The sequence below is a fragment of the Pseudomonas sp. P4_B4 genome, from assembly GCF_056402255.1.
The window spans coordinates 281,028-338,698 of record NZ_JBFUHS010000001.1; the positions used below are offsets into that span (position 1 = coordinate 281,028).

Consider the following 57,671-nt stretch of genomic DNA (forward strand, 5'->3'; position numbering starts at 1 on the left):
AGTGCATAACGGGTGGGAGCGAGCCTGCTCGCGATGATTGCGGCACATCCGAAAGCGATGTGACTGACAGCACGCTATCGCGAGCAGGCTCGCTCCCACAGGTCATCTCTTGCGGAGACAACTCCATGGTTGCCAATAACTACCCTGCCGCCCAGCACGTCATGGTGCTCTACACCGGCGGCACCATCGGCATGCAGGCCAGCGCCCATGGCCTGGCCCCGGCGTCCGGTTTCGAAGCGCGGATGCGTGACTACCTGCACAGCCAGCCTGAGCTGGTGGTGCCGCAGTGGCGCTTCCGTGAAATGTCGCCGCTGATCGACAGCGCCAACATGACCCCGACGTATTGGCAGCAGCTGCGTGAAGCCGTGGTCGATGCGGTGGATGTTCAGGCCTGCGACAGCGTGCTGATCCTGCACGGCACCGACACCTTGGCCTACAGCGCGGCGGCCATGAGTTTCCAGTTGCTCGGACTGCATGCCCGCGTGTGCTTCACCGGCTCGATGCTGCCGGCCGGTGTGACTGACAGCGACGCCTGGGAAAACCTCGGCGGTGCGCTGGTTGCACTGGGCCAGGGCTTGGCGCCGGGCGTGCATCTGTACTTCCATGGCGAACGGCTGGACCCGACCCGTTGCGCCAAGGTACGCAGTTTCGGCCGTCATCCGTTCAAGCGACTGGAGCGTCAGGGCGGCGGTGTGAAGGCGACTTCGGTTCCGTCGCAGCTGAATTACAACCAGCCCAAACAATTGGCGAACGTCGCGGTGCTGCCGCTGTTTCCCGGCATCGGCGCCGAGGTGCTGGATGGTTTGCTCGACAGCGGCATTCAGGGCCTGGTGCTGGAGTGCTACGGCAGCGGCACCGGTCCGAGCGACAACCCCGGGTTTCTCGCCAGCCTCGCACGTGCGCGGGACAACGGCGTGGTCGTGGTAGCAGTCACGCAATGCCACGAAGGCGGAGTTGAACTGGACGTCTATGAAGCCGGCAGTCGCTTGCGCGGTGTGGGCGTGTTGTCCGGTGGCGGCATGACCCGTGAGGCGGCGTTCGGTAAGTTGCATGGGTTGTTGGGGGCGGGGCTTGAGACAGAAGAAGTCCGTCGGCTCGTCGAACTCGACCTGTGCGGCGAACTAAGCTGACACCACATCACCCTTGTGGGAGCGTGCCTGCTCGCGATGACGGTGGATTAGTCACATCAATGTGAATGGTAGACCGCTATCGCGAGCAGGCTCGCTCCCACAGGGGACATCACCCGGCATACAACTTGCTGCGCTCCAGCTATCCCAAGGCTGGAAGTCCTCATGCTCCACTCCCACCTCACCACGCTCAACGCGGTCTCCCTGGTACTCGATGCCTTCAAGGCACAAGGCTTGTCCAGCGAAGCGCTGCTGGCCGGCAGCGGCATCTGTGCGGCGGATCTGAACCGTACCGACACGCGCATCACCACCAATCAGGAAATGCAGGTCTGCGCCAACGCCGTTGCCCTCAAGCGTGACATCGGCCTGGAACTGGGCCGGCGGATGCACGTTTCCTGCTATGGCATGCTCGGTTACGCCCTGCTCACCAGTGCCACCTTCGGTGACGCTTTGCGTCTGGCGATGCGCTATCCGGCGCTGCTGGGAACACTTTTCGAACTGAGCCTTGAAGACGATGGCGAGCGCATCTGGTTCGCCGCCGCCGATTACCGCGAGAGCCCGGCCATGGCGGTGTTCAACGCCGAGTTCTGCCTGGTGTCGCTGAAAGTCACCTGCGACGACCTGCTCGGCCATTCCCTGCCCTTGCTCGGCGCACGCTTCGAACATGCCGCGCCCGACTACGAAGCGACCTACGCCGAACACTTCAACTGCCCAGTGCACTTCAGCGCGCGGAACAATGCCTTCGCCTTCGACAAGCGCTGGCTCGACCAGCCACTGCCGCTGGCCGATGTCATCACCCATCAAGCCATGGCTGAACGCTGCCGCAAGCAGAACATCGAGTTCACCGGGCGCCAGGCCTGGCTGGGACGGATCCGCCAATTGCTCAGCGCGCAACTGAATGCCGCGCCGGGGTTGGAGGGGCTGGCCGAGCAAATGAACTGTTCGGCGCGGACCTTGCGCCGGCATCTCAAGGACATGGGTTGCAGCTATCAGGAACTGCTCGACGAACTGCGCTTCGAGCAGGCAAAGCAAATGCTTTGCGAGGATCAATTGCCGATCTATCAGATTGCCGAGGCGTTGGGCTTCAGCGAGACCGCGAGTTTTCGCCATGCGTTTGTGCGCTGGAGTGGTGTGGCGCCCAGCCAGTTTCGGCCACACGGATAACCCTGTGGGAGCGGCGGTACGAGCAAGGGGCGAATTTCGGTCAAATGTTTTGGCCGTATCGATCCCCTTTTGGCCTTTCCTGCCGTTCTCCAAAATCGTCTGCGCCGCAAGACTGTGTGCAACCGAACCAGCCTGTGGAGAACAAGAAATGCTGACGATCTACTCGGATGATCACCACCTGCACCACGGCCGTTGCGAATTGATAGACGGGCAACTCAAGCCCTGCTTCGAAATGCCTTCGCGTGCCGACCACGTGCTGGCACGGGTGCAAAATCAAAATCTGGGCCCTGTCGAAGCGCCAAAGGATTTCGGCCTCGGGCCGATCGAGCGCATTCACAGCCGAGACTACCTCGACTTCTTCAAAGGCGCCTGGGCGCGCTGGACCGAATTCAACACCGACGGTGACCTGCTGCCCTACACCTGGCCGGCCCGCACCTTGCGCCAGGTCAAACCCACCAGCCTCCACGGCCAGCTCGGCTATTACAGCTTCGATGGCGGCGCCCCGATCACCGCCGGCACCTGGCAAGCCGCGTACAGCGCAGCACAAGTTGCCCTCACCGCCCAAGCTGAAATCCAGCGCGGCGCCCGCTCTGCTTTCGCCCTGTGCCGTCCACCGGGACACCACGCCGCCAGCGATTTGATGGGTGGTTATTGCTACCTCAACAACGCCGCCATCGCCGCCCAGGCGTTCCTCGATCAAGGCCATGAAAAGGTCGCGATCCTCGACGTCGACTACCACCACGGCAACGGCACCCAGTCGATTTTCTACGAACGCAGCGACGTGCTGTTCACCTCGATCCACGGCCACCCGGAAGCCGAGTTCCCGTTCTTCCTCGGCTATGAAGATGAACGCGGCGAAGGCGCCGGCGAAGGGTTCAACTTCAACTATCCGTTGGCCGCCGGTTCAGGCTGGGACACCTGGAGCGCAGCGCTGGGACAAGCCTGTAAAGAGATCGAAAGTTACGGCGCCGACATCATCGTGGTGTCCCTGGGCGTCGACACCTTCAAGGACGATCCAATCTCGCAATTCAAACTCGACAGCCCGGATTACCTGGCCATGGGCAAGCGCATCGCGGCGCTCGGCAAACCCACGCTGTTCGTCATGGAAGGTGGCTATGCCGTGGAAGAAATCGGCATCAATGCCGTGAACGTTCTCGAAGGTTTTAAAAGCGCTTAATGAGGAAGTAGAAGAATGAAAAGTCTTAAGCGTTTTATTTTTCCAGCCCTGTGCGCCACGCTACTCAGCGGCACTGCACACGCTGAAGAGCGAACCTTGCGCGTCTACAACTGGTTCGACTACATCACGCCCAAGGCCCTGGAAGACTTCAAGGCCCAGAACACCCAGACCAAACTGGTCTACGACATCTTCGACACCAACGAAGCACTGGAAGCCAAGTTGCTGACCGGCAACTCCGGCTACGACGTGGTGGTGCCGTCCAACGTGTTCCTCGCCAAGCAAATCGAAGCCGGGGTATTCCAGCCCCTGGACCGCAGCAAGCTGCCGAACTGGAACCACCTCGATCCCAAGCTGATGAAACTGATCGAAGCCAACGACCCGGGCAACAAGTTCGCCGTGCCGTACATGTACGGCACCATCCTGATCGGCTTCAACCCGGACAAGGTCAAGGCCGCCCTAGGCGCCGACGCGCCGGTAGACAGTTGGGACCTGATCTTCAAGGAAGAAAACATCAGCAAGCTCAAGCAGTGCGGCGTCGCCCTGCTCGACTCGCCCTCGGAGATACTGCCACTGGCTCTGCAACACCTCGGCCTGGACCCCAACAGCAAGAAGCCTGCGGACTACGACAAGGCTGAAGCACTGCTGATGAAGATCCGTCCGTATATCACCTACTTCCACTCGTCCAAGTACATGGCCGATATCGCCAACGGTGACATCTGCGTCGCGGTCGGCTATTCCGGCAGCTTCTCGCAAGCCGCCAACCGCGCCAAGGAAGCCAAGAACGGTGTGGTCGTCGACATGCGTTTGCCGAAGGAAGGCGCGCCGATCTGGTTCGACATGCTGGCGATTCCGAAAGGGGCGAAAAACCCCGAAGACGCCTACACCTTCATCAACTACCTGCTGCAGCCGCAAGTGATTGCACCGGTCAGCGACTTCGTGGGTTATCCGAACCCGAACAAGGACGCCACGGAACTGGTCGACCCGGCGATCCGCAACAATCCCAACCTGTACCCAACTGACGCGGCGATGGGCACGCTCTACACCCTGCAACCGCTGCCGCGCGATGCCGAACGTGCACGAACCCGGGCCTGGACCAAGATCAAGTCCGGTACCTGATAACCGCGTCGTTCCCGTCGCCATCAAGACCTGCGTTTTGCGCAGGTCTTTTTTTGCCCGCAATAATTATTTACCGCCAATGCCGTCTTGCCCGTCACTACCTTGCGGGGATCGCACACCGAACGTTCAACGGTGCCAGCCCCCACAAAGGATGTGACCCATGCCCGAAACTTCCACCTCCCTTTCCGCTCCCGATCTCTCAGCTGATCAAGACGCCTTGCTTACCCAATTGGTGGCCGGCCCCTCGATCAGGGAGGTCGCCACCCATGCATTGCAACCGGCCCTGAAAGCGCTGTACCCGGACCTGCACATCGACCCGCGCCTGGCCATGGTGGTTACCCCGACCTGGACCCTTCACGAACAGCGTGTCGTCCCAGGACCACGCCGCTTTGAATCGTTGACCGACGCGCTGGTACGCCATGGTGTAGCGGCCACCCCCGTGGTCTACCTCGATGGCGAGCACTACCTCACGCTGCAACCGCTGAAATCCACTCCGGCGCAACTGCCCGTCAGAATCGATGCCATCGGGCGACTGCTCAACGAGCTGGCGCCGCTGCTGTTTGTTGCCTTTCAAGAGCAACAGGTCGACTACTGGAACCAGTACACCCGAGCGTCCGCGCCACGGTGGAAAAGCCTGTCCAACTCGCTACGCGAACTGTGGAACATCGAATCGAACTCGAACTCGAACTGGGACACCGACCGTTACGCCATGGCCCGCAATCTGTTCGCTTACCCGGAAAAAAGCACGCGCGAGCCTCACGACCCCTATCATTCGCGGGCATGCCTGATCGACCTCGACGGCTTGAGCGAGGGTGTCTCGACTCACCTCAACATCCTCGACATGGCGGTACTGATCGGAACCCAAGGCACCCGCAGCCTCATCATTACTCACACCATTACCCGCGGCTTTCAGGCCTACGACTCGTTACAGGAACTGGGAGAATCCTTGCTGACGTATTCAGATGGGCAGGCAACCGGCAACACCTTGCAATGGCGCCTGATCGAGCCCGAGGGCAATTACTTCGACCATCTGGCGTGCAACCTGATTGCCCTGCAAGCGGACTCGATTGGCGCCCTGGCGAACGATACCGGCGCGGTGAATCCCGACCTGGCACCGCACATCAGCCGTTCAACGAACGAACTCGACCCAAAGGACAAGCAAAAACCCTCTCGATTCAGTCGGGTCGAACAAGCATTGCCGGACTGGATGGCCAGCGCTTCGGCCAGCGATCTCACCGCTTACAGCCGTCACCTGATGGATCTGGCACAAATACAGAATCAGAACGCCGGTCAGTCGTTTCAAGACGGGATCAAGCCAATCCGCGAGTTCACCCTGGATCAACTGCGCGATGCCATGCTCAAAGAGCACGCCGATGCCGCACAACTGAATCTGGCGGACATCGAGATCGTGGTCGATAGCGTGGTGGTCTGGGGCGCCTTCGTGCCGCTGGTCAAGCCCGAGCGCACCACGCTGAGCCTGGTCGACCTGGCACTGCAAAACCTGATTGCCCTGCCGCTGGGCGACAAAACCGTGCGCAGCACCAGCGCCACAGCACTGCCGGCATGGTTGACGGTGAGTTACCTGGAGGCGCTGATCACCAGCGTCGACATCGGCAAGACCTATCCGACGCTGATCAAAAGCAAACTGCTCGACGATCCCCTTGAGAGCCTGCGGCGCCAGAATTTGTTCACCAGCCACTTGCGGGTCGAGCTGCCGCTCCTGGCGTTGCAGCAAAAGATTCGCGCACAGGGCGGGATTGATGAACGGGGTTACCGCTATGTCGCGGCCGTGGTTCAAGCGCTTGATGCCAACCGCTGGGTGGATGGCCAGGAAATTGTCATTCGCCCACTGGCGCTCAATCCCGGCTGGCGCCTGAGTGCCACTGCGGACGAAGTGGCCAACATGTTCGTGATCGGCCCACGGCAGATGGACAAAGGCCCCTGCCTGCTCTACCGACCCCTGCTCGATCAGCCATTGAGCCAGTACCCGACAACGGCCAACCTGGTCTATGCCATCAAACACACGCCGAAATTGCGTCAATCGGTGCTCGCCTGGTTGCCGGACAGAGTGCGCGCCAATTACGCGAACTACGTGTTCACCGGCGACCGACCTTCGGTCTGGTCCCTCTCGCAACTCCTGGCTGACCCACTGACCCCGCTGCAAATGGGCGGTACGCTTTCCCTGGGTACCGGGGTCGTCGCCGCTGATTATCTGGCCAACTTGTTCAAGGCCAACGTCAACGCGCTGGTCGAGCTGGCGCAACAGCAATCGGTGTCCAATGCACAGAATCGCTGGGCGACCTTCAAGCAAGCGGCGTGGATGATTCTAAACGCGGCGCTGCCCTTTCTTGGCCGCACCGTCGGAACGGCCGCCTGGATCTGGCAGGTACTGGATGACCTGCAACAAACCGTGGACGCCGACGAGACCGGTGACCGACAACAACAGAAAACCGCAATGACCGACCTGTTGCTGACCCTGGCCATGGTGCTCGCCCATCACGCCAGCACGCGCCATGCGACTGCCCGCAGAATTGAGGAAAGGCCCTCGCCAACGGTAGCGACCGAAGTTGAGGAGAAACCGGCATCCCCCCCTGTTGTGGTTGTTCAGTTGCCCGATACCGTCGGCGAGCCTGCCTCTTCACAGCATCGAATATCCGTGCTGACAGGTGCCGCCCTGAGCCTGGCGAAAACCCTGGACCGCTTCAACATCACCAGACCCGAACCACTCACCCCACCCGACAGCAACAACGGTGTCTACCGCCACCTCTATCGCCACGGGACCCGGTACTACGCCCCGGTCGGTGAGCGCTGGTTCGAAGTGGCCGTTGAGGAAACCGGTGAGGTATCGATTATCGACTCACGGCAACAGCCCCTACGCAGCGGCCCTGCATTGATCAGCAATCAACGGGGTGATTGGTTTGTCGATACGCGCCTGCGTCTGCGGGGCGGTGGTTTGTCGAGTCGACGCAAGGCGTTGAAACAACAAAATCGACAGCGCGTCACCGAGCTCAAACAGCAGTTGGCCGAATTCAATAACCAACGTGAAAGCGCACGCACAGAGCTGACGGATGCATTCAACAAAATGAAAGTCGCCAGCGACGAGACACGGCCTGCCATTCAACAGCAGTTCCTCGATAAACTCGACCAGCGCACCAGCCAATACGCGGCTCCCATTGAACAATTGAAATCATTGAACCTGCTCGAAACGGTTTCCAGTTTCCGCACCGACATGGTCGAGATGCTCGGCACCCAGCTGTTTTTCAACCAGACATGGCTCGATCAAAAAAGTCCAGCCTTCACCGAAACCCTGCAGGAGACCCTGACGCTGCTGGAAGCTGAAGAAACGGCAGGCGGGGCTGGCGACCGTACGACCTATCAAAAAATGATCGGCCTGACCGAGGGCATGATCGGCAAAATCGAGTTTGCTCATTCACGTTTCCAGGAGTTGAGTCGACTGGGTAGAAGTGCTGCGGAGATGGTCAGCACCTACAAAGCCAAACTGCCGGCTTACAGCCTGAACGATCTCAAGGCGCTCCAGGTTTCCCTGGCCCGCGAGGTTTGCCTCAATGAGGGTGACAGCGTTGCCCTGAATGAAGCACGAAGCGAATTCACACGCCTGCTCGACACGACCAATCTGGTTATCCAGACCTCGCAAGAGCTGATGCTGCAAGAAAGCGCCTGGGGGGCAGGTGAACGCATCGAAGCACTCAGTGGCATGCTCGAACAGTTCGTGGCCATTGAACAATCCTTCGAGGACTTCGCCGTCAACCACAAGGATGCAGTACAGGAACAACCGCTCAAGCACTTGCGCAAACGGGTCAACGAATTCCAGCAGGACACCGAGGGTTACCTGGCACAGTTGCTACGAGAGGAACCACCCAAAGAACTCCGCCCAGGACCTTCCAGGCCTGTACCGGCATCGCGCAAACGAGTGGTGAAAACACGCTTCAATGGCACAGTCGTGGGCGAAGTACGTTCCGCTGCACCGGGAGAGCCGGTTCTGCTTGATGTGCGCGCACCCATGACCGGCAAAGTCATCGCCACCTTTCACGAAAAAACACCCGGGGTCTGGCTTGAACGGGTTCCGGCCAGACGTCGCCGTCCGACGGTTCCAGCACCGGCACTCGACACGCAAATTGCCCATGGCCGGACACTGCTCGATGGCCTGGAAAGCTTTATCCAGCAAACCGAAGCGAGCGCAAAAAAGCCCGGCCGCATCCCGGTGGAAATCGAGGAACTGTTCCAGCAAAAAGCCGACCATTTCGACCAGAGTGCCAGGACCCTTGAGCAATCCCTGATCAACTCTAACAGCATCGATGGACCCACAGTTACCGCGACGGAACTGGGCGCAGAGTTGAACGAGGCGCGTGATCGACTGTACGCCGAGGGTCAACGGATACGCATCGATATGACCAAACAGCAGCCACCCACGGCCGCCCGCGTCCAGTGGCTGCGAAGCAAAAATGAAATCGACATCGTGCGCAGCGGTGATCGACGCCGGCTCAAGGGCCCGCGCAAGGATTACATGCAGGAATATGAAATTCGCGAGCGCCGAAACCAGCAAGTGCTGTGGTATGCGCATTTCCACTATGCCAGCCAGGATGCGCCGGTCGACGCCTTCACCGTTGCCCATCTGAAACTGCGGGATCAACGACTGCTGGCGGGTGCATTCGACCTGCGCTCGGCCACCACCAACCCGCAAGTGATTGCAATCTATCGCAGCGAGATCAGCCCGCAACTGGCACGTGCGCTGTTCTTCTCGTAAACCCGGAGCGCCAATTGGCCTTCTGGAACAACACCGGGAAGCCCGTAAGCGCGGACTGCCAATCCGCGCGCTTCAGCCAATACGCCACACTGCCCGTAACCGTTGCAGCGCCGCCTCGATTGCCTTTTCGGGCACTGCGGCAAAACCCAGTACCAGACCGGCGCGTTGATCCATCGGGGTTGCGGACTCCGGCAGCCAATAACTGCTCAAGCCGTTGACCTCGACATCGACACTGCTCGCCAACTCAATCAGCTCGCGTTCACGGGCCACGCTGTCGACCGGCACCGTCATGTGCAATCCCGCGGCGACGGTGGGCAGCTTGCCGATGCCTGGAATATCCAGTGGCCAACCATTGAGCAAAGTATTGCGCCGACTCAGCGCCGCACGTCGCATACGCCGGATGTGACGCTGGAAATGCCCGGCCGCCATGAACTCGGCCATCACCGCCTGGGTGCTGACTTCGGAGTGCCGCACGTCCACCGCACGTCGCTGCGCAAAGGCCTGCACCAGCCCCGGCGGCAGCACCAGATAACCAAGACGCAACGCCGGAAACGCGACCTTGCCGAACGTGCCGACATACAACACCCGTCCGTGACGATCGAGCGCTGCCAAAGGCGCCAGTGGCGCGCCGCTGTATCGGTACTCGCCATCATAGTCATCCTCGACGATCCAGCCCTGAGTGCGCTCGGCCCAGGCCAGCAGCTCCAGGCGTCGCGCCAGGCTCATGACCACGCCGGTGGGATACTGGTGTGACGGCGTGACGTAGGTCAGCCGACAATCATCGAGTGCTGACAGTTCGCTGCAATTGATGCCCTCGCTGTCCACCGCCACCCCGTGCAGCCGCGCGCCCGCCACGGCAAAGGCATGACCTGCCGCCCGATACCCCGGATTTTCAATCGCCACCCCGTCACCGGGCTCCACCAGCAACTGTGCACAAAGGCTGATTCCCTGCTGCGCGCCACTGGTGATCAGAATTTGTTCAGCTGTGCACTGCATGCCACGGGAACTGCGTAAATACGCGGCGATCATCCCGCGTAAGCGTGCATCGCCTGCCGGATCACCGTAGCACAGCTGTTGAAAATCCGGCTTGCGCCAGAAAGCCGCATTCAGCTTGGCCCAGACCTCAAATGGAAACAGATCGAACGCCGGAACACCGACCCGAAATGCCCGGGGCGGGCCGCTCGGCGGAGTGGCCAAATGGTTATTTTTGACCCGAGTCAACGGGTCGTTGTGGATAACTTTGCTGGATGAATCCACAGGTAAATCGAGCCAATTTGTGGATAAGGCTGTGGGTAACCCTGTTGAAAACCCTGTGGATACTTTTGTGGATAGTTTTTTTGCCGGCACGGTTGCCTGGGGCAATTGCGCGACATAAGTCCCGTCGCCGACCCGCCCTTCGATAAACCCTTCGGCGTACAACTGATCGTAGGCACGCACCACGCTGTTACGGGAAATCGCCAGCGCGGCTGCCAGATCACGACTGGCAGGCAGACGCGTACCGCTGGCCAGTCGCCCGTCCAACACACGCGTACGCAATGCCTGGTAGAGCTGACGACTCAGCCCCTGGCGACGATCAAGTTCGATACCCGCCGGGTTGAAGGTCAGGGACAGTGGTTCGCTAGTCATCGCAATGGACCCATGAAATTGGTCATTAATGGCTCTTACAACAGACCAATAGCCTGCCTAGGATGCAGACATTCGCCAAGGAAAATATCTCCATGTACACGCCACGTGCTTTTGCCATCGACGAGTTGTCCCAACTGCATGAACTGATCCTCGCCACCCGTCTCGCCATATTGGTGACCCACGGTGAAAGCGGCCTGCAAGCCAGCCATGTACCAGTGCTGCTGCATTGCGAACAAGGCTCGAACGGCACGTTGTACGGGCATCTGGCCAAAGCCAATCCACAGTGGAAAGACCTGCGCGACGGCGCCGAAGCCCTGCTGATTTTTGCCGGTGCCGACGCCTACGTCAGCCCTGGCTTCTACCCGAGCAAGGCCGAACACGGCAAAGTCGTGCCAACCTGGAACTACGTCGCCGTACACGCCTATGGCCGAGCCGAAACCTTCAGCGATGGCGGGCGGCTGCTCGACATCGTCAGCACCCTCACCGATCGTCATGAAGCTGGCCGCGCCCAACCGTGGTCAGTGGCCGATGCCCCCGCCGATTACATCGACGGCATGCTCAAGGCCATTGTCGGTTTCGCCATTCCCATCGACCGTCTGGAAGGCAAGCGCAAGCTCAGCCAGAACCGCAGCCCCGCCGACATCGCCGGCGTGCGCAAAGGCCTGGCCGCCAGCCCCGACGTCAACGACCAAACTCTCGCCCAATTAATGCGCTAAGGAAGTCACCATGAGTCAAATCGACATTCGCCAAGTCACCGCCGGTGATCACGCGGCCTGGTTGCCGCTGTGGCAGGCCTACCTGCGCTTCTACAAAACCGAATTACCGGAGGCCGTTACCCATAGCACTTGGCAGCGCATGCTCGACCCGAGCGAACCAACCCACGCCGCCCTCGCCTGGGCCGACGGCAAAGCGGTGGGCATGGTGCATTTCATCTACCATCGTTCGAACTGGGCCATCGAAAACTCCTGCTACCTGCAAGACTTGTTGGTAGCACCGGAAACCCGCGGCACCGGCGTCGGCCGGCAGTTGATCGAATTCGTCTACACCACGGCCAAGGCTGACGGCTGCAACAAGGTCCACTGGCTGACCCACGAAACCAACGCCACCGCGATCCAGCTCTACGAGCGCATCGCCGAACGCCCCGGTTTCATCCAGTTTCGCAAAGCCATAGGGGGCGTTCTCAATTAGTTTTCCCGTCGCGTTGTCGCCTTAAAGCGGGCCAGGCAAGGCGCAGGCCGCTGGAAATGGTTGTTCCCTTTCCAAGGCCTGCAACGCAGCCTGGCCCGTTTTAAGGCACAACCCGAAGGGCCGGGCCTGCTGTTGTGCAGGGCTGCGTTGCTCGAAGCTTATTTGGAATGACCAAACCACGCTTCTCGCGCCTTGCCCTGCACAACAGCAGGCCCGGCGCGGCGTGAAAACTAATTGAGAAAGCCCCCTAGGTTCAAGGAGAACAACATGTCGATTTCACTCACCGACTGGAAAGGCGTCCCGGCCCCCACGACTCAATTGATCGAAGGGCGTTACATCCGCCTGGAAAAACTCGACCCGGCGCGCCACGGCGACGACCTGTTCAACGCCCTGCAAGGCCCCGGCGCCGACCCGAAACTCTGGGACTATCTGCCTTACGGCCCCTTCCCGGAGCGCAGCGTCTTCAACGACTGGCTGAACAACCACGCGGCCAGCAGCGACCCGTATTTCTTCAGCGTGATCGACCGCGCCAGCGGCGAGGTCCAGGGCCTTCTCAGCCTGATGTCCATCGTCCCGGCCCAGGGCCGCATCGAAATCGGCCACGTCACCTTCGGCGCGCCGATGCAGCGCTCGCCGAAAAGCACCGAGGCGGTTTACCTGTTGGCCAAGGAATCCTTTGCCCTGGGCTACCGCCGCCTGGAATGGAAATGCAATAACGCCAACGCCCGCTCCAAATACGCGGCCGAGCGCCTGGGCTTCAGTTTTGAAGGTGTGTTCCGTCAGCACATGGTGGTCAAAGGGCAAAATCGGGACACCGCGTGGTACTCGATCCTGGACTCGGAATGGCCGGCGATTGGCGCGGGGTTCGAGAAGTGGCTGAGCGATGAGAACCAGACGGCTTCGGGGCAGGTTAAAGGGTTGGTAGAGTGTCGCGCGTAAAGTGCTTCCAGGCATCGCGATAGCCGGCCATGTCTCGACTTCTTGTAAGAAAAGACGTCAGTTCGAAGGGGCAAAAACTGTCTCCGTCGAACAGTCAGCCATTGACTACATGACAATCTGAGACTCCCCGCACCACCGCAGGAACCGCCTGACATCGGTACCGATAGCCTTCCTTTTAGAGTTTGGTCTTCTGACAAAGAGGCCAAAATCGATGCCTGTTCAACACAAATACCGACCACAACAACTTGCCTTGGCGATTGCACTTGTCCTGGGTTGCGCTGACGTTGCATCCGCCCAACAACCGGAGCAACCCAGTCCAGAGAACGCGTCTGACACCATCGAGCAACTGGCCGCAGGCACTACCGCCAACCTGGCCAAAGCAACGTTGAACAGTGACAGCTCCGTGAGCGCCGCGATGCTCTCGGCAATGCGCCAGTCAGGCAGTGCCTCGGGTTTCAGCAGTCAAAAGAGAGCTTCGCGCCCGGCAGCGGCCGACAATAGCGCTAGCCGAGTCTGGCTACAGGCATTGGGGTACGGCGGCACACTGGATCGCGACTACGATGCCTTGAAGTACTCGACCCAAGGTCTGGTTCTGGGGGCGGATTGGGCAGTTGACGAAGAATGGCGCATCGGCATGATGGGGGGTAAATCACAGACTCGCCTGGACAGCCGTGACCTCGACGGCGACCTCGATAGCTGGCATTTGGGGGCTTATGCCCTGCGCCAGAGCGGCTCCATGTCTTTGCGCCTTGGCGCCAGCTACAGCAATCACGACGGCAGCACTCAACGCCAGGTGGCCTTCAATGGTTTCAGTGACCGCCCCAAAGGCAGGTACGACGCCAACACCCAACAGGCGTTTGCCGAAGTCGGATACAACCTCGGCCGCGCCAACATCAACATCGAGCCATTCGCCGGCCTTGGCTACCAACGTTATCAGCGCGATGGCTTCACGGAAAAAGGAGGCGCTGCGGCGTTAAAGGTCGAGGGCCAGGAGCAGAACAATCTCAACAGCACTTTTGGCCTGCGACTGGCGAAGATCAATACGCTGGATAACGGCATGCAACTGACGCCACGGTTCAGTGCCAGCTGGAAACATACCTACGGGGAGATCGCCACGGAAACCCGCCAACGGCTGATCACCGGTGGCGGTAAAGACACCGTTTCCGGTGCGCCGCTGGATCGCGACAGTCTGATGGTGGATGCGGGTCTGGAGCTGGGGCTTTCGGCGCAGCACAAGCTGGGCGTCGGCATAAATGGCGAGATGGGTACCGACAGCCGAAACCATGGCGCGACCGCGCAGTGGCGGATGACCTTCTAACCATCAAACGCTGGGCGAAAAAAAGGGGAGCACATGCTCCCCCGAGGTATAAAGCGTTGTATCGCGGCTGTTAACTCAGCCTTCGATCTCGATCAGGATCTCGCCCGGGTTCACCCGGTCGCCCTTGGCCACGTGAATGGCGGTGACTTTACCGGCGATGGCCGCCTGGACTTCGGTTTCCATCTTCATCGCTTCGGTGATCAACACGGCCTGGCCTGCCTTGACGGTGTCGCCCTCCTTGATCAGCACGTCGACGATGTTGCCCGGCATGGTGGTGCTGACATGACCCGGCGCAGTGGCTTGCTTGCGCTTGCTGCTGCCGCCGCCAACGAATTCGTTGAGTGGCTCGAACACCACCTCTTCCGGCATGCCGTCGATGGACAGGTAGAAGTGACGCTTGCCTTCGGCCTTGACACCGACACCGGTGATGTCGACGCGGTAGGTTTCGCCGTGAACGTCAATGACGAACTCGGTCGGCACGCCTTCCCCACCAACAGAAGTGACGCCGCCGGCTTCAGGAATCGGCAGCAACACTTCAGGTGTCAGAGTCCCGGCAGCACGTTCTTCGAGGAACTTGCGACCGATGTCCGGGAACATGGCGAAGGTCAGTACGTCTTCTTCAGACTTGGCCAGTGCACCGATATCGGCACGCAGCTTGGCCATTTCCGGCTTGAGCAGGTCAGCCGGGCGAACGTCGATCACTTCTTCGCTGCCGATGGCCTGGCGACGCAGTTGTTCGTTCACGGTGCCCGGCGCCTTGCCGTAGCCGCCTTGCAGGTACAGCTTCACTTCGTTGGTGATGGTCTTGTAGCGCTCGCCGGCCAGCACGTTGAAGAACGCCTGGGTGCCGACGATCTGCGAAGTCGGGGTCACCAGCGGCGGGAAGCCGAGGTCTTCACGAACCCGCGGAATTTCGGCCAGCACTTCGCTCATGCGATTCAGTGCGCCCTGCTCTTTCAACTGGTTGGCCAGGTTGGAAATCATCCCGCCCGGTACCTGGTTGACTTGAACACGGGTGTCGACGGCGGTGAACTCGCTTTCGAACTGGTGGTACTTCTTGCGCACGGCGTAGAAGTACAGACCGATCTCCTGCAGCAGCTCCAGGTTCAGGCCGGTGTCGAACTCGCTGCCTTTAAGGGCGGCGACCATCGACTCGGTGCCCGGGTGGCTGGTGCCCCAGGCGAAGCTGGAGATCGCGGTGTCGATGTGATCGGCGCCGTTTTCGATGGCCTTCATTTGGCACATCGCGGCCAGGCCAGCGGTGTCGTGGGAGTGAATGAACACTGGCAACGATTGCTCGGCTTTCAATGCCTTGACCAGTTCGCCGGTGGCGTACGGGGTCAGCAGGCCGGCCATGTCCTTGATCGCCACCGAGTCGCAACCCATGGCTTCCATTTGCTTGGCCTGGTTCACGAAGGCCTCGATGGTGTGCACCGGGCTGGTGGTGTAGGCGATGGTGCCCTGGGCGTGTTTGCCGGAGGCTTTCACCGCCTCGATGGCCACGCGCAGGTTACGCACGTCGTTCATGGCGTCGAAGATGCGGAACACGTCGATGCCGTTGACCGCGGCCTTGGCGACGAAGGCCTTGACCACGTCGTCGCTGTAGTGGCGGTAGCCCAGCAGGTTCTGGCCGCGCAACAGCATTTGCAGGCGGGTATTAGGCAGCGCGGCGCGCAACTGGCGCAGACGCTCCCACGGATCTTCTTTCAGGAAACGTACGCAGGCGTCGAACGTCGCGCCGCCCCAGCACTCCAGCGACCAGTAGCCGACTTTGTCGAGCTTGTCGCAGATCGGCAGCATGTCTTCGGTGCGCATGCGGGTCGCGAGCAGCGATTGGTGGGCGTCGCGCAGGATCGTGTCGGTAACGTGGATTTGTTTGCTCATTGTTCTATTCCTCACAGGCCTGCGTGGGCGGCGATGGCGGCGGCGATGGCCAGGGCCAGCTCTTCGGGTTTGCGCTTGATCGAGTAGTTGGTCAGTTCAGGGTGGCTTTCAACGAAGCTGGTGTTGAACTGGCCGCTACGGAATTCCGGGTTACGCAGGATTTCCTGGTAGTACGCGGCGGTGGTCTTGACCCCTTGCAGACGCATGTCGTCCAGGGCGCGCAAGCCACGGTCCATCGCCTCTTCCCAGGTCAACGCCCACACCACCAGTTTCAGGCACATGGAGTCGTAGTACGGCGGGATGGTGTAGCCGGTGTAGATCGCCGTGTCGGTCCGCACGCCGGGGCCGCCGGGAGCGTAGTAACGCGTGATCTTGCCGAAGCTCGGCAGGAAGTTGTTCTTCGGGTCTTCGGCGTTGATCCGGAACTGCAGGGCGAAACCACGGTGCTGGATGTCTTCCTGTTTCACCGAAAGCGGCAGGCCGGAGGCAATGCGAATCTGCTCACGGACAATGTCGATGCCGGTGATTTCTTCGGTGATGGTGTGTTCCACCTGCACCCGGGTGTTCATCTCCATGAAGTACACCTCGCCCTCGGCGAGCAGGAACTCCACCGTGCCGGCATTCTCGTAACCCACGGCCTTGGCTGCGCGCACTGACAGGTCGCCGATGTAGGCGCGCTGTTCCGGGGTCAGTTGCGGGCTCGGGGCGATCTCGATCAGCTTCTGGTTGCGGCGCTGGATCGAGCAGTCACGCTCGAACAGGTGCACCACATTGCCGAAGCTGTCGCCAAGAATCTGCGCTTCGATGTGCTTCGGATTGACGATGCATTTTTCCAGGAACACTTCCGCCGACCCAAAAGCCTTGGTGGCTTCGGAAATGACGCGCGGGAAAGCCTGTTCGAGTTCTTCGCGGCTGTTGCAGCGACGAATACCGCGGCCGCCACCACCGGAAGTGGCCTTGAGCATCACCGGGTAGCCGATGCGATCGCCTTCGGTCAGGGCTTCTTCGATGCCCGACACGTTGCCTTCAGTGCCCGGGGTCACCGGTACGCCGGCCTTGATCATGCTGCGGCGAGCTTCGGTCTTGTCGCCCATGCGGCGAATGACTTCAGCCGACGGGCCGATGAATTTGATCCCGCGTTCGGCGCAGATCTCCGCCAGTTCGGCGTTTTCCGAAAGGAAGCCATAGCCGGGGTGCAGTGCATCGCAACCGGTTTCCACAGCCAGGTTCACCAGCTTGCGCGGGTTCAGGTAACCGGCCAGAGGTTCGGCACCAATGCTGTGGGCCTCGTCCGCACGCTTGACGTGCAAGGCATGACGGTCGGCATCGGAGTAGATCGCGACCGAGCGAATGCCCATTTCGGCGCAGGCACGTACGATTCGTACGGCAATCTCACCACGGTTGGCGATCAGGATCTTTGTTATCACTTGGAGTTTCCCTTGAGCCGGTGGTACCCACGACCTGCTAGACCAGGTCGACGAGTGACCAAATGTTTCAGTTTGGTCGCAGGTCCACACTAGCGCCCACAAGGGATTAACAAAAATGAATAATTATTGGGTCACGCATAAGTAAAGACTTATAGTTGATTCACCAGCCAGCGACGAGAGCGACCATATAATGCGTAAGTCATTGATGCGTATGACTTTGCGTCAACTGCAGATCTTCAATGAGGTCTGTGATTTGCGCTCCTACAGCCGCGCGGCCGAGGAAATGTCGCTCACACAACCTGCCGTCAGCCTACAGATTCGTCAACTTGAAGAGCTGATTGGCCAGCCTTTGTTCGATTACGTCGGCAAAAAACTCTACATGACCGAAGCGGCTGAAGCGTTACAGCGGGCCAGTCGGGATATTTTCGGGCGCCTGGAAAACCTCGACATGCAACTGTCGGACATGCAGGGCTCGTTGCAGGGGCAACTGAAACTGGCGATTGAATCCAGCGCCAAATACTTCGTGCCGCATCTGTTTGCCGCGTTCAAACGCCAGCACCCGGAAGTGAACCTGCAACTGACGGTGGTCAATCGCGGCCAGGTCATTCGGCGCCTGTCGGACAACCGCGACGACCTGGTGATCATGTCCATGGTGCCTCAGGACATGGGCCTGGAATTCCTGCCGTTCCTGAACAACCCAATCGTCGCCGTGGCGCCACCGGATCACCCGCTGTGTCATATGGGGCCGCTGCGCCTGCAGGATCTCGAGCCTTACACACTGCTGCTGCGTGAGCCGGGCTCAGGGACGCGGCTGGCGTGCGAAGAATACTTCAAAGAGAAGCGCGTGCACTTCAACCAGACCCAGGAGGTCTCGTCTGCCGAAGCTCAGCGTGAATGTGTACTGGCAGGCCTGGGCGTTGCGCTGTTGACGCGCCACGCCCTGAGCCTTGAGCTGGCAACCGGTGGGCTGATCGAGCTACCGGTCGAAGAGCTGCCACTGTTTCGCAGTTGGTGCCTGGTGCAGGCCAAGGCGAAACGCCTGTCACCGGTGGCTCACGCCTTCCTGGCGTTTATCCGTAGCGAACGGCTTCAGATCAGCGCGCTGGTTGAGCGTTTCGACGGGACGCCGAGGGAGATGCCTGCCAGAAGTTGAGTTCCAATTCTGGAAAATCACCGATTTCGGCCAGAAGCTGACGGCGTTCGCAGCGATCTTCGATGGCGCGGCGGAATTCCATGCGGCGCTGATCTTCTTGCTGACGACGGGTTTTGACAGCGCTGTTGCGTTCTTCGTAGGGCATGGCCATTTCGAGTCTCCCAAGGCGAGTACGGGAGTTTCAAGATAGGCGCGGGGGATGACGGTTTGGCGGCTCGATGGTTACAGACCGATGAATGTTGGTTGGGTGCCCACTGCACCTGTGGCGCGGGGGCTTGTCGGATCGCCACAGAGTCCGTGTTGGCCTACAGATCAATCATCCAGCGCTTTCACCGACTTGGGCGACAACCGCAAGCTGCGCAGGCTGCGCTTGACGCTCTTGAGGTGGTTGACCAGGCTCGGGCCACGCGCCATGGCCACGCCCATCGCCAGCACGTCGATCACCACCAGGTGGGCGATACGCGAAGTCAGCGGTGTATAGATTTCAGTGTCTTCATGCACATCGATCGCCAGATTGACCGTAGACAACTCGGCCAACGGCGTCTGGCTCGGGCACAAGGTGATCAACGAGGCACCGCTTTCGCGCACCAGGTTGGCGGTGATCAGCAGGTCCTTGGAACGCCCGGACTGGGAAATGCAGATCGCCACGTCGGTTGGCTTTAGCGTCACAGCCGACATTGCCTGCATGTGCGGGTCGGAATACGCCGCAGCAGTGAGCAGCAAGCGGAAGAACTTGTGCTGGGCGTCCGCTGCGACCGCACCCGAGGCGCCGAAGCCGTAGAACTCGACACGCTGGGCCTGGGACATCAATGTCACCGCCCGCTGCAATTCCAGCGGATCGAGCTTCTCGCGAACCTCCATCAGCGTATGCAGGGTGGTGTCGAAGATTTTCAAGCTGTAGTCGGCGACCGAATCATCCTCATGGATCGCAAACTGGCCGAAACTCGCACCTGCCGCCAGGCTCTGGGCCAGCTTCAACTTCAGGTCCTGAAAGCCGGAACAACCGATGGCACGGCAAAAACGCACGATGGTCGGTTCGCTGATGCCCACGCTGTGGGCCAGGTCGGCCATGGAGCTGTGCATCACGGCCGCAGGATCAAGCAGCACGTGGTCGGCGACCTTGAGCTCCGACTTGCGTAACAGGTGGCGAGACTGGGCGATGTGTTGCAGCAGATTCAAGGGGCTGGACTCTTTGTTATTGGCAGGCGCCGGGGATGTAGCACGCTTGTAGTTATACTACATGAATCGGCTTTTTGCCTGCTCAATGCGTTACCGAATCCCTCGATTTCAGGTGCGAGCACCACATGTAGCCCTCGTTGACAGATGTAAACCCGTGATCGAACAGCCCACAAAAAACGACAGTCTCCGATCCAGCCACTGGAAGCTCAGACAACAATCAAATAACAAATAACAAATAACATCAAACATACAAACTTACATAGTTCACCGATAAATATCACCAACAACAAAGTCAACGTTGCTAAATTAATTGCGCAGGAGCAAAACAACTTAGCCAAAAGGAATTAAATACAATGAGCATTCAAACAAAAAACTGGACCGTACAAATTGACCGCATGCCAGGCGCCGCTTCTTTCCGAGTGTTTGGTACAGTAACTGTTGCAAACTCCGGCATTACGCCCAAGCTGGTGCCAAGCCAGATTCAAGACACTCCCTTCTTGCCTCTGGAGCTGGTTCTTGAACCTGCCGATGGTGTTTCACTGCCGGTTTTAACAGACAAAGTTGTAGAATATAAAATACCTGGAAACCACGCCATAACCAGTGTTGGCATCTTTTACGACGGCGGATTATTGCACCACATTGATGAAATTCTAATAACCGACTAATAACTTGTAATCCTTACGTATTACCGGGCCTCCCGCCGGGCAACTATTACCGTCGGGAGGCACGACATTGCGATAACAATTCATTCGATGCTCTGCTCTCTTAGCAGACCTGCCAAGCCTTGTGCCTCCACCGGCCGACTGATCAGGTAGCCCTGAACCTCATCGCAGTGCTCATTCTTGAGAAACTCAAGTTGTTCGCTTCGCTCCACACCTTCAGCCACTACCTTCAATGACAAACCATGGGCCATGGCAATGATCGCCCGTGTGATCGCCGCATCCTCGGTACCCTCTCCCAAGCCACGGATAAACGCCTGATCAATCTTCACGTAATCCACCGGGATGCGCTTGAGATAGCTCAGGGATGAGTAACCGGTGCCAAAATCGTCAATGGCCAGTTTCACCCCGAGATCACGCAACTGCTGGAACGTCGCGATGATGTGTTCGACGCTGTCCAGCAACTGGCTTTCGGTGAGTTCCAGCTCCAGCAGTTGCGGCGCCAGCCCGGTCTCTTCCAGCACCTGCCGCACCAGGCTGACCAATTTGCCCTGGCGCAATTGATGCACCGACAGATTGACCGACACCCGAATCGCTTCGAGCCCCTGCCGTTGCCACTCACAGGCTTGCCAGCAGGCCTGACGCAGTACGAACTCACCGATCGGGCCGATCAATCCGGTTTCTTCAGCCAGGCCGATGAAATCCCCCGGCGGCACGCGGCCCATGGTCGGATGATCCCAACGCACCAAGGCTTCGGCGGCATTCAATTTGCCAGTGGCCAGGCACAGTTTCGGTTGGTAAAACACCTTCAGTTGCCTGTCTTCGATGGCTTTGCGCAAGTGGTTTTCCAGCTGTAAACGCTCCAGCGTGCTGGCTTGCAAACTGTCGGTGTAAAACTGGAAATTATTACCACCCAGGTGTTTGGCGTGCTGCATCGCCATGTTCGACTGACTGACCAGTGCAGAAATTTCCCGGGCGCTGTCCGGCAACAAGCTGATGCCCATCGACACGCTGACCACCAGCTCATGCCCCTCAATGGTAACCGGCAGACGCAACTTGTTCGCCAGACGAGTCGCCACCCGGGCCAGGCTCGAAAGGTTGCCGTATGAGTTGAACAGCACGGCAAACTCATCACCAGAAAGGCGCGCGATGGTGTCTGCTTCAGGCAACGCATTCACCAGTCGCCGGGACATTTTCTGCAACAACTGGTCGGCGACTTCATGCCCCAGGCTGTCGTTTAGTTGCTTGAACCGATCGAGATTGATGTGCAGCAACGCCAGGCTGCGATAACCGCCCTGTCGCACTCGTTGATGAGCCTCGCTGAGTCGTTCGCGGAACATCGAGCGGTTGGCTAGACCGGTAAGTTCATCGTAATGAGTCAGATAGCGCATGCGCTCTTCGGATTCTCGGCGGGCCGAGAGATCAGCGAAAAAGCCCACAATATGGCTCACATTTCCCCGGGGATCGCGCACGGCATTCAGTTGCAGCCATTGCGGATACATCTCGCCGTTCTTGCGGGTTTCCACCAATTCGCCCTGCCAGCTGCCTTGCTGCTCCAGCGCCTGATGTATTGCGGCGTAATGCCGACGCGCATCGCGACTGCAAGGCAACTCAATGACATTGCGCCCGATCATGTCCTCGATGTCATAGCCGGTCACCCGACTGAAGGCCTGATTGATCGCGATCAGGACGTAGTTCGGATCGAAAATCACGATCCCTTCGCTGGCCGCCTCGAACACGGTCGCCGCCAGTTGCCGCTGCTCTTCCAGGCCTTTGCTGGCGCTGATGTCGCGGCGAGTGCCGACCATGCGAATCACCCGACCGTTCTTGGCGCGCTCGACCGCCCGCCCGCGGTCCTCGATCCAGACCCAGTGCCCGTCGCCATGCCGCACGCGATACTCGATTTGATAGTCCTCGGTGCGGCCCTTCAAATGCTCGACCAGCGCCCTTTTCAGCGCAGGAAGATCCTCGGGGTGAAGGCGCGGCTTGAGGTGACGCAATATCGCCGTGACCTGTTCCGGCTCCAGGCCGAACAATTCCTGAATCTGCGTGTGATGGACTTCGTCGGTTTGCAGATTCCAGTCCCACAACCCCAACTCGCTGGCCTTCAATGCCAGCGCCAGACGCGCCTCACTCTTGCTCAGTGCCTGGTTGGCGGCATCCAGTTCCAGGCTGCGCTGAGCAACACGGTTTTCCAGGTCGATCTGGATTTCTCGCAATTCGGTTTCGGCTCGCCGGCGCTGTTCAATCTCCTTGGCCAGCTTCTGATTGAGCTGATCACTGCAGCTTTGCGCTTGCTGTAGATGCTCGATCAATGCCTGATTCTGAAAGCGTCGCATCAAGCCCCGATCGATCAATCGATTGACTTGCCAGGCAACCACGCTCAATGCACCGAGCAGGATCAGCCCGAACCAACCCCAACCTTGCTGCTGTTCGTCAGCTCCCCAAAACATATAGGCGATGGCCGGCAACAGGCAGGGCAAGGTGAATGACAAAAAGGCCGGCAAACTGACCGCATAAGCCACGCTGGCCGAGAGCGCCGCGGCACCGATGAGGCCGAAGACCCAGGCTTGCTGAATGAAGTTATCGGCAGGAACCAGGGCGATGCCGGCACCTGCCAGGGTCAGACCGGTGAGGCCGGAGCCCAGCAAAAACATCCGCCGCCAAATGGGATGGGCCTGACGATTGGGAATGGCCGAATCGAAGGCTGCGACCTGAATCACCCGCAATGCCACCAATGACAACAACCACACCAGCCAGACACTGACCAGGAAATAACGCTGCGGACTCCAGAGCAAACCGGCACAGACCAGGCCATTGATCAGCATGAACAACGTGGGCAGCAGCGAGCCTTGATACAACAGGCGCGTGCGTTCGACCGCCATTTCCATGGCGTAATGTTTACGGATCTCCCGGGGCTCCACAGTGGGGCCCGACAGGTCGAAGCTGAGGGTCATAGGCGATGTTCTTGTTCTTATAATGATGAGCATGTGCCCGAAACTGCTCGGAGCATACACAAGCAATTGCCCGGACCAAACTGCTGCTGATCAATAAATCGCCAAATATTTCAGCCGTCGATGCCCCCGAAAACGCGAGAGGCACGCCCCGCCAACGCCCGCAGCCGATGACTGACCGGTCGTCCTTCGCATAACTTTCATCGGTTAAAGCAAAGCGGGGTTTGCCCGGTGTGACGCGGCCCCCTAGAATGCCCCGATGCGCGATGATCTCTCCCTTCTGCTGAACTCCCTCAACGATGCCCAACGCCAGGCTGTAGCAGCCCCCGTGGGTCGTCAGTTGGTCCTGGCCGGTGCTGGTTCCGGTAAAACCCGAGTGCTGGTGCACCGTATCGCCTGGCTGATCCAGGTCGAAAACGCCTCGCCCCACTCCATCATGTCGGTGACTTTCACCAACAAGGCCGCTGCCGAAATGCGCCAGCGTATCGAGCAGCTGATGGGTATCAACCCGGCCGGCATGTGGGTCGGTACCTTCCACGGCCTGGCACACCGCCTTCTGCGGGCACACTGGCAGGAAGCGGGCTTAAGCCAGACCTTCCAGATTCTCGACAGCGATGACCAGCAGCGGTTAGTCAAGCGGGTGATCCGCGAACTCGGCCTGGACGAACAGCGCTGGCCGGCCCGTCAGGCCCAATGGTTCATCAACGGCCAGAAAGACGAAGGTCTGCGCCCGCAACACATTCAAGCCAGCGGTGACCTGTTCCTGGCGACCATGCGCGGCATCTATGAAGCCTACGAGGCCGCCTGCCTGCGTGCGGGCGTCATCGACTTCTCCGAATTGCTGCTGCGCGCCCTCGATCTGTGGCGCGATCACCCTGGCCTGCTCGCTCACTATCAAAAGCGCTTCCGGCACATCCTGGTGGACGAGTTCCAGGACACCAACGCCGTGCAATACGCCTGGTTGCGCCTGCTGGCCAAGGGTGGCGACAGCCTGATGGTCGTAGGCGACGATGACCAGTCGATCTACGGCTGGCGCGGCGCGAAAATCGAGAACATCTACCAGTATTCCGAAGACTTCCCGGACGCCGAAACCATTCGCCTGGAGCAGAACTATCGCTCCACCGCCGGCATCCTGAAGGCTGCCAACGCCTTGATCGCCAACAACACCGGGCGCCTGGGCAAAGAGCTGTGGACAGACGGCGGCGACGGCGAAGCGATCAACCTGTACGCCGCCTTCAACGAGCACGACGAAGCACGCTACGTTGTCGAAACCATCGAAAGTGCGCTGAAAACCGGCTTATCTCGCAGCGATATCGCGATTCTGTACCGCTCCAACGCCCAATCGCGGGTTCTGGAAGAAGCCTTGCTGCGCGAACGCATTCCCTACCGCATCTATGGCGGTCAGCGCTTCTTCGAACGCGCCGAAATCAAGAACGCCATGGCTTACCTGCGGTTGCTCGAAGGCCGCGGTAACGATGCCGCGCTTGAGCGGGTGATCAACGTGCCGGCCCGTGGCATCGGCGAGAAAACCGTCGAAGCGATCCGCGACCATGCGCGCCACAGCGATGTGTCGATGTGGGAAGCGATGCGCCAACTGGTGGCCAACAAAGGCCTGACCGGGCGTGCGGCCGGTGCCCTTGGCGCGTTTATCGAGTTGATCGAGAACCTCGCCGCCAAGTGCATGGAAATGCCACTGCACTTGATGACCCAGACCGTCATCGAGCAGTCGGGGCTGATCGCCTATCACGAAGCGGAAAAAGGCGAGAAAGGCCAGGCACGGGTAGAAAACCTTGAGGAACTGGTCAGCGCCGCGCGCAACTTCGAAAACAGCGAAGAAGACGAAGACCTGACGCCATTGGCAGCATTCCTCGGTCACGCGTCGCTGGAGGCCGGTGATACGCAGGCCGACGAGCACGAAGACAGCATTCAACTGATGACCCTGCACAGCGCCAAAGGCCTGGAGTTCCCTTACGTGTTCCTGGTGGGCATGGAAGAAGGCCTGTTCCCGCACAAGATGAGCCTGGAAGAACCCGGCCGCCTTGAGGAAGAGAGGCGTCTGGCCTACGTAGGCATCACCCGGGCCATGCAGAATCTGGTAATGACCTATGCCGAAACCCGACGCCTTTATGGCAGCGAGACCTACAACAAGGTGTCGCGCTTCGTACGCGAAGTTCCGAAAGGCCTGATTCAGGAGGTGCGGCTGTCCAACAGTGTCAGCCGTCCGTTTGGTGGCAACCAATCGATGAGTGGCAGCAACCTGTTCAGCGGCAGCGAGATTCCGCAGACCGGCTTCAGCCTCGGCCAGACCGTACGGCACTCGGTGTTCGGCGATGGCGTGATCCTCAACTTCGAAGGCGCCGGGGCTCAGGCTCGGGTACAGGTGAACTTCAGCGAAGGCAGCAAGTGGCTGATGTTGGGTTACGCCAAGCTGGAAGCGATCTAGCCTTTCTGTGGGAGCGGGCTTGCTCGCGAAAAACGATAACGCGGTATGACTGAATGACCGCGATGCGCCCATTCGCGAGCAAGCCCGCTCCCACAGGGTTCCGTGTGGACTTACAGAAATTGTTCTGAATAAGGTGCAAAAAGCATGGGCTCAGGTTTCTTTTCCTCCTGGACATTCTGGGCCCTGTTATCGGCGGCATTCGCGGCAATGACCGCCATTTTCGCGAAAGTCGGCATCGAAAACGTCAACTCCGACTTCGCCACCCTGCTACGTACGATAGTGGTATTGGTCAGCCTGGCCTTGATTTTGTACGCAACGGGCCAATATCAGTCTTTGGGATCGATCTCTGCGAAGAGCTATCTTTTCCTGCTGTTGTCGGGCCTTGCCACCGGTGCATCGTGGATTTGTTATTTCCGTGCACTCAAAGTCGGCCCGGCGTCACTGGTCGCTCCAGTGGACAAGCTCAGCGTGGTGCTGGTGGCTGTTCTTGGCGTTGTCCTGCTGGGTGAAAAACTCGACCTGCGCCAATGGGGCGGAATCGGCCTGATCACGGCCGGGGTGGTCATGCTGGCTCTGCGACGCTAGGTGACCGTCCTACAAACCCTGTCCACTCATCTGACAGATCAAAGTCAAAAGGCCTTCTTGCACTGACTGAAGCTGAACACGACCTGTCAGGCAAAAGCCCGAAACACTCTGCCGCTAGCCAGTAACACTTCAGCTGTGCAACATGGCGCGCGTGCCTTCCACAAATGGGAATTCCCTTTATGAAACGTTTTCTTAGCATCGCCATGGCGTTGTGCATCGGCCTGACGATGAGTCTCGACGTCAATGCCGCCAAGCGCTTCGGTGGTGGCAAAAGCGCAGGCGCTGCGCCGACTCACCAGACCAGCCAGATGGCTCCTTCTTCTCCAGGCATGGGCGGCGCTGCGGCGACCGCTGGTGCTGCCGGTGCCGCTGGCGCCGCTGCCAAGGCCGGTGGCGCTTCGCGCTGGCTCGGCCCACTGGCCGGTATCGCGGCCGGTGGCCTGCTGGCCTCCATGTTCATGGGTGACGGCTTCCAGGGCATGCAGATCTTCGACATCCTGATCATGGCCGTCATTGCGTTCCTGGTCTTCCGCTTTATCGCCGCCCGTCGTCGCAAGCAGCAGGAGCACTACGCTCCGGCCGGCCACGCGCCGATGCAACGTGAGGCGTTCGAACAAAAGCCTGCCGGCGGTTCGATCTTCGGTGGTTCGCCAGCGCCTGTTGCCGCTCGTCCAGTGATCAACGCGCCAGTCTGGTTCAACGAAAGTAACTTCGTCGAAGCGGCGCGCAATCACTTCCAGTCCCTGCAACAGCACTGGGACGCCAACGAAATGGACAAGATCGCCGAGTTCGTGACCCCGCAAATGCTGGAGTTCCTCAAGCGTGAGCGTGCTGACCTGGGCGACGGTTTCCAGTCCACCTACATCGATAACCTCAATGTACAGCTGGACGGTGTGGACGATCGCGCCGACAAGACCATCGCCACCCTGACCTTCACTGGCGTGTCGAAAACCTCGCGTTTCGACCAAGGCGAAGTCTTCAGCGAAAGCTGGAACATGGAACGTGCACAGGGCGAAAACCAGCCTTGGCTGGTGGCAGGTATCCGCCAGAACGGCTGATCCCGCGTAGAACTTCACCTGCTGTAAACAAAACCCCAGCCCTGGCTGGGGTTTTCTATTTCGCGGTTGCATCTATAGCAAGCTACTGTATAAACCGCCCCATATAAACCGCGCCATACAAGCAAGAGGATCCCGGACGTGGAAGAAATCATCGAACAACTGCGTGAAGCCAACGAACCGGTACCGGTCCCCTTGGAATTGCCCGACGAAGACCTGCTGGTCGAAATCGAAGAACAACTGTTCATCGACATACCCTTCGTCTTCAGAGAGTTTCTGCTGACCGTCAGCGACGTGGTCTACGGCAGCCTGGAACCGGTCACCGTGACCGACCCGCAATCCCACACCTACCTGCCCGACGTTGCCGCCAACGCCTGGGATGCCGGCGTCGATCGCAGCCTGATCCCGATCTGCCAGGTCGGTGACGACTACTATCTGGTCGAAGAAGACGGCACCGTGGTGCTTTGGCAGGCCGAAGAGGAGCTGATCGCCGAAGAAACCTGGGAGTCGGTATGGCACTGGGCGCGGGACGTCTGGCTGGAAAGCTGATCCAGTCGACGCCACGGGGGTGGTCAATGCCCGGACGACTCCTTGTGATTGTCGAGGGTTTCCAGCAACGCCACCTGCATCCGCGTATGCACACGAATGAACCAGCGCCACAGCAGCGCCGCCACGGCGGCCGCGACCACGGCGATCAGCACCAGCAACTTGTTGGTCGGCAGAATACTGGCCGACAAGGCTGCCAGCAGCAAAAAGATCACCAGTAGCGACAGGATCGGGATCACTTCGGCGATCACCCGGCGCACTCGCTGCGTGTGGCGCCCGGCCATCTCCGGCTTCACGCCCATTTCCGCCAGCAACATCGACAGTGCCTTTAGCTTGCGGTACGCCGCAATCAAAAAAGGCAGCGACAACAAAAGCGCCCCACCCCAGATCAATGCCTTTTGCCAGCTCGGATCGCTGATCCAGCCTTGCAGGTAAGCCGACATGCGTTCGGCGAAGTACGCGCCCGAGAAGAAGATTGCGATCACGAGCGCCAGATTGACTCCCACCTGCAGCAAAATCCTGCGAATCATGGATGCCAGTAACGCGCCCTCACCCTGAGGCTGGATGCTGCGCAGCCATTCGCCGTACATCCTCAACACCCGTCCCAGGCGTTCTGGCATGGCGCCGGCGAGCTTTATCGACAATGGATCAGCCGCACGGATCAGATAAGGCGTCAGCAAGGTCGTGATCACCGAAACCGCCACAGCCACGGGGTATAAAAAGTTACTGGTGACCTGCAACGTCATGCCCAGTGCCGCGATGATGAAAGAGAATTCGCCAATCTGTGAAAGACCCATCCCGACCCGCAGCGAGGTACGTCCGTCATTGCCGGCGATAAATGCGCCAAGGCCGCAGGACAACATCTTGCCGAGCACCACGGCTACGGTGATTACGGCGATTGGCCAGGCGTACTGAAGCAGGATCGCCGGATCGAGCATCAGCCCGATGGCCACAAAGAAAATCGCACTGAAAAGATCGCGAACCGGTTCAATCAGTTGTTCAATTTTCAGCAGTTGCCGGGACTCAGCCATGATCGCGCCGATCAGGAATGCCCCGAGGACCATGCTGTATTCAAGCTTGACCACCAGCAGGCAGAAGCCAAAACACAGGCCCAGCACCGTGATCAGCAGCATTTCGTTGCTTTCGAATCTGGCGACGTAGGCCAGCAGCCGCGGCACCATCAGGATGCCGATGACCAACGCGACGATCATGAACAGCGACAGTTTGCCGACCGTGGAAAACACTTCGCCGGAGCTGACCGTACCGCTGACCGCGATGCTGGACAGTAGCGCGATGATGCCGATGCCCAGAATGTCTTCGACGATCAGCACACCGAATATCAACTGGGCAAATCGCTCGTTCTTCAACTTCAGATCGTTGAGCGCCTTGACGATGATGGTGGTCGAGGAAATCGCCAGGATCGCGCCGAGGAACAGTGAATCCATGGTGTTCCAGTCGAACCAGCGACCAATCTCGTAGCCGATCCAGATCATCAGCACGATTTCCAGGAATGCCGCGATGAATGCCGTGGCACCGACCTTGAACAACTTGCGAAGGCTGAATTCCAGGCCCAGGCAGAACATCAGGAATATCACACCGAGCTCGGCCAGGGTCTTGATGGTTTCTTCGTCGTGGATCAGGCCGAACGGCGGGGTGTGCGGACCAATGATGAATCCGGCGACGATGTATCCCAGCACCACCGGTTGTTTCAGGCGATGGAAAACCACGGTGACCACACCTGCGATCAACATGATCACTGCCAGATCCTGAATGAAACTGATGGCATGCATGGCGTGAGACTCCCTGGATGGCATTGCTCGATCCCCGGACGCAGGAAAAGCCTGATCAAGCAGAACAAAAATCGGAATTGCACGTAGGAAATGCCCTTGAGGCTGGGCTTTTTGCAGGGTAACACCGCGACTTCTGGCAGAAAGGCGGTGCAATATATGGAAACAGATCGATCCGGCGTGACGGCGACCCCGCACCCGGCGTCCCGATAACTGTTGGTTTGAAAAAACCGCCGAGGCACCCGCAGAGGTGCATCCCTCAAACCTGGCCTTGACCCGTGAGAATGCTATGGAACCCGGAAACGCCCAGCTGTCGATGACGGTATTGATGACCCCCGACATGGCCAACTTCTCTGGCAATGTCCACGGCGGCACCCTGCTCAAATACCTCGACGAAGTGGCCTATGCCTGCGCCAGCCGTTATGCCGGCCGCTATGTGGTGACCCTGTCGGTGGATCAGGTCATTTTCCGTGAGCCGATCCATGTCGGCGAACTGGTGACCTTTCTCGCCTCGGTCAACTACACCGGCAACACCTCCATGGAGGTCGGCATCAAAGTGGTGACCGAGAACATCCGCGAACGCTCGGTGCGTCACACCAATAGCTGCTTCTTCACCATGGTCGCGGTGGATGACCAGCGTAAACCCGCCTCCGTACCACCGTTGCAACCGCAGAATAGCGAAGACAAGCGTCGTTACATGCAGGCCCAGCAGCGCCGGCAGATTCGTCAGGAGCTGGAAAAGCGTTATCAGGACATCAAGGGCGACGCCTAAGGCCGGTCGCTCTTGCGCGATCTTCGGACCGCTATCGCGAGCAGGCTCGCTCCCACAGGTACAGCATTAACCTTGTGGGAGCGAGCCTGCTCGCGATGGGGGCAGCGCTGAATCAGAGACTGATTGGTGTAGCTTCGAACCGCACCCGCGGATGGGCAATCCGGTCCTGAGCCCGTACCAGTTCCAACTCGTAGCTGGCACAGGCCTGGGTTTCCAGCAGCACTTCATGCACCGCCGACGCCGTGAACTCGAAAGCGGCCACCAGGCTGTCGCCCAACAGCACACGCGCCAGGAACAGACCGGACGTCAGATCGCCCACGCCCACCGGCTGACGGGGGAACGCCAGCAACGGGCGCTGCAAATGCCAGCTGCCCTCGGCCGTCACCAGCAGCATCTCAAAGGCCTCTGCCGATTTGCCTGGATAGTCCAGGTGCTTGACCAGCACTGCTTTCGGGCCGCGCACCAGCAATGCACGCGCCATTGCCAGGCAATCGAACAGTGATTGCGGCTTGCGCCCGGAGAAGCTGTCCAGCTCCAGCTGGTTCGGGCACATGAAGTCCGCCACGGCGGCGGCCTCCTCCAACAGAAAGTCACTGACCTCCGCCGGAACACTGCAGCCCTTCTCCGGATGCCCCATGACCGGGTCACACAGGTACAGCGCCTTGGGATTCATCGACTTGATCCGCGCCACACCCGTCAGGATCGCCCGGCCCTGGGCCGCACTGCCGAGGTAACCGGAAAGCACCGCATCGCAGTTGCCCAGCTCGCCAATCGCCGCGATACCTTCGACCAGCTCCGGTATCTGGTGCGGCGCCAGCACTTCACCGGCCCACTGACCGTACTGGGTGTGATTGGAGAACTGCACGGTGTTGAGCGGCCATACATTCACCCCGACCCGTTGCATCGGGAAAACCGCGGCACTGTTGCCGGCGTGACCGAATACCACATGGGACTGGATAGCGAGCAAATGCGGTGTACGTTTCATGCGGTGGATTTCCGTAAAACGATTGAAATTCTAGCCGCGCAGTATGCGACTAAACGCAGCCTGTACGACAGACCAGCGACGCAGTTAAGCTGACACTATCTTGTTGGAGCACCCTGTTGATGCTGACCCTTGGAAATATATTCGTGCTGATGCTGTTCGCCACTGCCGGCGCATGGATATGGCACAACCACGGCTTGCGCGAGCGCGCGCTGGAGCGGGTCAAGCAGCATTGCGGCAAACTCGGGATCGAATTGCTCGACGGCAACGTGGCCTTGAAAAGAATCGCGTTCATCAGGGATGCCAGTGGTCGGCGACGCCTGGCCCGTGTGTATAACTTCGAATTCACCGTGACCGGCGAAACCCGCCACAACGGCACCATCACCCAGTTCGGCGCTCACAGTGCACAGATTGAGCTGGCGCCCTACCCGGTCCCGTTCGACGAAACCGAACCAGTGGTCGACGTGGCGAAACCTCGCGCGGAAGTGATCGAGCTGAGCCAGTGGCGTCAGGACCATACCAAGTGGCGGCCTTGAGCCATTAACCCGATCCGGATCGGCACGCTGCCAGCTCACGCTGCAGTCGTTCTGCATTCTGCGACTCACTGAAAATCAGCTCGATACGCGAATCCTGCCGCCATTCACTGGGCTGCCAGTCCAGCACCGAGTTATCCACCGCGTTCGCCGAGACCCAGCCGTGTGTACTACTGTGGATAACCAGCTTCGCCCGCCTCCAGCCAAGGCTTCCAAGCCACCGGCCAACCAGAGCGGCATCAAATACCTGGCTTGGGTGCCAACGCCATCCGATGCTCCAGCCTCCGTCCTGTTCCTGACTCAAGCAAATGGGCAACGCAGGATCGCTCCAGACCGCCGGCAGCTGCGCCAATCCCTTGGGCAAGACGAAGTTATCCACACCTGCCCGCGCTTTGGCATTCAGCCCCGGCAACTCGCTCAAGGGTAAGACCGCCTGTTGCGTCCAGCACAGGGGGAGCGACGGCAATTGCCCGGCGATTCGCTGGCGAATGTCTTCGTCGAGACCTTCAGACTTGTTCAACAGCAGCAATCCCGCATGGCCCAGCGCTTGCTGTTGAACATCCGGCAGCGCTTTGCCAGCGGCGAGCGACTGGGCATCCAACACCAGCACACAAGGCTGGACAGCCAACACGCCTTGCCACGGCGCTTCACTCAATTGCCTGAGCAACTGCGCCGGATGCCCCAGCCCCGAGGGCTCGATGAACAGCCGATCCGGTTGCGCCTTGCGCAACAAGCGCCCAAGACCAATCTGAAACGGCGCACCGTTGACGCAACACAAGCAGCCCCCGGCCACTTCCCCCAGTGCGATACCATCGGCGTCCTGAGTCAGTAGCGCAGCGTCGAGACCGATCTGGCCAAACTCGTTGATCAACACCGCCCACCGCTCGCCAGCCGGGCGCTGGGCCAGCAGGTGCTTGATCAGGCTGGTCTTGCCGGCGCCCAACGGGCCGGCAATGACATGAGTGGGGATATTCTGCAGCATGGTCGATGATTTCTGAGGAGGTGGTGGATGCGGTTGATCGGCTTGTCGTTGCTCCTGGCACTCGTTTCAGGCGAGGCACTGGCCCAGGCTTGTGTGGTTCACAGCCAGGGCGAGCGGCTTGATGTCCAGGTTTGCCAGCAGAACCGCAACATCCCGCCAAAACTCTTCGCCGATGGATTCTGCCAACCGAACCTGGCGGGGCAGAACGTCGATGTGCAGTATGTCGATCAATGCCCCGGCGGCGCATTTGGTATTTGCAGCAACGCCCAAGTCGCCAATATGCCCTACCGACAGGATATTCACTATTACGGCGTTGCCACCGACGCGGCGTATTTGCAGCCGTACTGCGAGGCCCAGAGCCAGGGCACCTGGCTCAAGCCTTGAAGCGCCAGTAGAGGATCAGGCAACCTCTTCGTACCAAGGGCCGAATGGATCAGACAGCAAAGGCCAATCCTCTACGCCCAGCGCCATTTCCTCATCGGTCAGCAGGCATGCGTCCAGTTCGGCCGTGAGTTGCGTGAAGTCGATGTTCTGGCCGATGAATACCAGTTCCTGGCGACAGTCACCGCTGTCGGCGGTCCAGTTTTTCATGATCCCGGCGGTACTTTCTTCGTCTTGCGGCCATTGGTTTTTTGGTACGAAGCGCCACCAGCGCCCGGCAAAGCCATAGCGCATCAAACCACCGGCCTGAGACCAACTGCCGGCATCCATGTGCTTGCTCGCCAGCCAGAAAAAGCCCTTGGAGCGCAGCAGTTTGCCGTTGTCCCAAGGACCGTCGATGAAGTTGAAGAAACGCTGCGGATGGAACGGCCGGCGAGCCCGGTAAGCACTGGATGCAATGCCATACTCTTCGGTTTCCGGCACGTGTTCGCCGCGCAGTTCCTGTAGCCATCCCGGTGCCTGGGCAGCCTTTTCGAAGTCAAAACGACCGGTGTTGAGAATCTTGTTCAAGGGGATTTCGCCCATCGCCATCGGAATGATTTCCGCCCGGGCGTTGAGCCGTTCAAGTATGGCGATCAGTTCCTCGCGTTGGTGGCTGCTGATCAAGTCGATCTTGCTGAGCAAAATCACATCGGCGAACTCGACCTGCTCAATCAACAGATCGGTAATCGAACGCTCGTCTTCTTCCCCAAGTGTTTCTCCTCGGGAAGCCAGGCTTTCGGCAGCCTGGTAATCGAGCAGGAAGCTCATGCCATCGACCACCGTGACCATGGTGTCGAGACGTGCGATGTCGTTGAGGCTCTGGCCGTTTTCATCGCGGAAGGTGAAGGTTTCCGCCACAGGCAGCGGTTCGGAAATACCGGTGGACTCGATCAGCAGATAGTCGAAGCGACCCTCCCTGGCGAGTTGACTCACCTCCTCCAGCAAATCTTCACGTAACGTACAGCAAATACACCCGTTACTCATCTCCACCAACCGTTCTTCAGCGCGATTAAGGCTGACATCGCGCTGGACTTCGGTGCCATCGACGTTGATTTCGCTCATATCGTTGACGATGACTGCAACCCGCAAGCCATCGCGATTACGTAGTATGTAATTAAGAAGTGTACTTTTTCCGGCACCAAGAAAGCCGGAGAGAACGGTCACGGGAAGTCGATTGGACATCTGCATATTCCTCACAGGGATGCCCGGTCGCTGTGTCGGGCTTACACAATGTTATACTGTAACAACACAAATAAACCATCCCCTCTTGCCCGGTTGGGCAAAGGACAGGATGCTGAACGCCGCGCCCCTTGTGAGAAAGCCCATGCGCAACACCCTTAAACCTGCATTGATCATGCTTTCCCTGCTGGTGGCTGCCGACGCGATGGCACAGATCCCGAGCCTGGCCAAGTGCACTCGCAGCGCCAACCTGCTGGCCTGCGTGGATGCGGATGGCAACGCCTACAGCGTCAACACCGCCGGCAGCACCATCTATCTGCGGGGTTTCGAAACGGCCGGAAAACGCTATTGGGCACAGACCAACAACCGCTACGGCCAACTTACGTTTTTCACTGGTATCGCTTCCGATGGCGAGGCCTGGGTTGGCTACAACCGGCGCGTCGGCTGGACCACGATCAACCGGTTTTCCAGCTCCGGCGGCAGCAGCGCCAAGTTCACCTGCAGCCGGATCGCTGGCTGTTAGGCCTCTTTGTTTTTCTGTTGATGGCGTGAAATCAGGCTGAGCATGTGGCGGTTGCGCATGATGAAAGTCCGCTCATGAAAAAGGCATCGTCGATTGTATTGTTATACTATAACATGTCAAATCAACTCCCACGATGGACCTGCTCATGAATGCGCTGACTCTGCCGGATATCGCCGCGCAGGCCTCACGCCAAGCCCTGCCACTGGAGTGGGTGGGCATGTGCGGCATTGCTCTTCCCGTTTTGTTTGATGGCCAACGACTGAATGCAAAGGCCGATGCCGGCGTGAGCCTCGACGATGGCAATGCACGTGGCATTCACATGTCACGGCTTTATTTGGCGCTTGAATTGCTAGAGCAGGAAAGCCTTTCACCGGCTTTATTGCGGCGGGTTTTGCAGCGTTTTCTTGAGAGCCACGAAGGGTTATCCAGCAGCGCTCACCTAACCCTTCACGCCGATTTGTTGCTGAAAAGGTCGGCGCTGATCAGTCCATTGGCAGGCTGGAAAAGTTATCCAGTCAGCATCGAAGCGCGATTTAAAAACGCAATGTTCCACGTGGAACTAAAAATCGATGTGCCTTATTCCTCAACCTGCCCCTGTTCCGCGGCCCTTTCTCGACAGTTGATTCAGCAGCAGTTCGTTGATGATTTCGCCAACAGGCCACTACAACACGCCGACGTTTTAGCGTGGCTCGGCTCCACGAACGGCATCGTCGCCACACCTCACAGCCAACGCAGCAGCGCAAAGTTGTGCGTACGGCTGGCTGATTTTTTGGACGAGTTGCCTCTGGTCGCCGTCATCAACGACGCCGAAGCCGCACTCGGCACCGCCGTTCAAACAGCGGTAAAACGCGCCGACGAACAGGCCTTCGCCCTGGCCAATGGTCAGAACCTGATGTTCTGCGAGGACGCCGCACGCCGTTTGAATCTGGCCCTGAAGCGCTCCACAGGCATCAACGCCTTCCACATTCGTGTCATCCACGCCGAAAGCCTGCACGCCCATGACGCGGTAGCCGAAAGCCGTTTCAACTGGGAGCTCGCATGATTGGCTGCCACGCCTTGCGCTGGGGCGCACCGGGGCAGCCGCTCACACCCGCGCTGGACGTCGAACTGTCGAAGGGCAGCCTGACCGCCATCATCGGTGCGAACGGCTCCGGGAAAAGCAGCCTGTTGAAGGTCATCGCCGGATTGCAAAAACCGTTGGCCGGAAAGGTGCGACTGGATGTACCCCTCAAGGGCGGTGTGTCGTTCCTGCCCCAGCAACAACATCTGGACAGGCAATTTCCGATCAGCCTTCAGGCATTGGTCGCCGCCGGTTTCTGGGGTAACAAACAGTCACCGGAGATCCGTAGCCAACGACTGAAAAACGCCCTCGAAAACTGGTGCCTGAACGGCCTGGAAGATCGACCCTTGATGGCCCTTTCCGGTGGCGAATTGCAACGCGCCCTGCTCGCCCGATTGAGCCTGACCGACGCCCCCTTGCTGTTGCTCGACGAACCCCACGCGGCCCTCGATGAACTCGGCCAGACATTGCTCTGGAAGCACATACACGAATGGCACCTCGAAGGCCGGACACTGATGATCGTGTGCCATGACCTCGCCGCCGTCTGCGAGTACATCCCACACACGTTGCTGATCAAAAGCAGTGGATGCGCATTCGGCCCGAGTACAGAACTGATCCGCCAACCACCACAAGCGCAGGTGGCCCGATGATCGCTGCCGCGCATCTCTGGCAACCGTTCCACGAGTTCGTGTTCATGCGTCGGGCGCTGCTCGGTGGTTTGCTCCTGGCGTGCAGTACGGCGCCCCTTGGGGTGTTTCTGATCCTCAGACGCATGAGCCTGATCGGCGACGCTGTTGCCCACGGCATCCTTCCCGGTGCGGCTCTGGGTTTCTGGTTTGCCGGATTGAGCCTGCCGGCGTTGACCATCGGCGGCCTCGGCGCCGGCCTGAGTATGGCCGGCCTCGCGGCCTGGATTACGCGACGCACCGGTCTGCGAGAGGACGCCAGCCTCGCAGCGATCTACCCGATTTCCCTGGCCGGTGGCGTGCTGATTCTCGGCATCGCCGGCAAACGCCTGGACCTGTTGCACCTGCTGTTTGGCTCGGCGCTGGCGGTCGACGGCCCGACCTTGACCGGCATGCTTTGGGTCTCTGGCCTGAGCCTGATTGCCATGGCATTGATCTACAAACCACTGCTGCTCGACACCCTCGACCCGCTTTTTCTGCAAACCGTCAGCCGACTCGGCCCACTGGCCCACGGCGTGTTCCTGACGCTGGTGGTGTTGAATCTGGTCATCGGCTTCCAGGCGATCGGCGCGTTGATGGTGGTCGGCCTGATGATGTTGCCTGCCGCTGCGGCGCGTTTCTGGAGTCGTCGCCTGCCGGTGCTGATCGTCGTCGCCGCCTTGCTCGGCAGTCTCTCGGTGTGGCTCGGTTTATTGATCTCGTTCTATTACTCGCTGCCCAGTGGCCCGGCAATCGTGCTGGTGGCCGGCGGTGGGTATCTGTTGTCCGTGGTGTTTGGGCCGGTGCACGGCTTGCTGCGCCGCCCGCCTTTGCTCACATCCCAATGAGGTGTTACCCGATGCGCGCTTTACTCGTGCTGTTCAGCTTGATGGTGTCGATGTCACTGTCTGCCGCCGAAAAACTTCAGGTGGTCACCAGCTTCAGCATCCTTGCCGACATGACCCGACAGGTCGGCAAGGATCATATCCAACTCACCAACATGGTCGGCCCGGACGCGGATGCCCATACCTACGAGCCGACACCGGACGACGCCAAAGCGCTGCTCAAAGCCAGGCTCATCATCAAGAACGGCCTGGGTTTCGAGCCCTGGCTGGATCGCCTGGTGACGAGCACAGAGACCCGGGCGCCGGTCATCAGCGCGAGCCACGGCGTCATCCCGCGCAGCCTGAATGAAGACGGCGAAACCGTTCCCGACCCGCATGCCTGGCATAACCTGGCGAACACCGAACTGTACATCGCCAACATCACCAAGGCGCTGATCGCCGCCGACCCGGCGAACACCGCCGACTATGAGCGCAACAGCCAGGCGTATCTGAAACAGGTCTATGCCCTGCTCGCCGAAGCCAAGGCCAAACTCGGTTCACTGCCACCGGGCAACCGCAAGATCGTGACGTCCCATGACGCCTTCGGTTATCTCGGCCAGGCCTACGGCATCGAGTTCATGGCGCCTCAAGGCCTGTCCACCGAGCGCGAACCTTCAGCCGCCGAAGTGGCCGCACTGATCACCCAGATTCGTCAGGCCAAGGTCAAGGCGGTGTTCATGGAAAACATCAAGGACGCCCGCCTGCTCAAGCAGATTGCGGATGAAAGCGGCGCGCAGATCGGCGGCACGTTGTGCTCCGATGCCCTGGCGGCGAACGGTCCGGCCAGCACCTTCACCGGGTTGTTCGAGTACAACCTCAACACCCTGTACAACGCGTTGAGCAAGCTATGATCCGCAAGAACCCTTCCGGAGATTTACCGCTGATTGCCGAGTCGGCCTACGTCGACAAGACGGCGATCATCTGCGGCAAAGTGGTGATCGGCGAGAACGTGTTCGTCGGGCCCTACGCGGTGATCCGCGCTGACGAGGTCGATGACTCAGGCGACATGCAGCCGATCACCATCGGCGCCAACTCGAACATCCAGGACGGCGTGGTGATCCACTCCAAATCCGGCGCGGCGGTGACCATTGGCGAGTTCAGTTCCATTGCCCACCGCTCGATCGTGCATGGCCCCTGCACCGTGGGCAATCGAGTGTTCATCGGCTTCAACAGCGTGCTGTTCAACTGCGTGGTCGGTGACGGTTGCGTGGTGCGGCACAACTCGGTGGTCGACGGTCGTGACCTGCCTGAAGCCTTCTACGTGCCCTCCACCACGCGGATCGGCCCCAACACCGACCTCTCGCAATACCCGCCGGTGAGCATCAGTGCCTCGGAGTTTTCCGAAGACGTGGCGCGCACCAACGTCGACCTGGTGCGCGGCTACAAAGCCCTGCAAAACGAGTTCTGACGCGGGTGGCCAAAAACAGCCATCGTGTCAGGACAAATTGCCTGGCACGACAAACGTCTTAATGTTTGCCCCTACGGTTTATGCGATAACGCTCGTTAGAAGCACGTGAGCACGCCGACCATGATCCAGATCACCCTGCCCGATGGTTCATTGCGTGAATACGATCAGCCACTGTCCGTGCACGAGGTGGCCGCCAGCATCGGCCCCGAACTGGCCATCGCGGCCGTGGCGGGAAGGGTCAATGGTGTACTGGTGGACTGCGAGTACCTGATCGAGGCGAATGCCCGGGTCAGCATCGTCACCCCCCGGGAGCCGGACGGCCTGGAGATCCTGCGCCGTTCCTGTGCATTGATGCTGGCCATGGCGGTCAAGCAACTCCATCCTCATGCGCAAATGCGTGCGGGAAAGGAGTTGGGCGACGGTTTCTTTTACGAGTTTGCAGTCGAGCAACCGCTGACCCCGGCAGACCTGCCCCTCATCGAAGCGCGCATGCAGTCACTGGCAGCGACCAATCACTCGATCCGTCGTCGGCCGGCGCGCGAAGCTATGTCGCTGTACCGTCTGGGGGACACCGAATACCAGAGCCACGGACCACACGTCCCCACCACCAAAGTCTTGCAGGCATTTGCCCTCGATCACATCAGCGGCACGTTACAACAACGGATCTACGGCACCTGCTGGTCCAGCCATCAGGAACTGCAACACTGGCGCGTTCCTCCCCACGTGGTTGTCGTGAGCATGGATGACCGCCAGGCGACTTATGCCCAAGCGGTGACCGAATCCTTACGCCAAAGGGGCGTGCGCGCCAGGGCCGACCTGCGTAACGAAAAAGTCCGCTACAAGATTCGCCAGCACAGCCAGACCGTGCCGTACCTGGTCGTGGTTGGTGAAAAGGAGCAGGCTGGGGGGTTCGTCAGTGTGCGCAGTCGCACGGGGGAGGATTTTGGCCGGATGACCGTCGAGGCGGCGTGTGAATGGTTGAGTCGGTCGGGGATCTAGGGAGGCTGGAAGGACGCCTTCGCGAGCAAGCCCGCTCCCACACTGGATCTGTGGTGTTCACAAAACCAATGTGGGAGCGAGCCTGCTCCGGGCGGCGATCCGACGAAGCTTTTAAGCTCTTGGCTTCACAGTGCCGCAATCCTGCCCCAACCAGACGGCGCGGGATTCGAGGCTGCCCTTCTGCTGAATGCCGGTGGCGTTGAACGTCCCGTTGACCTTGGTGGTGAACTCGCGATCACTGAGGAACGTCGCCACACCAGCACCCTGGGCTTTCGGGCAACTGAAACGGAACTTCCACTGATTGCCGGAGCGGTCGGTGATTTCCTGTTTGCAGCCCGACTGCGGATCGGTCAGCGGAATGTTGTCGGTCCTGACCTGTTCCGGGGTCAGGCACGCCCGGATCCCTTTGCCGCCCATGGTGATGCCCTGCTTTTCCAGCTGGGCACGCTGCTCAGGGGTCATCTGGCTCTGGAGCTGGCCCAGGATCAATTGCAGGTCCGGCATATTCTGCTCGTCGACCTTCATGTTGCTCGTGGTCAGCTCCCACAATCCTGGTTGCAGCATTTGCGCGTGAGCCGCCACAGGAAGTGCCAAACCCAGTGCCATGGCCAAACCCAGCAGACGAACGTTCATCGAGTAACTCCTGATCAGTAGTGGCCGTTAGACGTCAGCCGCCGGCTTCGGTTCATGGGCGAATTAATTAGCGACATTCTGCACGGAACATGGTCTGTTAAGCACTGAATCTTCAGGAGCAAGGCAGCCCCCATGGATTACTTCGGACCGCATATTTTCGGTTATACCATCGCCCTGTTGCACTCGCTGGGCATGATCGCGGCCATACACGCCGTGTTGACCGTCCGGACCGCCCAAGGCTCGATCGCCTGGGCCCTGTCGCTGTTTTTCATCCCTTACCTCACGCTGATCCCGTACCTGATGTTCGGCCGCAGCACCTTTGATGGCTACATCAAAGCCCGGCGGCAGGCCAACGAGGAAATGCGCAAGGCCGTTTCCGAACTCAACTGGCGACCCTGGGTAGAAGAAGCCCTCACCGCCCGCGCTTCTTCTGCCTACGCCTCGCTCAGAGCGATGCCCAAGCTTGGAAACATGCCCTGTCTGGCCAATAACCAGACGCGACTGTTGATCAACGGCCAGTCGACGTTCGAGGCCATTTTCGATGCCATCAGCCAGGCGAAAGAAGCCGTGCTGATCCAGTTTTTCATCGTCCACGACGACCGTCTCGGCCAACGCCTGCAAACTTTGCTGTTGAAGAAAGCCGCAGAAGGCGTAGCGATCTACCTGTTGTATGACCGAATCGGCAGCCATTCCCTGCCCAACGGCTACGTGCAGGCCTTGCGTGATGGCGGGGTCGAGGTCAAGGCATTTGGCCCCCGTAGTGGCTGGTTCAATCGCTTTCAGGTGAACTTCCGCAACCATCGCAAGATCGTGGTCGTAGACGGCATTCTCGGCTTCGTTGGCGGGCACAATGTCGGTGATGAATACATGGGCGAGAAACCGCCCCTGGCCCCCTGGCGCGATACCCACGTGCAAGTGCGCGGGCCAGTGGTGGCGTGCATGCAGGAGTCTTTCGCTGAAGACTGGTTCTGGGTGGCTCATGCCCTGCCACCACTGATCCTGCCCGAGGTTTATCCGGAAGACGGCGTGCTGTGCCAGTTGCTTGCCAGCGGGCCGGCAGACGCCTGCGAAACCTGTTCTCTGTTCTTTGTCGAAGCAATCCATGCGGCGACGGAGCGGGTCTGGATCACCAGCCCGTACTTCATCCCCGATGAAGCCGTATTCGCAGCATTGCGCCTGGCGGTCCTGCGCGGTGTGGATGTGCGGCTGCTGTTGCCGTCTCGGCCCGACCACCGAATCGTCTACGCCGCCTCCAGCCTCTACGCCTTCGAAGCCGTGCGCGCCGGTGTGCGGGTATTCCGTTTCCAACCCGGATTCCTGCACCAGAAAGTGGTGTTGATCGACCGTGAAATCAGCGCCATCGGCAGCGCCAACCTGGACAACCGTTCGTTCCGGCTGAATTTCGAAGTGATGTTGCTGACCGTCGACCGCGCGTTCGCCGCCGAGGTTGAACAGATGCTCAACGATGATTTCGCCAATGCCCACGAAATCGCCAAAGGAGAAGGCCGGGAGACCCACCGCCTGCAGCAGGTCGGCATGCGGGTCGCCCGGCTTATTTCGCCGATTCTCTAGAGGTAGATATCGTCACGAGTCCATGGCAGTTCATGACTGCCATCGGCGTGGGCCTTCACCGCGAGAATCTGGTGCAGGTTGATCCAGCCCCGGGCGAACGCGTAGGCGCAACCGGCCAGGTACAGCCGCCAGATGCGCAGGACTTGTTCCGGTACGAGTCTGGAGGCCGCTTCGAGGTTGTCTTCCAAGCGTTCGCTCCAGTGATCGAGCGTACGAGCGTAGTGCAGGCGCAAGCTCTCGACGTCGACGATCTCCAGCCCGGCCTCACTGATCTCGGCAGAGATCATCGACAGGTGCGGCAGCTCGCCATTGGGGAACACATATTTCCCGATGAAATCTCCGGCACCACGTCCTACCGGACGGCCATCAGTGTATTTGGCGGTGATCCCGTGGTTCATCACCAGGCCACCCTCTTTCACCGCGCCGAACAAGGTATTGCAGTATTCGGCCAGGTTGGCGTGGCCAACGTGTTCAAACATGCCGACGCTGACAACCTTGTCGAAACGGCCATCCTGGGGCAGATCGCGATAGTCGAGCAGTTGCAGTTCTACCAGGTCCTCCAGGCCCTCCGCTTTCACGCGTTCCCGGGCCAGGGCCAACTGCTCCTTGCTGAGGGTGATACCGAACACTCTCGCGCCAAATTCCCGCGCCGCAAAACGCGCCAATCCGCCCCACCCGCAACCCACATCCAGCAAATATTCTCCGGGCTGCAGGCGCAGCTTGCGGCACAGGTGACGGAACTTGGCTTGCTGGGCCTGCTCGAGGCTTTCGCTGCCGGTCTCGAAGTAAGCGCAGGAATACGCCATGTCGCTGTCGAGCCACAGCTGATAGAACGCGTTGGAAAGGTCGTAGTGGTAGGAAATCGCCTTGGCGTCTGTCTCTTTGTCGTGGGCGCTACGAACGGGCTGATTGTCGTCGTTTTCGTCCAGCAACGCCTGGCTCCATTCATCGCAGACACGGATCACTTCGCTGATGGAGCCTTCGAGTTCCAGTTTGCCTTCGACAAAAGCAGCACCGAGGGCGTCCAGGCTTGGATGGGTAAACTGGGTGACCATTTGTGGGTCCTTAACCACAATAGTGACGCTGGGCGCCGGTCCCAGATTGAGTTCATGGCCATCCCAGAGTCTCAGGCGAAGCGGTAATTGCAGATTCTGTAAGGCCGGTGGAAGATGCGCGAGCATGGAGAAGCCCCCTTGTTTCAGACGTCTAAACAGAGGGTAGACCATCTTTGAAAAATAGCTGGCTATCGAATTAATAGCCGATTTCAATGATTCGCGACGCCTACACCTGCCGCCGCGAACGCACAAAATGATGTGCCCTCATCTCCAATGACTACGAACCGGGCGCACAGTTCTAAAAAGTTTAAGCCCCGTGATTACCCGATTTAGAGCATTCGCCTTCAGGTTTCGTCCTTGAGCTTGAGCAACGGCTCCTGGAACCGCAGCAAACGACCGGCATTGCCCAACACCAACAAGGTGCTGAGGTTATGCAGCAGCGCCGCAATCATCGCCCCGGCAGCGCCGAGCCAGCCGAACGCGGCGAAGGCCACGATCGCCAGGGTCCAGCCCAATCCGATGATCACATTGACCTGCAACGTCTGGCGGCACTGACGACTCAGGCGCACGCAGGTGCCGAGGCGGCGCAGGTCACTGCCGATCAGCACAATGTCAGCCGATGCCAGGGCGATGTCCGCACCGCCCGCGCCCATGGCCACACCCACCACGCCAGCCTTGAGGGCCAGAGAGTCGTTGATGCCATCGCCGACCACCATCGGCCGAAAGCCGCTGTCGATTTCCTTGAGCACGCGGTTCAGTTTGTCTTCGGGCAGGGCTTGCGCTTCGACGTCACTGATTCCGACATCCCGGGCGAGCGTTTGTGCGACGCTGTGCCGGTCACCGGTGAGCAACAACTGGCGACCCAACCCGAGGTCGCGCAACTCACCCAAGGCAAATTGCGCCTCGGGTTTGACGCTGTCGGCCAACAACAGCCAGGCGAGAAATTCACCGTTGAGCGCCAGCCCGGCAATCGGACCGTCGTGATCGGGAACCGTCGTTGTGCTGATGCCCAGTTGCGCAAACAACTCCGGCCGACCGAGCGCCGCTTCGCCCTGCTCGGTCATCGCCACCACACCCAGGCCCTGGCGCTCATGAATGTCAGAAAGCAGCAGGAAATGCTCCTGGGTCACCAACCCCGCAAGCGCACGGCTTACCGGGTGACTGCTGGCCGAGCCGAGGCTGGCGGCGAGCGTCAGGACATGACTGCGATCCTCAAGCGGACTGTCGATGGATTGCAGGCGCAAGGTGCCGAAAGTCAGCGTCCCGGTCTTGTCGACTACCAGCGAAGTCAGGTCCGCCAACTCTTCAAGGAACGCAGAACTGCGGATCAGAATCCCGTGGCGTGCCGCCACCGCCACCCCGGCTATCGCCGTGGCCGGTGCCGACAACACCAACGCACAAGGACAGGCCGCCACCAATACCGCGAGCATCGCTTGAGCGTTGTTGGTGATGAACCAGGTCACGGCAGCCAACAGCAACACCAGCACCATATAGCTGCCGGCGTAACGCTCCAGCAAACGAGTGATCGGCGGTTTCGAGCGCTCGGCGTTTTGCATCAGGGCGATGACTTTGCCGAGGGTCGACTCCTGGCCGGTACGGGTCACTTCGATTCGCAGCAGACCGTCGAGGTTGATCGCGCCACCAAACACCGACATGCCGACGCCCGCCTCCATCGGTACTGATTCGCCGGTAATGGAGGCGGTGTCCAGACTGGCCTGGCCGGATAACACCCGACCATCCGCCGGCACCCGGTCCCCGGCGCGGACCTCGACCAGGTCGCCGGCCTTGAGCGTACCGTTGTCGACTTCGATGATCGTGCCGTCCGCCTGAATCTTGCGCGCATGGCTGCGGGTCAGTTTGCCGAGGGCGTGAATCGCCTCCTGGGAACCGATCACGCTGCGCTCCTCCAGCACGTGACCGAAGATCATGATGATCGGCAACAGAGCCGCCGTCAGCAGATCCCCGGTGGCCCAGGCACCCAGCATGGCCAGGGCAATCAATTGATCGGTGATGCCGTGCAGGCTTGGATATCGCAGGCTGTACCAAGCCGAACGCATGACCGGTATGGCGACCAGCAGCGAGGCAAAACCCAGCAGCAGCTGACTGACGCCAGTCTGCTCCGGCGCCAGCCAACGCCAGATCAAGCCCAGCGCGAGCAGGCCCAATGCGAGCATGGCCAGGGTCAGTTGGCGCGCGGCGCTACGTTGTTCTGCCGAAGACAACATGCTCGGCGCGGTGGCGGTTTGCGCAGTCATTGTGCAGCTCCCTGAATGATCAGGCGGGAATCGTCTTTGGGATTGACCGTCGTGACCGAACCGGCCTGCCCGAGAATTTTCGGCAACCGCTCGCGATAAATGCGCAGCAGCATTTGCGGGTCAGTGCCCTGTTGTTGCGCCTTGGCCAGGCTCAACACAGTGGCCGTGTCGGTGGATGCTTTGGCCAGTCGTTCACTGGCTTGGGCACGGGCAATTTGTAGTGTTCTGTCGCCTTGCTCGTTGGCGGTTTGCGTCAGTTTTTCGGCTTCGGTACGCGCATTGGCCACGGCTTTGTCGGCCTGCTGACTGGCTGTCAGGACTGCATTGAAGGCATTGACCGCCGGGCTTGGCAGACTCGATTGCACATCTACACGCGCCACTTCGATTCCCAGTCCCTGCCCCGTCGCGGTGAGCTCGGCAAGACGCTGGTTGATGCCCTGCACCAGATCGCCTCGCAAGCGCTCGCGTCTTTCAGCCGCCTGACTGTCAGCGCCGATCAGCTCTGGCCGGGCGACCAGGATAGTGTCCAGATCGCGAGCGGCGGTGAGCGCCACAGCGCTGCGGGTGACTAACCGATCCAGTGCGGGCAACACATGTTCGCCTTGAAGCACGAACGCGTAAGGTTCGGTGACTTTATAGAAAACCCGGACATCCAGTTGCACCACCCCGGCATCACCGGTCAGCAGATAACCTGAGCCAGCGAGGGCATCGCTGATGGGCGTGGCAAAACTGGCCACGCGATCTGCCTGTATCGCGGCACCACTGCGCAACAGGTTGTCCACTCGACGCTCAATCACCCGATCCGCCGCCGGCAACAAAATCACCTGCTCGAACGGTTGCGGCCAGGCCAATAACAGCCCGGCATTCTGAATGCGATCCAGCGCACCGAAATGCAAAACCACCGCGCGATTTTGCGGATCAATCTGCCGCACATTGGAAAACGCCCACGCCAACGCCGCCAACACTGTCACCGCGTACAGGGCGATAAACGCCAAGCGCCCGGCCTGAATCCAGGGGCTGCTCAACTCATTTGTTCCACGTGGAACCAAACTCATGGCTGCGATCCGGACTTGTTGTCGAGGCTCGGCGGACCTTCAACCAACACCCGAAACGGTGCGGCATCGGTGCGCAGAATCAGCTTGGTTCCCGGCGTTACCACCGTGCCCAAGGTGTCGAGCGAGCGCAGCAGGTTGTAGAGCTGCGGCGACTCCGCGTAGGCGCGGCCGTAAATCTGCGCCGCTTCGACGCGCGATTGCGCTTCGATATCTGCCGCTTTCACTGTGGCATCGGCCTGCACAATTCGCGCATCACGCTCGGCGGCGGAACGAATTTGCGCGGCCTCGCGCTTGCCGATCGCCGTGCGCTCAGTGGCGATGGTTTCACGCTCGGCGCGCATCCGGTCGACCGTCGCAGTGAGCGTCACCGAAGGCAGCGTCAATCGTTCGATACCGACCTGCAATACACGCACGCCATAAGTGGCGAGCAACTGCTGATCGATTTGCTTGCGCAGTTGCGCTTCAAATTCGGCGATGCGCACCTGGCTGGCATCGGTATTGACCAGGTTCGCCAAATCAAAACTGCTGGCGGTGGTTTCCAGTGCGGAGCCGACAAAGGTACGAATCTGCCGCGCGGCTTCATCGGGCTGGTTCTGCACCGCGCGCATGAAACGTTGCACATTGTCCGGATCGCCCTGCACCTGCCACGCCACGTAGGCTTGAACGATGATGCGCAAACCGTCCCGCGTGCCCACATCCTGCAAACCGCTGGACGTGGTACGCAGCCGCAGATCCACCGGGATCGCCGCTTCGAACGGTGCCGGCCAGCGCCAACCCAGTCCCGGTTCCAGCAAGACTCGCGATGGGTTGCCGAAGCGCGTGATCACAGTGGCTTCACCCGAACGCACCTGCACCAGGCTTGCGGCGGCGACCGCAAACGCCACCAGCAATGCCGCCCACCCCATCCGACGCCATGGGAATGGACCGGCCTCCTGCGGATCGCCGTGATGATGGTGATGGCCGTGGTGATGATGCCCGCCATGGCCGTGATCGTGTCCGCCGTGGTCATCGTGATTGTGCGTATGGGACTGGCTCAATTGGCAGCTCCTGGCTGAGCGGTTTTACGCGACGGCGCAGGGTCAACCGGCAGCGTGAAAGTACGGAGGTCGATGGTTGGCGCATTGCTGCTGCCACCCAGACGATGATCGAGCACCAGCAATTTGGCGTTGGCCAAACCCTGGGACAACTGACTGAAATACTGCTCCAGCACGAAGGCCTGGCCAGCGCTGGCGTAGGCTTTCTGTTCGGCGTTGAATTTCAGGTCCGCGGCCTGGGCGCCAGCGTTGATCTCACGGGCGCTGGCCGTCGCCTGATCGCGGGCGATGCTGGCCTGCAACTGCGCCTGGTTGGTGGCCTCGGCAGCGGCGCCACGTTCACGGGCGATCAAGGCTTGCGCGCCAATCTGCGCCGCTTGCACGCCGTGATAGGCGTTGGCGGCACCAGCTGGAGGGTGAATCGCCTCGACCACCGTGGCGAGAATTTCCACGCCGCTGTCGAGTTTTTGCAAGTCATCCTGGACGGCGCGGCCGATTTCTTCGGCCAGCCCTACCCTGTCCTCGCCAAGCAAACCGTCGAGGGTGCGCGAGGCGAAGTCGTGAACCAGGATTCGGCTGGCGGTGCTGCGAATCAACATCGGCACATCGGCACTGTTATAGGTCGCGGCCAACGCCGCCTCATCGCTCAGACCGATCCGATAGACGAAGCGCACGTCCATATTGACGATCTGAAAGCTCTGCTTGTCGGCTCGGCTGCTGGCGATCACCTGGGAATTGTCGTTCACATGGCTGGCGTCCCACAGACGATTGGCAATTGCCGGGGTCGGGCCTTCAGCGGGGTCGGCCTGAATGGGGGCTGTGGTTTCGCCAACACTGGTGGCCAACTCGTGTACCACGCCATTCTCGACGCTCAACACCCGGCCCAATGGCCAAGGCAAACCCATATGCAAACCTGGGCTGAACACCTCCACTGGCTTACCGAATCGTTCGTAGATGCCACGCCCTTGCAGGGCAATTTCGTGAATGCCGGTCAGCGACCAGCCAACCAGCGACACCACCGCCAGCACCGGCAGGAACGCCCGACGCATGTAAGTGAAGGCCCAGATCTGCCGCAGATCGATGCCGAAGCGGTTATGCAATTCGTGCTGCAACGCCAGCAATGGCTGTGGTGGCCAGCGCAGCATGTCAGCGACAAAACTGCGCGCCAACAACTCTGGCTCAAGGCGGTCGCGGCGTGGGCTGAACAATGACAACACCGCGCGCAGCAACAGTTCTGCCGCCACCAGCCCCGGCAGCAGTCCGATCAACACCGCCAAGCGTACAGGCCATACCGAGGTTTCATCGGCAAACAACAGACAAAAAGCACCGAGTACCAGGCTGATGATCGCCACACGGATCAATTGCGCCAACGTAGCGGCTTCAGGCCATTGCGCGGTGTTTTCCTGGGCCAGATGGCGCTCCATCACCAACAGGCCGAACGCCAACAGCAAGGAGCACGCTGCCCCGACAGTGGCCGACAGGCCCAGCGCTGCCGGGGGTAACGTGAGGTTCCAGGCTTGTTCCACGCCCAATACCGCCAACAATGTCCAGCCGCCAAGCCACAGCGTCGGCGTGCCGATTTGCCCGAGCAAGTGCTGCGATTGCCGGCCGATCCGGTCCAGCAAGCGTTCATACCACCCCGAAGGCACGACAGATTCGTCGACAACGACCTGCGTCACCACGGGATTCATGGCGCGGGCTCGCCACTGGGCTACCCACCAGGCCGATTGCGAACCCGCCATCAACACCACAGACGCCGCGCTCAGGTTCAGCAACAACGCTGGCCACAGTGTTTGCGACGAAAACAGTCCGGCAAAAAACGCCAGCAGCACACCCACCGTCGCGAATACGCCCGCGCCGATGGCGAACTGGCGCAAACGCCGCCCTTGAATGAACGCCTGCTGAAAGCGCGGCAACCCGGCTAACGGCGTTTCATCAACATCGAGATCGACTTGCATACCACCCCAGAGTGTCTTCGCTTACAGGACAATTCGTTACGATATAACGAAAATGGTGAAATTTCCGTATTCAAGCGCGCTATCTAAAGATGCCCATCCTGTCGCTTACCTGAAGCCTTGACCGAAATGCGACACAACGCACATATTACGTTCGTAATTTTATCCAGGAACTACGTTTACCCATCCTTTCCCCTTTCGATCCAGGAGTACATCCATGAGCACTTATGACGTCGTGATACTCGGCGGTGGCCCCGGCGGTTACAACGCGGCGATCCGCGCCGGACAACTGGGTCTGAAAGCCGCCTGCGTGGAAGGACGTGCCACACTCGGCGGCACTTGCCTGAACGTCGGCTGCATGCCATCCAAGGCGTTGCTGCATGCCTCCGAACTGTACGACGCGGCCATGGGTGCGGAATTCGCCAACCTGGGGATCGATGTCAAACCCAGCCTCAACCTCGCCCAGATGATGAAACAAAAGGATGAAAGCGTTACCGGGCTGACCAAGGGCATCGAGTTTCTTTTCCGCAAGAACAAAGTCGACTGGATCAAAGGCTGGGGCCACATCGACGGGCCGGGCAAAGTCACGGTGACCGATAGCGCCGGCGGCAAGACCGAACTGAGCGCCAAGGACATCATCATCGCCACAGGTTCCGAGCCCACGCCCCTGCCCGGCGTAGATATCGATAACAAACGCATCCTCGATTCCACAGGCGCCCTGGCGCTGAGCGAGGTGCCCAAGCATCTGGTGGTGATCGGCGCCGGCGTAATCGGCCTGGAACTGGGTTCGGTATGGCGACGCCTTGGGGCGCAGGTAACGGTGGTCGAGTTTCTCGACCGGATCTGCCCCGGCGTGGACATCGAAGCCGGCAAAACCCTGCAACGCTCCCTGAGCAAGCAAGGCTTGAGTTTCAAGTTGAGTTCAAAAGTGACCAGCGCCACCAGCTCCGCCAATGGCGTTCAGCTCAGCATCGAGCCAGCCGCTGGCGGTGCCGCCGAGTTGCTGGAAGCCGATTACGTGCTGGTGGCCATCGGGCGCCGACCTTATACACAGGGCCTGGGCCTGGAGAACGTCGGCCTCGCCACGGACAAGCGCGGCATGCTCGCCAACAAAGGGCATCGCACCGAAGCCGCCGGGGTCTGGGTGATTGGTGACGTAACCTCGGGTCCCATGCTCGCCCACAAGGCCGAGGACGAAGCCATGGCCTGCGTCGAGCAGATCGTAGGCAAAGCCGGCGAGGTCAACTACGACCTGATCCCCAGCGTGGTCTACACCAAGCCGGAACTGGCCAGCGTCGGCAAGACCGAAGAGCAACTCAAGGCTGAAGGCCGGGCGTACAAGGTCGGCAAGTTTCCCTTCACCGCCAACAGTCGGGCGAAGATCAACCACGAAACCGAAGGCTTCGCCAAAGTGCTGGCCGATGAGCGCACGGACGAAGTCCTCGGTGTGCATCTGGTTGGCCCGAGCGTCAGTGAAATGATTGGCGAATATTGCGTGGCCATGGAGTTCAGCGCCTCGGCCGAAGACATCGCCCTGACCTGCCACCCACACCCGACCCGCTCCGAGGCCTTGCGCCAGGCGGCGATGAATGTGGAGGGGATGGCGACGCAGATGTAAGGCAAAGGACTGGCGGTGACGGGGCCACCGCCCTCGCGAGCAAGCCCGCTCCCACATTGGTTTTGTGAACTCCACAGATCAACTGTGGGAGCGGGCTTTCTCGCGAAGGCAGGCGACTCGGTTCAGAGCGGCAAATGCTCCAGCGGCAACGACCCAGGGGCCTTCACCGTATGAATCGCAAAGTTGCTGCGAATGTCGCTCACCCCCGGCAGCTTCAGCAAACGCCCGGTGAGAAAGCGGTCATAGGCGCGCAAGTCCGGCACCACCACCTGCAGCAGAAAATCCGACTCCCCTGACACCAGAAACGCCGAAATCACTTCCGGCAATGCCGTCACCGCCTGGCGAAAGGCTTCGGCTTGTTCGTCGTTATGACGCTCGACCTTGACCCCGACAAACACCGTCAGCCCCAACCCCACTTCATCGCGATCAAGATTGGCCTGGTAGCCGCGAATAACCCCCGCCTCTTCAAGCATCCGCACCCGGCGCAAGCATGGCGATGCCGACAGGCCAATCTCGTCTGCCAGTTGCACATTGCTCAGGCGGCCATCCCGTTGCAGCGCGGCGAGAATCTTGCGGTCGTAGGCGTCGAGTTTCATGGTTTGGCAGATCCTGATGGTTCAAGCTTGATTAAGTGGCAGGTTATGCCAATACACGTCCTGATAGAAGCTGACAACGCAAGCACCTGCCCCGCCCTCCAGCCCTAGACTGGTACGACCAAATCGACAACGAACGGGGTGCAACATGCAAGGTCTCTGGCTGTTTTTCATGGCACTGGCAGTGGTCTACCTGTTGCCGGGGCCCGACATGATCCTGCTGTTGCAGACCGGTGCCCGCCAGGGCAAAGGCGCCGCGCTGGCCACGGCCGTGGGCCTGGGCATCGCCCGGGGTTGCCATGTGGCATTGGCGGCGCTGGGGCTGGCGGCACTGTTCAAGGCGGCGCCCTGGACCTTCGACGTGGTGCGCCTGGCCGGTGCCGCGTATCTGCTGTGGATCGGCATTCAGTGCCTGCGAACCACGATGCTGCCGAGCCTCACCAGCGCCGACGCAACCGGCGAAAAACCACGCTGGGGTGCAGCCATCCGACGCGGACTGCTGACCAACCTGCTCAACCCCAAGGCACTGCTGTTCTGCTCGGTGCTCCTGCCGCAATTCATCAACCCACAGGCCGGGCCGGTGCTCGGGCAATTTGCGACGTTGGGCGTGGTGCTGGTCGGTGTCGGTTTGCTGTTCGACAGCGCCTACGCTTTGATCGGCGCGGCACTCGGCCGTTGGCTGCAACGCAGCCCCTCAGCCCAGCGCCTGCAACAATGGTTGTTCGGCAGCCTGTTGATCGGTTTCGCCGTACGGCTGACCTTTGTGCAACAGGCTTGAACCTCACTGCGCCTTGCGGCGGCGACGCTTGAACATCAACAGCGCGGCTGCCGCGAACGCCACCACGCTACCGATCTGTAACGGCGTCTTGTACGGCCGCAAGGCCGAACGCGCAGCATCGGTAACTTGGGTCACGTAGCGTTTGTCGGCGTTCTCGAAGTCGGGGTACGGGCACTGGTGGCCGAAATCGGCGGCCCATTCCACGTAAGGCCCTTCTTTGACATAACGCTGATAAATCGCACTTTGCTCCTCAAGGCTGCTGTTCCACCCCGACGCCTCGCACAGCACTGCCGCAAACGCCTGGCTGGTGTGAGGCAAGTTATCCACCGCCTTGCTCGCCAGCGCCGTGGCCACGAAACGATAGTGATAACGCTGATCTGGCTGGGCAGCGCTGGCCTGCTGGCGCTTCACTTCGTCCTCGGCCACCAGCGGACCGACCTTGAGTTCGTCGTTTGCCAGGGTGAAGTTACCGCCGAGCGTGGCGTAATCCGGCGCCATTTCGTAGCCCAGGATGTCCATGCCCCACTCGCGGGCCGTCCAGGCCGCATTGAACAGCGCAGCGGCGCGACGGGTTGGCCACCAGGCTGAATCAGCCGCCAGACGTTGCTCGCCATAAAATCTCGCCTTGTGCCGCAAGCCATCATTGTCGAAGTATGCCGGTGCCTCCTCGTAATGCCCCTCGCGCAACAAACGCCGACCCAGCAGATTGCGCAGGCTCGCCGCCACCGGCAATGGCACGTAGTTGTCGCGGTCCAGCTGGCTGAGCGGCGGCGGTGCCGGTACTTGAGTGTCGACGTAGTGCTTGAGTTCTTCGAGGGTCAACACGCGCTCGGCAACGGTGGCGGCGTCGAACCAGTAAATGCTTTGGCTGCGATACAGCTGATCGAAGGCTTGCAAGTAATCCCCGCGTTGCAGGGCCAGGATCGCACTTTCACCCTCGACCCGGCATTTGGGCTGAAGCGTTTCGTAATCGTAGTCTGGGGTCCGTCGCTCGCCCCAGGATTCATTCTGCGGGAAGGCCTGGGCCGCTTTGGCGTAGGCTGCGGCGGCCGCAGTTTTATCACCGTCGCGCACCGCCAGTTTTGCCCGCAGCCACCAAGCCAAACCGCCATCGCCGGCATGTTCGAGGAAAGCCTTGGCACTGGCGTAATCGCCCTGTTGATAATTCATCGCCGCCAGGCGGTCGGCGTTTTCGAGACTGCCACGGGTACTGTTTTGCAGCAGCTTGATCATTTTTTGTTCGTTAGGCGGTTGATCGCCGAACGACCAACCCAACCGGCTGATCAGCGATGCGGTCACCAATTGCTGCACGGGCTGGCCCTTGAGCAACTCGGCCACTTGATCCTCCGGCAGTGTCATCAGGTCCGCCATCAATAGCTTCAGCGATTCGTAGCCCACCGCGGAGCCGTGCAGATTTTGCGTGGCGTACAGCTCGATGGCGCGGTTCCAGTCGCCGGCGGTGCGCACCACCCGGGCTTCTTCGCCGAGGCTGGCGACACCCAGTTCCAGTGGATCGCTGAAGCCGTCGATGCTCAGTTGCCGGGCTTGCTCGAAGGCCTTGCGGGATTGTTCGAGCAGATCCGGAGCCGCATCGGCTTCGACGCTCATGGCGAACAACGCGCGCCCCAGCGAGTAAGCCGCCCAGGTGCTGCGCGAGGCCCGTTGCTCGGCGGGCAAGGCCAGCACTTTCTTGAAATACCCGGCGGCCAAGGCAGGATCACCCGCGCCAAATGCCACAGCGCCGGCCAGGTACAACCTGAGCTCAGGCGGCAGTTGCGCCCCTTCGGTTTCAACCTGACGGGCATCCGTCAGGCTGCGCAGGTGTTTCACCAACACCTGTTGCTCAGCGGAAAGTCCCGCCTGCTCGGCTTGATCGCGCAGCGCTACAAGGTCAGGTTCATCACTGTTGTCGGCGCCAGCTGTGACGTTCTTCAAGCCGTTGATGGCGTGGCCGAGGCGGCTGATTTCGAAGCTGAAGTTGCCTTCCGGCAGTTCCGCCAGCGACTGTCCACGGTTATCCAGCAGGCGCATGGGGAAGTCCGGGCCGCAGGCCAGCGCCGAACCCAGCGGCAGGCTGAGGCTCAGGCAAAGCAAATGACGCGGCCAGTTACGGGTGAACATTCGAACCTCCTTGATCAATGTGTGCGCAGCGAGCCCAACCAATGGCACGCTGTCCGCCGGCCGGTATTCGGCCATCGCGCAGGCGGGTGAAGGTAAGCAGATCCGGACGCTGTTGCAACGCGTAACCGGCCAAGGCATCGGCCCCCTCACAGCCACTGACCGCCAACGTCAGGCGTTCGGGCCAGGGGCGATCGAGGTTGCCCTGGTTGCTGATGCCGATGTCATAGAGGCCATTGTCGGCCGAGAGTTTCAGGTTCAATTGACTGTCGAGGACATCACCACGCGCCACGGCGCGCAAGGTGGTCAAGCTCCAGGCCCGACGGTCGTTGGCCAATGGCAAACGAAACCAGATCAGGCCCGCCAGATGTGTCGGTGGATCGGCCCGCAGCTCGGTACCGAGGGTGCGCAACGACTGCGGATCGGCGAGCAACTCCCGGCGCAGGCCTTCGCGCTCCAGCGTCACTTCGCTTTCCACAACAGGCGCGCCGCCCGCCGACGGCAGCAACGCCACGCCATAGGCCGGCAGCGCCAGATAGAAAGGTTTTGTCGTGATGCGGCTCCAGGCCTTCGCCCATTGCCGGGCCTGATCGGCATCAAACAAGCCGCGACGCGGATCGCTCACCGCGTGCACCTGCAGCACGCTGCTGTCGACTGTGGATAACAACGCCGGCAATTCGCGACTGTCGAGCCAGGACGGCAACGCGGTGATGCTCAACGGCAGCGACGTCGGCAGCGCTTCACGCAAATGCGCGAGAAATTGGCGGTAGGCCGGTAGCCGAGCGTTTCCGGCGTCGTGGTCGATTTCCACGCCAGCGAGGTTCACCCCCTGCCCCTGCCAATCGATGATCACCTGCCGAATTTGCGCTGAGATCTCATCTTGATCCAGCCCCTTGAGCTGCCCATCCAGGCGAATCACCGCAATCACCGGCCGGCCATCACGCTTGAGCAACAGCGAATCCACTCGGGCTCGGCTCCAGCCCGCGTTGGGGAAAGCCTGCAAGGCCAGCACCCGCAACGTCGAAAAATCGGCGCGGCTGTCCCGGAGGGCGGCGTCGTGGGCCGGCGTCCACTGCCGCTGCCAGACGTAAAGCTGTTGATCCAGCGGCGGTGCATCCTGTCTTTCACATCCGGTGGTGAGCGCCAGCGCCATCAGCAAGACCATCGAGCGAGTGAAAAAAACCATTGAAACGCCTGTTCCTGAAATGCAGAAAGGGCCTGTGCGGCCCTTTTTCGTTCTGCTCACTACCCTACCCAGCCATCGACCGCCGAGCAATGTTCACCAGCAATCTTCCTTCAAATATCGAGTACCAACGGCTGCGCCCCCTGCGCCGGAATCGCACAGCAAATCAGCACCTGTCCGTCATCCGGCACCTCCGCTGGCGGCAGTGGGTAATGCACCTGACCGCTGATCAAGCGCGTCTTGCAGGTGCCGCAGGAGCCGCCGCGACAACTGAATTCCGGACGCAGACCACGGCTTTCTGCCAACTCCAGCAAGCTGCCGCCCTCCGGTTGCCAGCGCGCCTCCTTGGCCGAGCGCTGGAACACCACGGGCACGGACGTAGTGGCGGCTGGCGGTTGCTCGATCACCACCGCATCGGGGTCCGGTCGCCGGCGCAAGGTGGACGGGCCGAAGGTTTCCGCGTGAATCCGCGAATCGCGAATGTCCAACTCGCGCAAGCCGTCGTACAGCGCCTGGGTAAAACTCCCGGGACCACAGACGACAAAATCCAGCTGATCGTAGTCCTCGACTGTCAGCAGATCCTTGAGCAGCGCGACGTCGATCCGTCCACTGAGGTCGAAGTCCTCTCCTTGTACCGCCTCGGGTTCCGGTTGACTGAGTAAGCGCACCACCCGCACCGCGTCCCCGGCATCCTCAAGCAAGCGATCCAGCTCCCGGCGAAACGGCTGGTCGGCCAACGTGCGTGAACTCTGGATGAACCATGTCGGCCGGATACGGCGGGTGCGCAATCCCTGGTAAACCACTTCCCGCAGCATCGACAACAGCGGCGTGATGCCGACCCCGGCCGCCAGCAACACCAAAGGCCGACGCTCATGAGGCGCCACGGTGAAATGCCCTTGCGGCGCCCGCGCCTCCAACAGGTCGCCGACACGAATCTGCTCATGCAAATATGTAGACACCCGCCCGTCACGCTTCACGCTGATGCGGAAAAAATCATCGGACGGCGCGCTCGATAAACTGTAGGTGCGGATATGCACATCGCCGTCAATGTTGAAGCGCAATGGCAAATGCTGCCCGGCCTGGAACAGTGGCAACCCGGCTCCGTCGGCGGGCTCCAGGTAAATCGAGCGAATGCTGTGGCTTTGCGCTTCAATCCGCGCCACCCGCAATGGCCGCCATTGATCACCCAGGGCCTTGGCCTGCAAACGCGCCTTGGCCTGCTCCCAAGTGCCGGTGAGCAAACTGGTGGGTGAAACACCGTCGAAGCGCCAGCGCAACGCCAGGGCGGCCGGGCGACGTACCACCTGCTCGACATCGATT

The 57,671-nt window shown here is 60.2% G+C and carries 47 protein-coding genes and 1 pseudogene (1 of these 48 only partly in view); 28 read left to right on the forward strand and 20 right to left on the reverse strand.

The annotated features are described in order from the left end of the window. Nucleotides 1-125: 125 nt before the first annotated feature. The 5 genes from AC1DVE_RS01360 (at nt 126) to AC1DVE_RS01380 (ending at nt 9,349) form a co-directional block, all read left to right on the forward strand. On the forward strand, nt 126-1,130 hold the full coding sequence (locus AC1DVE_RS01360; RefSeq protein ID WP_223455266.1) for an asparaginase: 1,005 nt from the start codon (nt 126-128) through the stop codon (nt 1,128-1,130). A 162-nt stretch (nt 1,131-1,292) separates the two neighbouring features. Continuing rightward, nucleotides 1,293-2,291: an AraC family transcriptional regulator gene (locus AC1DVE_RS01365; protein WP_223455264.1), complete on the forward strand. Its 999-nt coding sequence runs from the start codon at nt 1,293-1,295 to the stop codon at nt 2,289-2,291. Nucleotides 2,292-2,439: 148 nt separating this feature from the next. Further along, nucleotides 2,440-3,468 (forward strand): histone deacetylase family protein, encoded by a 1,029-nt coding sequence (locus tag AC1DVE_RS01370; RefSeq protein WP_223455262.1) that lies wholly within the window; start codon nt 2,440-2,442, stop codon nt 3,466-3,468. A 15-nt stretch (nt 3,469-3,483) separates the two neighbouring features. Beyond that, entirely contained in the window at nt 3,484-4,584 is a 1,101-nt protein-coding gene (locus AC1DVE_RS01375) for a polyamine ABC transporter substrate-binding protein (RefSeq protein WP_223532005.1), read from the forward strand. Nucleotides 4,585-4,744: 160 nt separating this feature from the next. After that, entirely contained in the window at nt 4,745-9,349 is a 4,605-nt protein-coding gene (locus tag AC1DVE_RS01380) for a hypothetical protein (protein WP_477783670.1), read from the forward strand. Between the two features lie 72 nt (nt 9,350-9,421). On the opposite strand, the gene pdxR is transcribed toward AC1DVE_RS01380, so the two are convergent. Next, entirely contained in the window at nt 9,422-10,975 is a 1,554-nt protein-coding gene (pdxR, locus tag AC1DVE_RS01385) for a MocR-like pyridoxine biosynthesis transcription factor PdxR (protein WP_223532001.1), read from the reverse strand. A gap of 92 nt (nt 10,976-11,067) precedes the next feature. On the opposite strand from pdxR, the gene AC1DVE_RS01390 reads away from it, so the two are divergent. From AC1DVE_RS01390 to AC1DVE_RS01405, 4 genes and pseudogenes are all read left to right on the forward strand, one after another. Further along, complete coding sequence (locus tag AC1DVE_RS01390) at nt 11,068-11,691, forward strand: FMN-binding negative transcriptional regulator (protein WP_057712705.1); 624 nt, start codon at nt 11,068-11,070, stop codon at nt 11,689-11,691. Nucleotides 11,692-11,701: 10 nt separating this feature from the next. Next, the gene (locus tag AC1DVE_RS01395; protein ID WP_223455255.1) at nt 11,702-12,163 is read left to right on the forward strand and encodes a GNAT family N-acetyltransferase; all 462 of its coding nucleotides are present in this window, start codon (nt 11,702-11,704) and stop codon (nt 12,161-12,163) included. A gap of 267 nt (nt 12,164-12,430) precedes the next feature. Further along, nucleotides 12,431-13,102, forward strand: a complete 672-nt coding sequence (locus AC1DVE_RS01400) for a GNAT family N-acetyltransferase (protein ID WP_477783671.1) — start codon at nt 12,431-12,433, stop codon at nt 13,100-13,102. A gap of 325 nt (nt 13,103-13,427) precedes the next feature. After that, a pseudogene (locus tag AC1DVE_RS01405) lies at nt 13,428-14,420 on the forward strand (autotransporter outer membrane beta-barrel domain-containing protein); the annotation flags it as partial. A 75-nt stretch (nt 14,421-14,495) separates the two neighbouring features. On the opposite strand, the gene oadA reads toward AC1DVE_RS01405, so the two are convergent. Further along, nucleotides 14,496-16,304: a sodium-extruding oxaloacetate decarboxylase subunit alpha gene (oadA, locus tag AC1DVE_RS01410; RefSeq protein ID WP_223455251.1), complete on the reverse strand. Its 1,809-nt coding sequence runs from the start codon at nt 16,302-16,304 to the stop codon at nt 14,496-14,498. A gap of 11 nt (nt 16,305-16,315) precedes the next feature. Continuing rightward, complete coding sequence (locus tag AC1DVE_RS01415; protein WP_046038868.1) at nt 16,316-17,731, reverse strand: acetyl-CoA carboxylase biotin carboxylase subunit; 1,416 nt, start codon at nt 17,729-17,731, stop codon at nt 16,316-16,318. 190 nt (nt 17,732-17,921) lie between these two features. Here AC1DVE_RS01415 and AC1DVE_RS01420 point away from each other — a divergent pair, with 190 nt between their 5' ends. Beyond that, a complete protein-coding gene (locus AC1DVE_RS01420; RefSeq protein WP_095943442.1) occupies nt 17,922-18,884 on the forward strand; it encodes a LysR family transcriptional regulator in 963 nt (320 codons plus the stop codon). On the opposite strand, the gene AC1DVE_RS01425 is transcribed toward AC1DVE_RS01420, so the two are convergent. Together AC1DVE_RS01425 and hexR are read right to left on the reverse strand one after the other, a co-directional pair. Continuing rightward, a complete protein-coding gene (locus AC1DVE_RS01425) occupies nt 18,826-19,035 on the reverse strand; it encodes a PA3496 family putative envelope integrity protein (RefSeq protein ID WP_046038865.1) in 210 nt (69 codons plus the stop codon). The two genes, AC1DVE_RS01420 and AC1DVE_RS01425, sit on opposite strands and share 59 nt — an antisense overlap. A gap of 161 nt (nt 19,036-19,196) precedes the next feature. After that, a complete protein-coding gene (gene hexR / locus AC1DVE_RS01430) occupies nt 19,197-20,063 on the reverse strand; it encodes a transcriptional regulator HexR (RefSeq protein WP_007954250.1) in 867 nt (288 codons plus the stop codon). A 353-nt stretch (nt 20,064-20,416) separates the two neighbouring features. On the opposite strand from hexR, the gene AC1DVE_RS01435 reads away from it, so the two are divergent. Next, a complete protein-coding gene (locus AC1DVE_RS01435) occupies nt 20,417-20,728 on the forward strand; it encodes a hypothetical protein (protein ID WP_223455246.1) in 312 nt (103 codons plus the stop codon). 80 nt (nt 20,729-20,808) lie between these two features. Here the strand turns inward: AC1DVE_RS01435 and AC1DVE_RS01440 are convergent, their stop codons facing one another. Beyond that, entirely contained in the window at nt 20,809-23,679 is a 2,871-nt protein-coding gene (locus AC1DVE_RS01440) for an EAL domain-containing protein (protein ID WP_223531999.1), read from the reverse strand. 256 nt (nt 23,680-23,935) lie between these two features. Here AC1DVE_RS01440 and uvrD point away from each other — a divergent pair, with 256 nt between their 5' ends. From uvrD to AC1DVE_RS01460, 4 genes are all read left to right on the forward strand, one after another. Then, entirely contained in the window at nt 23,936-26,119 is a 2,184-nt protein-coding gene (gene uvrD, locus AC1DVE_RS01445; protein WP_477783672.1) for a DNA helicase II, read from the forward strand. A gap of 144 nt (nt 26,120-26,263) precedes the next feature. Continuing rightward, a complete protein-coding gene (locus AC1DVE_RS01450; RefSeq protein WP_007971691.1) occupies nt 26,264-26,704 on the forward strand; it encodes an EamA family transporter in 441 nt (146 codons plus the stop codon). A 179-nt stretch (nt 26,705-26,883) separates the two neighbouring features. After that, the gene (locus AC1DVE_RS01455; protein ID WP_223455240.1) at nt 26,884-27,762 is read left to right on the forward strand and encodes a Tim44 domain-containing protein; all 879 of its coding nucleotides are present in this window, start codon (nt 26,884-26,886) and stop codon (nt 27,760-27,762) included. Nucleotides 27,763-27,900: 138 nt separating this feature from the next. Beyond that, on the forward strand, nt 27,901-28,308 hold the full coding sequence (locus AC1DVE_RS01460) for an SMI1/KNR4 family protein (protein ID WP_223455238.1): 408 nt from the start codon (nt 27,901-27,903) through the stop codon (nt 28,306-28,308). A gap of 23 nt (nt 28,309-28,331) precedes the next feature. On the opposite strand, the gene AC1DVE_RS01465 is transcribed toward AC1DVE_RS01460, so the two are convergent. Further along, the gene (locus AC1DVE_RS01465) at nt 28,332-30,095 is read right to left on the reverse strand and encodes a cation:proton antiporter (RefSeq protein ID WP_223455236.1); all 1,764 of its coding nucleotides are present in this window, start codon (nt 30,093-30,095) and stop codon (nt 28,332-28,334) included. A 286-nt stretch (nt 30,096-30,381) separates the two neighbouring features. On the opposite strand from AC1DVE_RS01465, the gene AC1DVE_RS01470 reads away from it, so the two are divergent. Then, nucleotides 30,382-30,864 (forward strand): acyl-CoA thioesterase, encoded by a 483-nt coding sequence (locus tag AC1DVE_RS01470; RefSeq protein WP_030132502.1) that lies wholly within the window; start codon nt 30,382-30,384, stop codon nt 30,862-30,864. Nucleotides 30,865-30,976: 112 nt separating this feature from the next. Here the strand turns inward: AC1DVE_RS01470 and pdxY are convergent, their stop codons facing one another. Next, complete coding sequence (pdxY, locus tag AC1DVE_RS01475; protein WP_223455235.1) at nt 30,977-31,849, reverse strand: pyridoxal kinase PdxY; 873 nt, start codon at nt 31,847-31,849, stop codon at nt 30,977-30,979. 119 nt (nt 31,850-31,968) lie between these two features. Between pdxY and AC1DVE_RS01480 the strand changes: the two genes are divergently transcribed. Beyond that, the gene (locus AC1DVE_RS01480; RefSeq protein ID WP_223455234.1) at nt 31,969-32,382 is read left to right on the forward strand and encodes a DUF3301 domain-containing protein; all 414 of its coding nucleotides are present in this window, start codon (nt 31,969-31,971) and stop codon (nt 32,380-32,382) included. Nucleotides 32,383-32,386: 4 nt separating this feature from the next. Here AC1DVE_RS01480 and AC1DVE_RS01485 read toward each other — a convergent pair whose 3' ends face one another. Next, nucleotides 32,387-33,361: a CobW family GTP-binding protein gene (locus AC1DVE_RS01485; RefSeq protein WP_223455233.1), complete on the reverse strand. Its 975-nt coding sequence runs from the start codon at nt 33,359-33,361 to the stop codon at nt 32,387-32,389. Between the two features lie 27 nt (nt 33,362-33,388). Between AC1DVE_RS01485 and AC1DVE_RS01490 the strand changes: the two genes are divergently transcribed. After that, nucleotides 33,389-33,745 carry an NADH:ubiquinone oxidoreductase gene (locus AC1DVE_RS01490; RefSeq protein ID WP_223455232.1) on the forward strand — a complete coding sequence of 119 codons (357 nt, stop codon included), beginning with the start codon at nt 33,389-33,391 and terminating at the stop codon, nt 33,743-33,745. A gap of 15 nt (nt 33,746-33,760) precedes the next feature. On the opposite strand, the gene zigA is transcribed toward AC1DVE_RS01490, so the two are convergent. Next, complete coding sequence (zigA, locus tag AC1DVE_RS01495) at nt 33,761-34,966, reverse strand: zinc metallochaperone GTPase ZigA (protein WP_223531992.1); 1,206 nt, start codon at nt 34,964-34,966, stop codon at nt 33,761-33,763. Between the two features lie 142 nt (nt 34,967-35,108). Here zigA and AC1DVE_RS01500 point away from each other — a divergent pair, with 142 nt between their 5' ends. The 7 genes from AC1DVE_RS01500 (at nt 35,109) to AC1DVE_RS01530 (ending at nt 40,502) form a co-directional block, all read left to right on the forward strand. Further along, nucleotides 35,109-35,486: a glutamine synthetase gene (locus AC1DVE_RS01500; RefSeq protein ID WP_223455228.1), complete on the forward strand. Its 378-nt coding sequence runs from the start codon at nt 35,109-35,111 to the stop codon at nt 35,484-35,486. Nucleotides 35,487-35,631: 145 nt separating this feature from the next. Beyond that, entirely contained in the window at nt 35,632-36,528 is an 897-nt protein-coding gene (gene folE2 / locus AC1DVE_RS01505) for a GTP cyclohydrolase FolE2 (RefSeq protein WP_223455226.1), read from the forward strand. Then, on the forward strand, nt 36,525-37,196 hold the full coding sequence (locus AC1DVE_RS01510; RefSeq protein WP_223455225.1) for a metal ABC transporter ATP-binding protein: 672 nt from the start codon (nt 36,525-36,527) through the stop codon (nt 37,194-37,196). Before folE2 ends, AC1DVE_RS01510 begins: the two co-directional genes overlap by 4 nt. Continuing rightward, nucleotides 37,193-38,059: a metal ABC transporter permease gene (locus AC1DVE_RS01515; RefSeq protein ID WP_223531990.1), complete on the forward strand. Its 867-nt coding sequence runs from the start codon at nt 37,193-37,195 to the stop codon at nt 38,057-38,059. Before AC1DVE_RS01510 ends, AC1DVE_RS01515 begins: the two co-directional genes overlap by 4 nt. Nucleotides 38,060-38,070: 11 nt before the next feature. Beyond that, nucleotides 38,071-38,946: a metal ABC transporter substrate-binding protein gene (locus tag AC1DVE_RS01520; RefSeq protein WP_477783673.1), complete on the forward strand. Its 876-nt coding sequence runs from the start codon at nt 38,071-38,073 to the stop codon at nt 38,944-38,946. After that, the gene (locus tag AC1DVE_RS01525) at nt 38,943-39,503 is read left to right on the forward strand and encodes a gamma carbonic anhydrase family protein (protein ID WP_477783674.1); all 561 of its coding nucleotides are present in this window, start codon (nt 38,943-38,945) and stop codon (nt 39,501-39,503) included. The genes AC1DVE_RS01520 and AC1DVE_RS01525 overlap by 4 nt, the downstream gene beginning before the upstream one ends. A gap of 120 nt (nt 39,504-39,623) precedes the next feature. Continuing rightward, on the forward strand, nt 39,624-40,502 hold the full coding sequence (locus AC1DVE_RS01530) for a His/Gly/Thr/Pro-type tRNA ligase C-terminal domain-containing protein (RefSeq protein WP_223455217.1): 879 nt from the start codon (nt 39,624-39,626) through the stop codon (nt 40,500-40,502). A gap of 111 nt (nt 40,503-40,613) precedes the next feature. Here AC1DVE_RS01530 and AC1DVE_RS01535 read toward each other — a convergent pair whose 3' ends face one another. Continuing rightward, nucleotides 40,614-41,135: a DUF3617 domain-containing protein gene (locus tag AC1DVE_RS01535; RefSeq protein WP_223455214.1), complete on the reverse strand. Its 522-nt coding sequence runs from the start codon at nt 41,133-41,135 to the stop codon at nt 40,614-40,616. A 132-nt stretch (nt 41,136-41,267) separates the two neighbouring features. Between AC1DVE_RS01535 and cls the strand changes: the two genes are divergently transcribed. After that, nucleotides 41,268-42,707, forward strand: coding sequence for a cardiolipin synthase (gene cls / locus AC1DVE_RS01540; protein ID WP_223455213.1), 1,440 nt, complete (start codon nt 41,268-41,270; stop codon nt 42,705-42,707). Here cls and cfaB read toward each other — a convergent pair. From cfaB to hflK (AC1DVE_RS01565), 5 genes are all read right to left on the reverse strand, one after another. Then, complete coding sequence (cfaB, locus tag AC1DVE_RS01545; protein ID WP_223455211.1) at nt 42,704-43,888, reverse strand: C17 cyclopropane fatty acid synthase CfaB; 1,185 nt, start codon at nt 43,886-43,888, stop codon at nt 42,704-42,706. The two genes, cls and cfaB, sit on opposite strands and share 4 nt — an antisense overlap. A 218-nt stretch (nt 43,889-44,106) precedes the next feature. Further along, the gene (locus tag AC1DVE_RS01550; protein WP_223455209.1) at nt 44,107-46,017 is read right to left on the reverse strand and encodes a cation-translocating P-type ATPase; all 1,911 of its coding nucleotides are present in this window, start codon (nt 46,015-46,017) and stop codon (nt 44,107-44,109) included. Next, entirely contained in the window at nt 46,014-47,072 is a 1,059-nt protein-coding gene (hflK, locus tag AC1DVE_RS01555; protein ID WP_223455207.1) for a protease modulator HflK, read from the reverse strand. The genes AC1DVE_RS01550 and hflK (AC1DVE_RS01555) overlap by 4 nt, the downstream gene beginning before the upstream one ends. After that, nucleotides 47,069-48,109: a protease modulator HflC gene (gene hflC / locus AC1DVE_RS01560; protein ID WP_223533984.1), complete on the reverse strand. Its 1,041-nt coding sequence runs from the start codon at nt 48,107-48,109 to the stop codon at nt 47,069-47,071. The genes hflK (AC1DVE_RS01555) and hflC overlap by 4 nt, the downstream gene beginning before the upstream one ends. Further along, nucleotides 48,106-50,064, reverse strand: a complete 1,959-nt coding sequence (gene hflK, locus AC1DVE_RS01565) for a protease modulator HflK (protein ID WP_477783675.1) — start codon at nt 50,062-50,064, stop codon at nt 48,106-48,108. Before hflK (AC1DVE_RS01565) ends, hflC begins: the two co-directional genes overlap by 4 nt. 214 nt (nt 50,065-50,278) lie before the next feature. Here hflK (AC1DVE_RS01565) and lpdA point away from each other — a divergent pair, with 214 nt between their 5' ends. Then, the gene (gene lpdA, locus AC1DVE_RS01570) at nt 50,279-51,679 is read left to right on the forward strand and encodes a dihydrolipoyl dehydrogenase (RefSeq protein WP_477783676.1); all 1,401 of its coding nucleotides are present in this window, start codon (nt 50,279-50,281) and stop codon (nt 51,677-51,679) included. A 122-nt stretch (nt 51,680-51,801) separates the two neighbouring features. Here the strand turns inward: lpdA and AC1DVE_RS01575 are convergent, their stop codons facing one another. Beyond that, the gene (locus AC1DVE_RS01575; RefSeq protein ID WP_223455199.1) at nt 51,802-52,275 is read right to left on the reverse strand and encodes an Lrp/AsnC family transcriptional regulator; all 474 of its coding nucleotides are present in this window, start codon (nt 52,273-52,275) and stop codon (nt 51,802-51,804) included. A 145-nt stretch (nt 52,276-52,420) separates the two neighbouring features. On the opposite strand from AC1DVE_RS01575, the gene AC1DVE_RS01580 reads away from it, so the two are divergent. Beyond that, a complete protein-coding gene (locus AC1DVE_RS01580) occupies nt 52,421-53,050 on the forward strand; it encodes a LysE family translocator (RefSeq protein ID WP_223443659.1) in 630 nt (209 codons plus the stop codon). Between the two features lie 3 nt (nt 53,051-53,053). On the opposite strand, the gene AC1DVE_RS01585 is transcribed toward AC1DVE_RS01580, so the two are convergent. The 3 genes from AC1DVE_RS01585 to AC1DVE_RS01595 form a co-directional block, all read right to left on the reverse strand. Continuing rightward, nucleotides 53,054-55,171, reverse strand: coding sequence for a hypothetical protein (locus AC1DVE_RS01585; protein WP_477783677.1), 2,118 nt, complete (start codon nt 55,169-55,171; stop codon nt 53,054-53,056). Next, complete coding sequence (locus AC1DVE_RS01590; protein ID WP_223455196.1) at nt 55,158-56,354, reverse strand: DUF3142 domain-containing protein; 1,197 nt, start codon at nt 56,352-56,354, stop codon at nt 55,158-55,160. The genes AC1DVE_RS01585 and AC1DVE_RS01590 overlap by 14 nt, the downstream gene beginning before the upstream one ends. A gap of 110 nt (nt 56,355-56,464) precedes the next feature. After that, a protein-coding gene (locus AC1DVE_RS01595; RefSeq protein ID WP_223455194.1) for a 2Fe-2S iron-sulfur cluster-binding protein crosses the window boundary here: on the reverse strand, nt 56,465-57,671 show its 3' portion. It continues 824 nt past the right edge of the window; the window shows 1,207 of its 2,031 coding nt (coding positions 825-2,031); the start codon falls outside the window, past its right edge; its stop codon occupies nt 56,465-56,467.

Bases quoted from the DNA above. Each gene is read 5' to 3' on its own strand.
- AC1DVE_RS01360 (WP_223455266.1), top strand. From the start codon at position 126: ATGGTTGCCAATAACTACCCTGCCGCCCAGCACGTCATGGTGCTCTAC.
- AC1DVE_RS01365 (WP_223455264.1), top strand. From the start codon at position 1,293: ATGCTCCACTCCCACCTCACCACGCTCAACGCGGTCTCCCTGGTACTC.
- AC1DVE_RS01370 (WP_223455262.1), top strand. From the start codon at position 2,440: ATGCTGACGATCTACTCGGATGATCACCACCTGCACCACGGCCGTTGC.
- AC1DVE_RS01375 (WP_223532005.1), top strand. From the start codon at position 3,484: ATGAAAAGTCTTAAGCGTTTTATTTTTCCAGCCCTGTGCGCCACGCTA.
- AC1DVE_RS01380 (WP_477783670.1), top strand. From the start codon at position 4,745: ATGCCCGAAACTTCCACCTCCCTTTCCGCTCCCGATCTCTCAGCTGAT.
- pdxR (WP_223532001.1), bottom strand. From the start codon at position 10,975: ATGACTAGCGAACCACTGTCCCTGACCTTCAACCCGGCGGGTATCGAA.
- AC1DVE_RS01390 (WP_057712705.1), top strand. From the start codon at position 11,068: ATGTACACGCCACGTGCTTTTGCCATCGACGAGTTGTCCCAACTGCAT.
- AC1DVE_RS01395 (WP_223455255.1), top strand. From the start codon at position 11,702: ATGAGTCAAATCGACATTCGCCAAGTCACCGCCGGTGATCACGCGGCC.
- AC1DVE_RS01400 (WP_477783671.1), top strand. From the start codon at position 12,431: ATGTCGATTTCACTCACCGACTGGAAAGGCGTCCCGGCCCCCACGACT.
- oadA (WP_223455251.1), bottom strand. From the start codon at position 16,304: ATGAGCAAACAAATCCACGTTACCGACACGATCCTGCGCGACGCCCAC.
- AC1DVE_RS01420 (WP_095943442.1), top strand. From the start codon at position 17,922: ATGCGTAAGTCATTGATGCGTATGACTTTGCGTCAACTGCAGATCTTC.
- AC1DVE_RS01425 (WP_046038865.1), bottom strand. From the start codon at position 19,035: ATGGCCATGCCCTACGAAGAACGCAACAGCGCTGTCAAAACCCGTCGT.
- AC1DVE_RS01435 (WP_223455246.1), top strand. From the start codon at position 20,417: ATGAGCATTCAAACAAAAAACTGGACCGTACAAATTGACCGCATGCCA.
- AC1DVE_RS01440 (WP_223531999.1), bottom strand. From the start codon at position 23,679: ATGACCCTCAGCTTCGACCTGTCGGGCCCCACTGTGGAGCCCCGGGAG.
- uvrD (WP_477783672.1), top strand. From the start codon at position 23,936: ATGCGCGATGATCTCTCCCTTCTGCTGAACTCCCTCAACGATGCCCAA.
- AC1DVE_RS01450 (WP_007971691.1), top strand. From the start codon at position 26,264: ATGGGCTCAGGTTTCTTTTCCTCCTGGACATTCTGGGCCCTGTTATCG.
- AC1DVE_RS01455 (WP_223455240.1), top strand. From the start codon at position 26,884: ATGAAACGTTTTCTTAGCATCGCCATGGCGTTGTGCATCGGCCTGACG.
- AC1DVE_RS01465 (WP_223455236.1), bottom strand. From the start codon at position 30,095: ATGCATGCCATCAGTTTCATTCAGGATCTGGCAGTGATCATGTTGATC.
- AC1DVE_RS01470 (WP_030132502.1), top strand. From the start codon at position 30,382: ATGGAACCCGGAAACGCCCAGCTGTCGATGACGGTATTGATGACCCCC.
- pdxY (WP_223455235.1), bottom strand. From the start codon at position 31,849: ATGAAACGTACACCGCATTTGCTCGCTATCCAGTCCCATGTGGTATTC.
- AC1DVE_RS01480 (WP_223455234.1), top strand. From the start codon at position 31,969: ATGCTGACCCTTGGAAATATATTCGTGCTGATGCTGTTCGCCACTGCC.
- AC1DVE_RS01485 (WP_223455233.1), bottom strand. From the start codon at position 33,361: ATGCTGCAGAATATCCCCACTCATGTCATTGCCGGCCCGTTGGGCGCC.
- AC1DVE_RS01490 (WP_223455232.1), top strand. From the start codon at position 33,389: ATGCGGTTGATCGGCTTGTCGTTGCTCCTGGCACTCGTTTCAGGCGAG.
- zigA (WP_223531992.1), bottom strand. From the start codon at position 34,966: ATGTCCAATCGACTTCCCGTGACCGTTCTCTCCGGCTTTCTTGGTGCC.
- AC1DVE_RS01500 (WP_223455228.1), top strand. From the start codon at position 35,109: ATGCGCAACACCCTTAAACCTGCATTGATCATGCTTTCCCTGCTGGTG.
- folE2 (WP_223455226.1), top strand. From the start codon at position 35,632: ATGAATGCGCTGACTCTGCCGGATATCGCCGCGCAGGCCTCACGCCAA.
- AC1DVE_RS01510 (WP_223455225.1), top strand. From the start codon at position 36,525: ATGATTGGCTGCCACGCCTTGCGCTGGGGCGCACCGGGGCAGCCGCTC.
- AC1DVE_RS01515 (WP_223531990.1), top strand. From the start codon at position 37,193: ATGATCGCTGCCGCGCATCTCTGGCAACCGTTCCACGAGTTCGTGTTC.
- AC1DVE_RS01520 (WP_477783673.1), top strand. From the start codon at position 38,071: ATGCGCGCTTTACTCGTGCTGTTCAGCTTGATGGTGTCGATGTCACTG.
- AC1DVE_RS01525 (WP_477783674.1), top strand. From the start codon at position 38,943: ATGATCCGCAAGAACCCTTCCGGAGATTTACCGCTGATTGCCGAGTCG.
- AC1DVE_RS01530 (WP_223455217.1), top strand. From the start codon at position 39,624: ATGATCCAGATCACCCTGCCCGATGGTTCATTGCGTGAATACGATCAG.
- AC1DVE_RS01535 (WP_223455214.1), bottom strand. From the start codon at position 41,135: ATGAACGTTCGTCTGCTGGGTTTGGCCATGGCACTGGGTTTGGCACTT.
- cls (WP_223455213.1), top strand. From the start codon at position 41,268: ATGGATTACTTCGGACCGCATATTTTCGGTTATACCATCGCCCTGTTG.
- cfaB (WP_223455211.1), bottom strand. From the start codon at position 43,888: ATGCTCGCGCATCTTCCACCGGCCTTACAGAATCTGCAATTACCGCTT.
- AC1DVE_RS01550 (WP_223455209.1), bottom strand. From the start codon at position 46,017: ATGACTGCGCAAACCGCCACCGCGCCGAGCATGTTGTCTTCGGCAGAA.
- hflK (WP_223455207.1), bottom strand. From the start codon at position 47,072: ATGAGTTTGGTTCCACGTGGAACAAATGAGTTGAGCAGCCCCTGGATT.
- hflK (WP_477783675.1), bottom strand. From the start codon at position 50,064: ATGCAAGTCGATCTCGATGTTGATGAAACGCCGTTAGCCGGGTTGCCG.
- lpdA (WP_477783676.1), top strand. From the start codon at position 50,279: ATGAGCACTTATGACGTCGTGATACTCGGCGGTGGCCCCGGCGGTTAC.
- AC1DVE_RS01575 (WP_223455199.1), bottom strand. From the start codon at position 52,275: ATGAAACTCGACGCCTACGACCGCAAGATTCTCGCCGCGCTGCAACGG.
- AC1DVE_RS01580 (WP_223443659.1), top strand. From the start codon at position 52,421: ATGCAAGGTCTCTGGCTGTTTTTCATGGCACTGGCAGTGGTCTACCTG.
- AC1DVE_RS01585 (WP_477783677.1), bottom strand. From the start codon at position 55,171: ATGTTCACCCGTAACTGGCCGCGTCATTTGCTTTGCCTGAGCCTCAGC.
- AC1DVE_RS01590 (WP_223455196.1), bottom strand. From the start codon at position 56,354: ATGGTTTTTTTCACTCGCTCGATGGTCTTGCTGATGGCGCTGGCGCTC.